The organism is Alloprevotella sp. OH1205_COT-284, assembly GCF_003859795.1.
Lineage (GTDB): Bacteria > Bacteroidota > Bacteroidia > Bacteroidales > Bacteroidaceae > Alloprevotella.
This window is the reverse complement of record NZ_RQYI01000010.1, coordinates 1-57671: the sequence shown is the minus strand read 5'-3', so window position 1 is coordinate 57671 and position 57671 is coordinate 1. Positions and strand designations below refer to the sequence as shown.

Annotated in this window: 33 protein-coding genes, 1 tRNA gene and 1 CRISPR repeat array (1 of these 35 running past the window's edge); of the genes, 27 read left to right on the top strand and 7 right to left on the bottom strand. The window is 52.6% G+C overall.

The features are described from left to right. The 3 genes in view from EII14_RS04240 to EII14_RS04230 are tightly spaced (at most 22 nt apart) and all read right to left on the bottom strand, a layout consistent with a single transcriptional unit that may run on beyond the window. On the bottom strand, positions 1 to 818 hold the 5' portion of the coding sequence (locus EII14_RS04240) for a hypothetical protein (RefSeq protein WP_124931320.1). 775 nt of this gene lie to the left of the window's left edge; only the first 818 of its 1593 coding nucleotides appear in the window; the start codon lies at positions 816 to 818; the stop codon falls past the left edge of the window. 22 nt (positions 819 to 840) lie between these two features. Beyond that, the gene (locus EII14_RS04235) at positions 841 to 1548 is read right to left on the bottom strand and encodes a hypothetical protein (RefSeq protein ID WP_124931319.1); all 708 of its coding nucleotides are present in this window, start codon (positions 1546 to 1548) and stop codon (positions 841 to 843) included. Then, a complete protein-coding gene (locus EII14_RS04230; protein ID WP_124931318.1) occupies positions 1545 to 2039 on the bottom strand; it encodes an RNA polymerase sigma factor in 495 nt (164 codons plus the stop codon). Before EII14_RS04230 ends, EII14_RS04235 begins: the two co-directional genes overlap by 4 nt. Before the next feature lie 550 nt (positions 2040 to 2589). Here EII14_RS04230 and topA point away from each other — a divergent pair. The 3 genes from topA to speA all read left to right on the top strand — a co-directional run bounded on the left by topA (position 2590) and on the right by speA (position 7536). Next, on the top strand, positions 2590 to 4938 hold the full coding sequence (gene topA, locus EII14_RS04225; protein ID WP_124931317.1) for a type I DNA topoisomerase: 2349 nt from the start codon (positions 2590 to 2592) through the stop codon (positions 4936 to 4938). Positions 4939 to 5058: 120 nt separating this feature from the next. Then, a complete protein-coding gene (locus EII14_RS04220; protein ID WP_124931316.1) occupies positions 5059 to 5601 on the top strand; it encodes a shikimate kinase in 543 nt (180 codons plus the stop codon). Between the two features lie 42 nt (positions 5602 to 5643). Then, a complete protein-coding gene (gene speA, locus EII14_RS04215; protein ID WP_124931315.1) occupies positions 5644 to 7536 on the top strand; it encodes a biosynthetic arginine decarboxylase in 1893 nt (630 codons plus the stop codon). Positions 7537 to 8716: 1180 nt separating this feature from the next. Here the strand turns inward: speA and EII14_RS04210 are convergent. Further along, positions 8717 to 10897, bottom strand: a complete 2181-nt coding sequence (locus EII14_RS04210) for a DPP IV N-terminal domain-containing protein (protein ID WP_124931314.1) — start codon at positions 10895 to 10897, stop codon at positions 8717 to 8719. Positions 10898 to 10912: 15 nt separating this feature from the next. Then, positions 10913 to 12553, bottom strand: coding sequence for a class I SAM-dependent RNA methyltransferase (locus EII14_RS04205; RefSeq protein ID WP_124931313.1), 1641 nt, complete (start codon positions 12551 to 12553; stop codon positions 10913 to 10915). 192 nt (positions 12554 to 12745) lie between these two features. On the opposite strand from EII14_RS04205, the gene EII14_RS04200 reads away from it, so the two are divergent. Next, on the top strand, positions 12746 to 13591 hold the full coding sequence (locus EII14_RS04200) for a sulfite exporter TauE/SafE family protein (RefSeq protein WP_124931312.1): 846 nt from the start codon (positions 12746 to 12748) through the stop codon (positions 13589 to 13591). A gap of 27 nt (positions 13592 to 13618) precedes the next feature. After that, the gene (locus EII14_RS04195; RefSeq protein ID WP_124931311.1) at positions 13619 to 13996 is read left to right on the top strand and encodes a DUF1634 domain-containing protein; all 378 of its coding nucleotides are present in this window, start codon (positions 13619 to 13621) and stop codon (positions 13994 to 13996) included. Positions 13997 to 14238: 242 nt separating this feature from the next. Here the strand turns inward: EII14_RS04195 and EII14_RS04190 are convergent, their stop codons facing one another. Next, positions 14239 to 14961 carry a DNA repair protein RecO gene (locus EII14_RS04190; RefSeq protein ID WP_124931310.1) on the bottom strand — a complete coding sequence of 241 codons (723 nt, stop codon included), beginning with the start codon at positions 14959 to 14961 and terminating at the stop codon, positions 14239 to 14241. A gap of 227 nt (positions 14962 to 15188) precedes the next feature. Here EII14_RS04190 and EII14_RS09295 point away from each other — a divergent pair. From EII14_RS09295 to EII14_RS04115, 16 genes are all read left to right on the top strand, one after another. Next, positions 15189 to 15260, top strand: a tRNA-Glu gene (locus tag EII14_RS09295). Between the two features lie 171 nt (positions 15261 to 15431). Beyond that, positions 15432 to 15686, top strand: a complete 255-nt coding sequence (gene rpsT / locus EII14_RS04185) for a 30S ribosomal protein S20 (RefSeq protein WP_124931309.1) — start codon at positions 15432 to 15434, stop codon at positions 15684 to 15686. Between the two features lie 136 nt (positions 15687 to 15822). Further along, positions 15823 to 16869, top strand: coding sequence for a Holliday junction branch migration DNA helicase RuvB (gene ruvB / locus EII14_RS04180; RefSeq protein WP_124931308.1), 1047 nt, complete (start codon positions 15823 to 15825; stop codon positions 16867 to 16869). Positions 16870 to 16960: 91 nt separating this feature from the next. Then, on the top strand, positions 16961 to 17371 hold the full coding sequence (gene ybeY / locus EII14_RS04175) for an rRNA maturation RNase YbeY (RefSeq protein ID WP_124931307.1): 411 nt from the start codon (positions 16961 to 16963) through the stop codon (positions 17369 to 17371). Between the two features lie 425 nt (positions 17372 to 17796). Then, the gene (gene sufC / locus EII14_RS04170; RefSeq protein ID WP_124931306.1) at positions 17797 to 18558 is read left to right on the top strand and encodes a Fe-S cluster assembly ATPase SufC; all 762 of its coding nucleotides are present in this window, start codon (positions 17797 to 17799) and stop codon (positions 18556 to 18558) included. 12 nt (positions 18559 to 18570) lie between these two features. Beyond that, positions 18571 to 19944, top strand: coding sequence for a SufD family Fe-S cluster assembly protein (locus tag EII14_RS04165; protein ID WP_124931305.1), 1374 nt, complete (start codon positions 18571 to 18573; stop codon positions 19942 to 19944). A gap of 86 nt (positions 19945 to 20030) precedes the next feature. After that, positions 20031 to 21236, top strand: a complete 1206-nt coding sequence (locus tag EII14_RS04160; RefSeq protein WP_124931304.1) for a cysteine desulfurase — start codon at positions 20031 to 20033, stop codon at positions 21234 to 21236. A 97-nt stretch (positions 21237 to 21333) separates the two neighbouring features. Then, on the top strand, positions 21334 to 21651 hold the full coding sequence (locus EII14_RS04155) for a heavy metal-binding domain-containing protein (RefSeq protein ID WP_124931303.1): 318 nt from the start codon (positions 21334 to 21336) through the stop codon (positions 21649 to 21651). Between the two features lie 12 nt (positions 21652 to 21663). Further along, on the top strand, positions 21664 to 22284 hold the full coding sequence (locus tag EII14_RS04150) for a ribonuclease HII (protein WP_124931302.1): 621 nt from the start codon (positions 21664 to 21666) through the stop codon (positions 22282 to 22284). A gap of 139 nt (positions 22285 to 22423) precedes the next feature. Continuing rightward, on the top strand, positions 22424 to 24913 hold the full coding sequence (gene priA, locus EII14_RS04145) for a primosomal protein N' (RefSeq protein WP_370241883.1): 2490 nt from the start codon (positions 22424 to 22426) through the stop codon (positions 24911 to 24913). A 153-nt stretch (positions 24914 to 25066) separates the two neighbouring features. Next, the gene (locus EII14_RS04140) at positions 25067 to 26593 is read left to right on the top strand and encodes an arylsulfatase (protein WP_124931300.1); all 1527 of its coding nucleotides are present in this window, start codon (positions 25067 to 25069) and stop codon (positions 26591 to 26593) included. 116 nt (positions 26594 to 26709) lie between these two features. Beyond that, the gene (gene frr, locus EII14_RS04135) at positions 26710 to 27270 is read left to right on the top strand and encodes a ribosome recycling factor (RefSeq protein WP_124931299.1); all 561 of its coding nucleotides are present in this window, start codon (positions 26710 to 26712) and stop codon (positions 27268 to 27270) included. A 95-nt stretch (positions 27271 to 27365) separates the two neighbouring features. Continuing rightward, a complete protein-coding gene (rsgA, locus tag EII14_RS04130; protein WP_124931298.1) occupies positions 27366 to 28319 on the top strand; it encodes a ribosome small subunit-dependent GTPase A in 954 nt (317 codons plus the stop codon). Positions 28320 to 28394: 75 nt separating this feature from the next. Next, complete coding sequence (locus EII14_RS04125) at positions 28395 to 30638, top strand: GH92 family glycosyl hydrolase (RefSeq protein WP_124931297.1); 2244 nt, start codon at positions 28395 to 28397, stop codon at positions 30636 to 30638. A 6-nt stretch (positions 30639 to 30644) separates the two neighbouring features. Next, positions 30645 to 31007 (top strand): arsenate reductase family protein, encoded by a 363-nt coding sequence (locus EII14_RS04120; protein WP_124931296.1) that lies wholly within the window; start codon positions 30645 to 30647, stop codon positions 31005 to 31007. A 513-nt stretch (positions 31008 to 31520) separates the two neighbouring features. Next, positions 31521 to 31898: a hypothetical protein gene (locus EII14_RS04115; RefSeq protein WP_124931295.1), complete on the top strand. Its 378-nt coding sequence runs from the start codon at positions 31521 to 31523 to the stop codon at positions 31896 to 31898. 95 nt (positions 31899 to 31993) lie between these two features. Here the strand turns inward: EII14_RS04115 and EII14_RS04110 are convergent, their stop codons facing one another. After that, the gene (locus EII14_RS04110; RefSeq protein ID WP_124931294.1) at positions 31994 to 34273 is read right to left on the bottom strand and encodes an NADP-dependent malic enzyme; all 2280 of its coding nucleotides are present in this window, start codon (positions 34271 to 34273) and stop codon (positions 31994 to 31996) included. Between the two features lie 449 nt (positions 34274 to 34722). Between EII14_RS04110 and EII14_RS04105 the strand changes: the two genes are divergently transcribed. The 6 genes from EII14_RS04105 to EII14_RS04080 all read left to right on the top strand — a co-directional run bounded on the left by EII14_RS04105 (position 34723) and on the right by EII14_RS04080 (position 55909). Further along, positions 34723 to 38595 carry a TIM-barrel domain-containing protein gene (locus EII14_RS04105; RefSeq protein WP_124931293.1) on the top strand — a complete coding sequence of 1291 codons (3873 nt, stop codon included), beginning with the start codon at positions 34723 to 34725 and terminating at the stop codon, positions 38593 to 38595. A 919-nt stretch (positions 38596 to 39514) separates the two neighbouring features. Next, positions 39515 to 42580, top strand: coding sequence for a glycoside hydrolase N-terminal domain-containing protein (locus EII14_RS04100; RefSeq protein ID WP_124931292.1), 3066 nt, complete (start codon positions 39515 to 39517; stop codon positions 42578 to 42580). Between the two features lie 196 nt (positions 42581 to 42776). Beyond that, positions 42777 to 45476 carry a glycoside hydrolase family 16 protein gene (locus EII14_RS04095; RefSeq protein ID WP_124931291.1) on the top strand — a complete coding sequence of 900 codons (2700 nt, stop codon included), beginning with the start codon at positions 42777 to 42779 and terminating at the stop codon, positions 45474 to 45476. Between the two features lie 337 nt (positions 45477 to 45813). Then, a complete protein-coding gene (gene alaS / locus EII14_RS04090; protein ID WP_124931290.1) occupies positions 45814 to 48441 on the top strand; it encodes an alanine--tRNA ligase in 2628 nt (875 codons plus the stop codon). Positions 48442 to 48925: 484 nt separating this feature from the next. After that, positions 48926 to 51892 carry a PEP/pyruvate-binding domain-containing protein gene (locus EII14_RS04085; RefSeq protein ID WP_124931289.1) on the top strand — a complete coding sequence of 989 codons (2967 nt, stop codon included), beginning with the start codon at positions 48926 to 48928 and terminating at the stop codon, positions 51890 to 51892. A gap of 621 nt (positions 51893 to 52513) precedes the next feature. Then, positions 52514 to 55909: a hypothetical protein gene (locus EII14_RS04080; protein ID WP_124931288.1), complete on the top strand. Its 3396-nt coding sequence runs from the start codon at positions 52514 to 52516 to the stop codon at positions 55907 to 55909. A 42-nt stretch (positions 55910 to 55951) separates the two neighbouring features. Next, positions 55952 to 56647: a CRISPR direct-repeat array (repeat unit 36 nt; unit sequence GTTGTCAGTGCCCCGTTTTTGAGGGGTCGAAACAAC). Positions 56648 to 57671 lie beyond the last annotated feature (1024 nt).

Here is a 57671-nt window from a genome sequence, read left to right as displayed (position 1 = left end):
AAGTTGTCAAACTCCATGCTTCCCGCTTCGATGTTGGGCAGAGAGGAGAAGTGGTTCATTTCCGTTTTCCACTCAATGGTGTCCACGTCGGGGATGAACAGCGTGTCGTTGCGGAAGAACATGTGCGGTTGTTTTGGCGGCGAATAAGGCCACTCCTCGCGATTGCGGAAGCGGTTTCGAAAGTCGCGCAACCGCTCTTCAATCGAAGGCTGCATCTCTTTTGCTTTCACACCGCGCAACCGCTCGACCACATACAGACGTCCGCGCAACCCTTGACCGCTTTCGTCCCACTCGGCGGCACAGATCAAGTCGTGTGTCGGACGTTGCGGAGCGGTGGTGCGCACGAGCACGAGGTTGGGCAGCAGCGTATCGCCGATGATGAGCGGCGTGTGTTCGGGACTGTACGAAACGGAGTAGCGTTCGCGGTTTTCGCTCGTGTAGCGATGCAGACTGTTGGGTTTGGAGCGTCCTGTCATCGCATCGTCATAGTAGCCATTGAGTAATAGCGTCCGCACTTGTGCTTTCCGATGAGGCGGAACGTTGATTTCATAGCGATGCAAACGAAAGAAAGGGTGCGCCTCGTCCACGATCGAGGAGTTTTCCACGGACGAAGAAGAGAGGTAGGCCGGTGTCGAAGCAAGGTTTTCGATGGCTTTCAATAAACGGTTTTGTGCGGTGGCAGCAAGCACGTTGGCAACGGCAAACAGCAGCAAAAGCCATGTTTTCGTCACCATGCCGACCAAGCCGACCAATTCGCCCAAACGGCGGGGCGATGGTTCGGTGCGGCGAAACAAGGAGTTGGGGATAGAGCGTTTCATAATAGTAAATAGAGCTTTGGGGTTAGATTTCTTTGAACGAAGCCGTGTGTTGCAAACTGTCGGCGACAAATTGCTCCAAGGCATATTCCACGGCCAATTCTCTTTCCGCCTTGTCTTGTGCGATGCGCTCTTCGCGCCACTCTCGATCGATGAGGATGAGGCTTTCTTTCAGCGGATCCACCGTTGCAAGGGTGGTTTCGCTTTGAACGATGAGAGTGGCGTCAGTCATGCGAGAAGGAGTGGCCGATCGGGGTGGCATTGGGGGCGGACAAAAGGATTGTGTCGGCTGCACGATTTGTTTGTCCTCCTTCGGACGCGGAAGTTCGCTTTTCGCGATCTGTACCGACGACGACACCGTTTTTGCAGATGGCAATGGCGATTCGGGCGACCATGCCATCTGCACCGCAAAAAGCAAGGCGGCAGCGGCGGCTGTGGCCGTGCCAATGGGGAAAAATAGATGAAAACGTCGCCGATGCTCCCGGCGCTCCGGTGAAGCCGTCGGCACTATGGCGTTTGCCGCAAGCAGGGCGTCATATTCGGATTCGCCCGCTTCCGAGAGCAAAGTCTTGTCGAAAGCCGTCGGTTCCGCTTCGTTTTCGAGGAGAATGAGCAAGGCCGCTTCCTCCCGGTTCAATTCGTCTTGGGCGAGTAGTGCCTCGTGCAGTTGCCGCTCCACCTCGCGACAAGGCGGTTCGTGCAAATATCGGCGGATAAGTTCTTGCGTGTTCATGATTGCGATCGGATGAGGTGCAACAGTTTGCGTTTCACTTTTGAGAGGGTGTTGCTTACGGTGGTGGGCTTGATGCCGAGCACATCGGCAATTTGTCGGACGCCGAGCCGTTCTTCGCTCCACAAGCGGAAGATGCGTTGTTCGGAGCGTGGCAGTCGGCTCACCGCCCATTGGAGCAACCGTTTGTTTTCCGACATCTCGACGGCTTCGTCGGTGCTGCATGGGGCTGGCGTCGTGTCGGGCGGCGGTTCTGTTTCGTTGCGAATTTGTCGCCGTTTCCACTCGTTTACGCAGAGGTTTTTGGCAATGCGTGTGCCGAGTGCGCAAAAATCATTGGCGTCGGCCATGCGTTCCCTTACGAGCCACAGCCGCAACAACGTGTCTTGCACGATGTCTTCGGCCGCTTCCGCATCGGAAAAGAAGCGGAGGGCAATCTTCGCCAACAAAGGGCGATGCTGTTGCGCCAAACGGCTGTATTCGTCGGGGTTCATACTTGATTAACAAACGAAACTCGAAATGTTGGGTGTGAAAGGCGTGTATTTTCGTTCTCCCCCCCCCAAAAAAAAACGGTGGCAACACAAGGAATAGTGATACAAAAATAGAAAAACATTTCCGTACAAGCCTTCTCGAAACGATAGAAAGGGGCTTCATGTCGTTGCCGACCGCGTTTTGAACTTATGTTTTTCCATTGCCGTCTTTCGCTTCCGCATTTCTATCATCATACGAAAACTCCGCAAGTATTTATGGCGAAACTGTATCGCAAAACACTTGCGGAATTTAGGACTGTGAAAGTTTTTCGGCTCCTACCAAGAACATTTTCTTCTTTTTATCTACATTGTATATATTAAAATGCAGATATATTGTTACGAATGTAGATAATACGGAAAATCAATTGCAGAGACCGAATGTTTCCGAAAACAAACTTTTGTATCGGTGGGTTGTCGCTCTGCTATATAGGATGTGTAGGAAACATAAAAATCGGCAAATTATTTTGGCTTTTATGATGTTGTGGTGTAATTTTGCACACAAATCAAAACAGATATGCACAAGAACTTGGTTATCGTGGAAAGCCCCGCCAAGGCCAAAACCATCGAACGTTTTCTCGGAAAAGATTTCAAAGTGATGTCGAGCTTTGGTCACATCCGCGATTTGAAGAAGAAAAACTTTGGTATCGATCTTGATACGTTCGCTCCCGAATATGAAATTCCGGCCGACAAAGAAAAGGTTGTTCAAGAACTTCGCATGCAGGCCAAAAAGGCAGAAACTGTTTGGCTGGCGTCCGATGAAGACCGTGAAGGAGAAGCCATTTCATGGCATTTGGCCGAAGTGCTCAAATTGGATCCTTCTACGGCGCGGCGCATAGTCTTCCATGAAATCACCAAAACGGCCATTCTCGAAGCCATTGCCCACCCCCGCACCATAGACCTCAATCTTGTGGATGCACAACAGGCGCGCCGAGTACTCGATCGTTTGGTGGGCTTCCGCCTCTCGCCGGTGTTGTGGCGGAAAGTGCGCCCCAATCTCTCGGCCGGACGTGTGCAAAGTGTGACGGTGCGTCTTATCGTCGAACGCGAGCGCGAGATAGAAGCTTTCAAAAGCGACAGTAGTTTTCGAGTGACGGGACTGTTCTCCGTAAAAGGACTGAACGGCCAAAACTCTCAGTTGAAAGCCGAACTGAACCACCGTTTTGCGACGGCGGCCGAAGCGGAGGCATTTCTCAACAGCTGCCGTGCATCCGAATTTGTCATTTCCGGCATTGTCACGAAACCCTCGAAGCGCACGCCCGCACCTCCTTTCACCACTTCGACCTTGCAACAAGAAGCTGCCCGAAAGCTGGGTTTCCCGGTTGCCGTGACGATGCGTATTGCCCAAAGCCTTTATGAAGCCGGTTTGATAACATATATGCGTACCGACTCGATGAACCTCTCATCGCTTTGTCTTGACACGGCTGCTCCCGTTATTCGGGAAATGATGGGAAACGAGTATCACAAACGCCGAAATTATCACACCAAATCGAAGGGAGCGCAAGAAGCCCACGAAGCCATTCGGCCGACCGACATGCGCCGTGCCGACATCGAGGGTACACAGCAAGAAAAACGTTTGTATGACCTGATTTGGAAACGCACGATTGCCTGCCAAATGGCGGATGCGCAACTGGAAAGGACGACGGTGACGATAGAGGTGGGAGATTCCGAACATGCCTTTGTCGCAACGGGAGAAGTTGTGAAGTTTGACGGTTTCCTCCGTGTTTATCGCGAAAGTATCGACGACAGCGAAACCGAATCGGAAGAAAGCGGTTTGTTGCCCCCTTTGGCAGAAGGGCAGGTCGTCGTGCGCGAAGAGATCAGTGCACAGCAGCGTTTCTCGCAGCCGCCGCCCCGCTACACGGAAGCCTCTCTCGTGAGCAAGCTCGAAGAACTCGGCATCGGCCGCCCTTCGACCTATGCTCCCACCATTTCCACCATACAGCAGCGTGAATATGTGCGCCGAGGAGAAAGCGAGGGACAACAGCGCGAATACACCTTCATACAACTGTCTGACGACAAGGTGACGACCGAAGTCCGAACCGAGTCTTATGGCAGCAACAAGGGGAAGATGGTGCCTACTGACACGGGTATTGTGGTCAATGATTTTTTGCTGCGGAGTTTCCCCGACATCATGGACTACAATTTCACCGCCAACGTGGAGCAGGATTTCGACCGAGTGGCCGAAGGTGAAAAAAACTGGACGGAACTCATTCGCACGTTTTATGGCAACTTCGATCCGTTGGTCGAACAAGTTTTGACCGAACGTACCGAAACAAAAGTCGGAGAGCGTCTTTTGGGTAATGACCCTGTTTCGGGGCGTCCCGTCAGCGTGAAAATCGGCCGTTTCGGCCCAATGGTGCAGATCGGCACCGGAGAAGGCGACGAAGAGAAACCGCGTTTTGCCAAACTCGGAAAAGAACAAAGCATCGCTACGCTTACGCTCGAAGAAGCCCTCGAATTGTTCAAACTGCCGCGTGTCCTCGGCGAATACGAAAACCAAGAGGTGAAGGTCGGTGCCGGACGGTTCGGCCCTTATGTGCAACATGCCGGAAAGTATGTGTCGCTGCCCAAGGGCGAAGACCCCATGACCATTGAATTGGAGCAGGCCGTCGAACTGATTCTTGCCAAACGGGAGGCCGATGCCAAAAGTCATTTGCGTGCTTTTGCCGAAGAACCCGAAATGGAGGTGCGCAGCGGCCGATTTGGCCCTTACATCGCTTATCAGGGCAAAAACTACAAAATTCCCAAAACGCAGGCCGATCGTGCTGCCGAATTGACGCTCGAAGAATGTAGGGCGATCATAGCAGCCGATGCCAAGAAAACGCCCTCCAAAGGCGTACGAAAAAAGACCGCAAAGAAATAAGCTTCATGCGTTGCCGCGAAAACGGAGCATACCCCTATGCCCGTTTCGTTGTGCGCCTCTTCTTAGTTTCCTTTTCAATGTTTCATTTCGCGTATCTCGCGACAACGCTTCTCTTTCTTCATGAAATGTATCGTTTTGGTCGGGTATATGTGTGTGGGTAAAACCACTGTCGGAAAGGCCTTGGCAAAGTCTCTCGGCCTGACCTTCTATGATCTCGACTGGTATATCGAAGAACGCTTTCATAAGCGCATTCCGCAGATTTTCGCCGAAGAGGGCGAAGAGCGTTTTCGCGATCTCGAACGACGGATGTTGCGCGAAGTCGCCGAATTTGAAAATGTGGTTTTGTCTTGCGGAGGCGGTACGCCTATTCATCATGGCAACATGGACTACATGAACGGAGTGGCCACGACAGTCTATTTGCAAGCCTCACCGACCACCATTTGCGAACATCTGAAAATCAGCAAAGGCGAACGCCCTTTGTTGAAAGGAAAAACGCCCGAAGAATTGGAGAAATTCGTTCGGGAACAGCTTGCACAAAGGACACTCTACTACGAAAAAGCGCAATATACGGTCAATGTAGACATCCTCGATGACTACGACAAAATAGACGACGTTGTCCGTCTTATTCGCACCAAACTCTCTCTTCTTTCCGAATCTATCTAATCCACACAACTCAAACTCCCCCAACGCTCACCCTTTCCCACAATGAGAAAATGGCGAATTGAAGACTCCGAGGAGCTTTACAATATCAAAGGATGGGGCGTGAACTATTTCGGTATCAACGAAAAAGGACATGCCTATGTTCGTCCCCGTAAGGACGAAACCCAAATCGACTTGGTCGAAGTGGTCAACGAACTTTCCGAGCGCGACATTCCCGCTCCCGTTTTGTTGCGTTTCCCCGACATTCTCGACAATCGCATCGAGAAAACGGCGGCTTGCTTCGAACGTGCCGAAAAGGAATACGAATACCAGGGCGAACACTTCATCATTTATCCCATCAAGGTCAATCAGATGCGCCCCGTGGTCGAAGAAATCATTTCGCACGGCAAAAAGTATAACCTCGGATTGGAATGCGGTTCGAAGCCCGAACTGCATGCCGTATTGGCCACCAATATGGACTCCGACTCCGTCATCGTCTGCAACGGACACAAAGACCAAAACTTCATCGAACTTGCCCTTTTGGCGCAGAAAATGGGCAAGCGTGTGTTTCTCGTCATCGAAAAACTGCCCGAATTGGAAATCATTGCACGAACGGCCGAGAAAATGGGCGTTCGCCCCAATCTGGGCATTCGTATCAAACTCGCTTCGAGAGCTACCGGAAAATGGGAAAGCTCCGGCGGCGATGCGTCGAAGTTCGGGCTTAACAGCGCGGAACTTCTCCAAGCCCTCAACCGTTTGGAAGAAAAAGGCCTGCGCGATTGCGTGAAACTCATTCACTTCCATATCGGCAGTCAGATACCTAAAATCCGCCTGATCTCCATCGCCCTCCGAGAGATGGCACAATATTATGTGCAGCTTCGCAAAATGGGGCTGAACATCGAATTTGTGGATTGTGGCGGCGGTTTGGGTGTGGACTATGACGGCACGCGCTCCTCAAACTCCGAAAGCTCCGTCAATTACAGTGTGCAGGAATACGTCAACGACATTGTTTACACCCTTGTCGAAGCTGCCAACAAAAACAACATTCCCCACCCCAATATCATCACCGAAGGCGGTCGCTCTCTCACCGCTCACCACTCCGTGCTCATTCTCGAAGTGCTGGAAACTGCCGACGTGCCCCACATGGACGAAAGTTTTCACCCCTCCGAAGACGACCACAAATTGGTACACGACCTCACCGATATTTGGGATAAGCTCTCCACACGCTCCATGCTCGAAGATTGGCACGACGCCGAAGACATACGCGAAGAAGCCCTCGATCTCTTCCGCCACGGACTGATCGATCTCCGTACGCGTGCCCAAATCGAAAGTCTTTATTGGAGCATTTGTTCGGAAGTGGCCGACCTCGTTCATCACCTCAAACACGCCCCGGACGAGCTTAGAAAGCTCGACAAGATGATGTCCGAAAAATACTTCTGCAACTTCTCTCTCTTTCAGTCGCTTCCCGACAACTGGGCGTTAGACCAGCTTTTCCCCGTCATGCCCATTCAGCGGTTGAACGAACGTCCCACCCAAAACGCCACCATACAAGACATTTCTTGCGACAGTGACGGTAAGATTTCCACTTACGTCAACTACAACCAACAGACCAACTATTTGCCTCTCCACACTTTTCGACAAGGCGAGAAATACTACATCGGCGTCTTTCTCGTAGGGGCTTATCAGGAGATCCTCGGCAATATGCACAATCTCTTTGGCGACACCAATGCCGTACACATCTCCGTTTGCGGCGATGGCTACAATATCGACAAAACCATTGATGGCGAAACGGTGGCCGATGTCTTGGAATATGTGCAATATGACCCCAAGCGTCTTGTGCGTCGTTTGGAAACATGGGTGACCAAGGCCATTTCCGAGAAGAAAATCACGATCGAAGAGGGAAAAGAGTTTATTTCCACTTATCGTGCCGGCCTTTATGGTTACACCTATCTCGAATAGCGCAACCGCCCGTTTTTTGCAATGATCGCTGTCCGGAAAATTTCAACACCGCATAAACATCTGCCCGAAGCCCTCCACAATGGGACTTCGGGCTTTCTTTTTCAAAAAGCAATACCCCTCGTCAAATAAAGCGGCTTTCTCTGCCGGTGAATTGCTTGCTCTGTCGAGATTTCGATAATGCCCGAAAAGTATTTTTAGGGAGATAATGTTCCCATAATGCCGCTCTCCGATAATCATTTCTTGAAATCGCCGAAAAACCTACACTGCGACTTTCATGTCGCTGAATTTCAGTGAAATGAGAATGTATACGGCGGTTCGCCATCATACATTGTGCGGGGACTAATTCATTGATAGACAGGTGAAAAGTGAATGTAGGCAGATTTTCCAAAAACCTACATTGTCTACATGGGCGATTTCGATCGTCTGCACGCCTTCCCGGATGTCTTGTGTAGGTTGTAACAACGAATGTAGTTGATACCCTGCGTTGTCTACATTCGTATGTTTTTAAATATCTGCGTTTTAAGGAGAGTCGTGTAGACAATGTAGATAAAAAGAAGCAAAAGTCTTGGTAGAGGCGGAAAATTGCTTTTTTTACGAAGAATTGTTCCGGTTGCTCTTCGGCTTGTTCGGATATGCCTCAATGCTTTGACACGCATCTTACCCAAGGAGTAGTGTGTACGGAGTAACGAGTAGAAAAATCTGTCACAGACCTAAATTTCACAAGCTCCCACTCGCTCTTCTTTTCGATAATGCAGACTTTCGAACTTTGTCTGAAAGGCCTTTTCTACCCTAATGTATGGGAGCCCTTTGTTAATAAGAATAGAGTGGGGTGTGCCGATGGATAAAATCGATGTTCTTGGTAGTGAGTTTTTCCGTGGTGGCATCGTACACCAAGGTAAGCCCGAGTATAGGCACGATTTGCGAAGAAACTTTACCGGACAGCAAGATTTGGCAATCGTTCCACGATTTCTTTTATCGGAAGTCGTGGAACTTTTTTTCAGTATGAGCGGCTGGCGTCCTTTGGGTACCGTTTGCAAAATGTGCGGTGCGGTTCGTAAAACCTGCGTGCCATACGCACTTCGGGAAGTCGCTCAAAATCAAACTTCCCTCTCCGATGTTTTGTTCAAGCATCGGAGAGGGAGGCGATGAGCGGTAATTGTAAGAAGATGGGGGAGAACGATTACTTCAAGTAGTCCTCGAAATAGCGGGTGATGCGTTCGTGCAGGTGTATCATGTCGCGCCCCACCATGTTGTGTTGCTGTCCGGGATAGACAAAATAGTCGGGCTGCGTGCCGGCATCCGTGCATGCGCGGAGGAAGGCCAGCGAATGCTGCAACACGCAGACGGGGTCGTTGTAGCCGACGATGATTTGCAAACGCCCTTTCAGGCGATCGGCCTTGTTGAGCAGGCTCGTTTGGGCGTAGCCTTCGGGGTTGCTCTGCGGAGTTTCCATGTAGCGCTCGCCATACATGATTTCGTAGTACTTCCAGTCGATGACGGGGCCGCCGGCCACGCCGACTTTGAAGACATCGTTGTGCGTGAGCATCAGGTTCGTGGTCATGAACCCGCCGAAACTCCAACCGTGGACGCCGATGCGATCGGTATCAACATAGGGTAGGGATTTCAGGTAGTCCACCCCTTTCATTTGGTCGGCCATTTCGATTTCGCCGAGGCGGCGGTGTGTGCAGCTCTCGAACTCGAAGCCGCGATCGCCCGAACCCCGGTTGTCGAGCACGAAGAGGACGTAGCCCTTGTTGGCCATGTGATATTCCCACGGCCGTGCCTGATAGTTCCACGACGCTTTGACGTTGGTGGCGTGAGGGCCGCCGTACACGTAGACCACGGTGGGATATTTCTTCGTCGGATCGAAGCCCACGGGTTTGACGAGGCGGTAGTAGAGCGGAGTTTTGCCGTCGGCGGCAGTGAGCGTTCCGTTTTCCACGGTCGGGATCGAATATTCTTTCCACGGACTGTCGAACTTGTCGAGTGGAAGCAACTTTTGTGCAGGTTTGGAGGTGCCGATGATTTCGCTCACGCGATAGGTGTCGGGAGCCGACCATGTGTCGCGCAGGTATCGTCCCGATGCCGACAGCACCGCGTTGTGCACGCCTCGGCCGTTGTCGAGCAGTGTGCGGCGTCCGCTTTTGAAATCGACGGCATAGAGGTTTTCGCGAATATGTCCGCTTTCGTTGGTTTTGACGATGAGGCTTTTTTCGCGCGTGTTGAAACCATAGAGTTTGAGCACTTCAAACGCACCGCTCGTCAGTTGGCGGAGCATTCGGCCTTCGGTGTCGAAGAGATAGAGATGGTTGAAGCCGTCGCGCTCGCTTTGGAGAATGAACTTCTTGCTGTCCCACGGCAGAAAGACGATGGGGTTTTGCGGTTCCACGAAACGCTCGTTGGTTTCGGTGTAGAGTGTGCGCAGGCGTGCTCCCGTTTCGGCGTCGTAGGCCACAAGGTCGGCACGTTTTTGCGAACGTGGCAGTTCAAACAGATAAATCCGCTTGCCGTCGGGGCTCCACGAGAGGTTGGTGAAGTAGCGATCGGTGGGATCGCCGAGGTCGAGCCACACGGTTTTGCCGGTGGCGGGGGAGAAGATGCCCACGGTCACTTTGTGAGAAGTCATGCCCGCCATCGGATACTTCTCCGGCGCGGCTTCCGCAATGCGGTTATCGGCCGACACCATTGTATTGACGAGCGGAAAGTCGGTCACTTCCGATTGATCCATCCGATAGAAAGCGAGCTTCGTGCCGTCGGGACTCCAAAAAGTTCCTTTTCTGATGCCGAACTCGTCGCGGTGTACGGACGTTCCGTAGAGCAGGTTTCGGCTGCCGTCGGTCGAAACCTGATGTTCGCGGCCGTCGGCCGTTTGCACGAAGAGGTTGAAGTCGCGCGTGTAGGCTTGGCTTCGGGAGGCGTCGGAGAAGTCGTCGTTGTCTGTCATGTGCGGCTGTTTGAGCCGCCATTCCACTTTTCGCGTTTCCCAGTTGTAGACGAAGATCTCACGCGACGAATACAGCCGCACCACGGGGCGTGTTTTGTCGGGGAAGATGGCGCCGATGAGATTGCGGATGTGATTGCGGCCGGTGGTGTCGAGGGCGGCTTTCAAGTCGTCGAGTGTGCAGAGGGTGCGTGGTTTTTTGAGCATGCGGCCTTCGGCGTCGCTCAGGAGCACGAGGCGTTCCACTTCGGTTTTGACCAACGCATCGCCCCACCAAGCGGTGTGGGTGTTGCGCGGCACGAGGTTCCAATAGTTCTTGCCGCCCCACATCAAGTCGTCGAGCGTGGGTGTTTTGAGCGTTTGTGCCATCGTCATGAGGGGGAGGAAGAGGGCGAAGATCCCAAGAATAATCTTTTTCATAAGCGTTTGGAGGAGTTAGTCGTCGTTTCGCCGTCCGAAGCCGCCTTTGCCCGGACGAAAGTTTCTGTCGCCTCGGCGATTGTCGGGTTTGCGGTCGTAGCGTTCGTTTTTGAAGCGTCGTTCGCCTCCGAATTTGCGTTCGCCGCGCTCGTCGGAGAATTTTCTGCCTCCGTCGTTTTTGCGTCCGCTCCGTTCAAATCGTCGTTCTTCTCCGTGTTCGCGTCGCGGCCGTTCTTCTTCTCGGCTTTTTCGCTCTTTGGCCATGCGCACACGTTCAAAGGTGTTGTGTCGTGCACGCAGGTTGCGATAGGCAGCTGCCGTTTCGGGGTCATCGTCGAAGTCGTAGCTTTCTCGCCGATAGGTGTCGATGTCGTCCGATCGGCGGTTGTCGCGGTTGTCATCGAAGTCTTCGCGTTTGCGCGAGAAGTCGCGTTTTCGTCCGTCGCGGAAACGTCCTTTTTCGCCCATGCGTTGTTTTTCCTCGTCGGTTTTGATGATGCCGCCGTCGCCTCGGAAGTTTTCGAGTTTCCCGTCGAAGGTGACATACTTGCGCAGTTCGCAGTCGAGCGCGCCGTTTTGGAGCATCACCTTGAAAGAGGGTCGCAGGCGCATGGCGTCGAAGAGTTCTTCTTTCGAACTGATGATCCACGCATCGTTGCCTTGAAATTCCTTTTTCAGCTTTTCGCCGATCGTGCGATAGATTTGGCTGAGATCTTCCGGGCGCAGCCGTTCCCCGTAGGGCGGATTGGTGATCATCACGGCCGGGGTTTCGGGTTTGACGAAACGGTTGATTTCTCGTTGTTCCACGCTGACGATGTCTGCCACGCCGGCGGCTTTCGCATTGGCCTGAGCTGCTTCCACGGCGCGCAGGTTGAGGTCGTAGCCGTAGATTTTGTGGTTGAACTCGCGTTCTTGGCTGTCGTCGTCGAATATGGTTCGGAAGAGTTCGGCATTGAAGTCTTTCCAGTTTTCAAAACCGAACTTTTTGCGGAACACGCCCGGATAAATGTTGCGTGCCATGAGCGCGGCCTCCACGAGCAGTGTGCCCGATCCGCAGAATGGATCGACGAAATCGCAGTCGAACTTCCAACCGCTCATCTTGATCAACGCCGCGGCCAGCACCTCGTTGATGGGGGCTTCGACGGTGGCTGCGCGATAGCCGCGTTGGTGCAGGCTTTCTCCGCTCGAATCGAGCGACAGCGTGCAGTCTTCTTCCGAGATGTGGATGTTGAGGCGCAGGTCGGGGTTGGAGATGCTGATGTTGGGACGCTTTTGGCAGGTTTCCATGAAATAGTCCACGATGGCATCTTTCACCTTGTAGGCCACGAATTTCGAGTTGCGAAATTCCGTGCTGTACACCGTGGTGTCGACCACGAACGATGTGGTGATGTCGAGATACTGCGACCAGTCTACGCTTTTGACCGCTTCGTAAACGCCGTCGGCATCTTTGGCGCGGAAGTGTTTGATGGGTTTGAGTATTCTGACGGCGGTGCGCAGGCAGAAGTTGGCACGATACATCATCTCCTGATCGCCGCGAAACGACACCATGCGTCGTCCGATTTGCACTTCGTCGGCACCCAGCTCAATGAGTTCTTGCGCCAACACCTCTTCGAGGCCTTGAAAGGTTTTGGCGATGAGTTCGAAAGAATGTTCCATTAATGGTTTTTGTAATAGCAGTTTTCTCGGCAAAGATACGACTCGCCTTGCGAAAGGCAAAAGAAATGCGCATTTTTTTGTACCTTTGCGCCCGACAAAACAACAGCTTTTCGCCTTCCGCCGATGTCGGCCGAACGCCCTCGCCCGACGACATTACCGCATTGGCCGGCGGAGTACCTATATTTATATATAATGACTATCCTCACCTTTACGCTCATTCTTTTGCTCGGAGCCTATTGCGCCGGACTGCTCGGTTCGCTCACCGGACTGGGGGGCGGCGTGGTCGTCATTCCTTTGCTCACACTTTGCTTCGGCGTCGATTTTCACTATGCCGTGGGAGCGGCACTCGTGGCTTCGATCGCCACGTCGAGCGGTTCGGGCGCGGCCTATGTGAAAGAAGGCATCACAAACATACGCTTGGGTATGTTGCTCGAAATCGCCACCACGATCGGCGCGGTGTGTGGAGCGATGGTGGCCGTTTGGCTCAACAACTCCTTCATCGCCGTGCTCTATGGCGGCGTCCTCGTCTTGACGGCCGTTTCGCAGCAACGCCGCCGCTCCGAACACAAGGGCGTGGCGGGCAGTGAAATGGCGCGCCGCTTGAAACTCTTCGGCACCTATCCCCTCAAAGACGGCACGCGCGAGGCCTACGAGCTGACCAACGTCGGAGGTGGTTTCGGCGTGATGCTGTTGGCCGGCGTGCTGTCGGGCATTCTCGGCATAGGGTCGGGTGTGCTCAAAGTGTTGGCCATGGACGGATTGATGAAAGTGCCCTTCCGCGTGAGCACCACCACGTCCAATTTCATGATGGGCGTCACGGCCTGCGCCTCGGCCGTGGTCTACATACAGCGCGGCAACATCGTGCCCGGCATCGCTTTCCCCGTGTTGGTCGGCGTGCTGCTCGGTGCGCTCACCGGCGCGCGGTTGCTGAAAGTGCTCGACGTTTCGCTGCTGCGCAAAATCTTTGTGTTTGCCATTCTCGCCGTGGCGGCCAACATGATCTATATGGGGCTGACGGGCGGTTTCGAGCATTCCTGATGTGTCTTTCCCCGAACTCTTTGCAACATGAAACACGACATTCAACAACTCATCGGCAACACGCTGCGCCGCGGTGTGACCATAGCCTTTGTCATCGCTCTTTCCGGCGGCCTCTTTTATCTTGCGCAACACGGCCGCGAACCCCTCCCCGACTATACGCGTTTTGCTTCCGACGAGGCCGACACACATACGCACTACACGACGCTTCGGGGTATCCTTTTGGGACTCCTTGCCCTCAACTCCGCCAGTTGGATGCAGGCCGGTGTGGTGGCACTTATCCTTACGCCCATTTTGCGCGTGTTGCTCACCTTCGTCGATTTCGCCGCCAAGCGCGATTGGCTCTACATGGGCATTACGGCCACTGTGTTGGTCGTCATTCTTGCCAACTCTTTGGGCGGGAAATGACGGAGCGGCGGCCGACGCAACTGCTCGGCATTTGGGAAAAAACTACATAACGAGTAGAAAATCCTACTCGTTACTTAGAAATTTCTACTCGTTACTTAGAATTTTTTACTCGTTATGTAGTTCTCTCCACCCGTTATCCGTGCATATCTCCTCTGCGGCAAAGCTCTTCTGTCGCTGTGAAGTCGGGCAGCCGGTCGCCGATAGGGTGTTTCGGGAAAGAGAGCGGTGGTTTCGCCGGCCACTCACTCAAACACCGCTTTGAGCACGTCGAGGCTCTTCAAGTCGGGCATGGCCGGCAGGTGGAGGCGGTAGTAAAGCAACACGAGTTCGAGAATGCGGCTGCGCTGCTCTCCGGTGAGGGCAAAGAGGCGCATCGTGCCGAAATTCATGCGCATGAGCTGCCCGAACGCCGCGGCTTCTCGCTGCTCTATATAATAAGCGTGTGGTGGCGGTGTGGTCGAAAACTCTCCGGCCATAAGGTCGAAAAAAGGGCATGTGCGGCGTTCGAGATTGGGAGCGATGCCCAAAAACAGCGACAGCCGCATCAGAAACACAATGTGGAAATTGGCAAAACCCTCTTCGGCCGTGTCCAGCCATTCGAGGCTGTTTTCGATGTAGTCGAACAGAGCGGCCGCCCCCGCATCGCTGCGCACCACATGGAGCAGCATTTCCGACAGAAAGAGTGCCACCGTCGTTTTCTTCGGGTCGCGATGAATGGTGGAGTAGGGGAGTGTCGTTCTCACCGCCTTTGGCGTCACCATTCCGCCGCGCGGTTTGACCGTCCATTCGGCTTCGAGCACGGCGAGCGGCTGAAAAAGCGTGTGGCGAACGGTCGCGCGCGTCGAGTGGGAGATGCGCACGACAAAAGTGACACGCCCCGACGTCCGGCTCAAACATTCGGCAATCAGTTTGTCGTCGGCATAGCGCAGCGTGTGGAGAACGATGATTTTGCTCGTGATGTTCATGAAGCGAAAATACGAGAAAAACTTGGAAAAACACCGCCGAATGCCTCCGAAACCGATCTTTTTGCCCCGGAAATGGCGAGAAGTGCACTTTTTTCGAAAAAAAAGACAGAAAGATTTGGTGGTAAAGAAAAAATGCCCTACCTTTGCACTCGCAAACAGGGAACAGCGACAACGAAACGGTAGCGCAGAAACTCCGCCTCGGATGCCGTCGTCCTCGGTGCAAACATGGTCCCTTCGTCTATCGGTTAGGACGAGAGATTTTCATTCTCTAAAGAGGAGTTCGACTCTCCTAGGGACTACTAATCGAAAATACAATCAAAGGGGGAGTTCAGCAAGAATTCCCCAATTTATTTGAAACAAGGTTACGTCTGAAGCAGTACCGTCGGGATGACGATATATTTTCCTCCTGCTGAAGGGTGCCGGCAGTCAAATTCCATTTTTTTTACGACAACAACAAAAGAAAGAATAAAATGGCAAATCACAAATCATCTATCAAGAGAATTCGTCAGACCGCCACTCGTCGCTTGCGCAACCGCTACTATGCCAAAACCATGCGCAACGCAGTTCGTAAGCTCCGTGCCACTACTGAAAAAGACGCGGCTGTAGAACTCCTTCCCAAAGTACAGAAAATGCTCGACAAACTCGCCAAGAAAAACGTGATCCACAAGAACAAGGCCGGCAACATCAAGTCCAGCCTCATGCTTCACGTGAACAAACTTGCGTAAGTCTTGCGTCGAAACAAAACGCATCGGAGTCAAATCGTCGGGATTTGACTCCGATTTCTTTTTTGTCCGCCTCGTTTCTCGCAAGCCTTGTCGCCTGCCGAAAAATCATTAACTTTGCAGAAATAAACGGCCAAGCATGACAACCGACACCTTTGACATACGTTCGGAGCAAACAGCTCCTGCTCCCCCCGAGCGCGACTTTGAAAACGCCCTCCGACCTCTTGCCTTCGACGACTTTTCGGGGCAAAACAAGGTCGTCGATAATTTGCGCGTCTTCGTCGAGGCGGCACGCCGACGCGGCGAACCGCTCGACCACACCCTGCTCCACGGCCCTCCCGGATTGGGGAAAACCACCCTTTCCAACATCATTGCCAACGAGCTTGGCGTGGGTTTCAAACTCACATCGGGTCCCGTGCTCGACAAACCCGGGGATTTGGCCGGCCTGCTCACTTCGCTCGAAGCCAACGACGTGTTGTTCATCGACGAGATACACCGCCTTTCGCCCGTGGTGGAGGAATATCTCTATTCGGCCATGGAGGATTATCGCATCGACATCATGATCGACAAAGGTCCCGCCGCGCGTTCCATTCAGATCGACCTCAATCCCTTTACCCTTGTCGGCGCCACCACGCGCAGCGGATTGCTCACCGCTCCTCTGCGTGCCCGTTTCGGCATCAATCTCCATTTGGAATACTACGACGCCTCCACGCTGAAAGACATCGTTTGCCGGTCGGCACACATCTTGGGCGTGGTGATCGAACCGAAGGCTGCCGCCGAAATCGCCGGACGTTCGCGCGGCACACCCCGTATTGCCAACGCCTTGCTGCGTCGCGTTCGCGATTTTGCCCAAGTCAAGGGCAACGGACAGATAGACATCGGCATCGCCCGCTATGCCCTCGAAGCCCTCAATATAGACCGCTACGGCTTGGATGAGATCGACAACAAAATCCTCACCACCATCATCGATAAGTTTAAGGGCGGCCCCGTCGGCGTCACCACCATTGCCACCGCCATTGGTGAAGATGCTGGCACGGTCGAAGAGGTTTATGAGCCGTTTTTGATCAAAGAAGGCTTCATCCGTCGCACGCCGCGCGGACGTGAAGCTACCCCGACGGCCTACGAACATCTCGGCCGCACCCCCGGCGACGCTCTTTCCGACTTCCGAGAACCGACACTTTTCTAAACGCCGCCCTCTCGCCGTGTCTTTTCGGCGTGCCGGTCGCTCCTGCGCGCGTTCGTCTTCTCCGCGTTCGGACAAACATACGTTTTACTCCATGATTACTTTCAACACACTGACCATTGCTCCGCCTCCGCTGCATCGTCAAACGATAGCAGGCTGGGTGGATCGCGTGGTCGAATCTCACGGCTGCAAAGTGGGTGAAATCAACTACGTCTTTTGCAACGACGAGGAAATCCTCGACGTCAATCGCCGCTACTTGCAGCACGACTACTACACCGACATCATTACTTTCGACTACTCTCGCGACGACATCCTCAGTGGCGATCTCTACATCTCGCTCGACACCGTTCGCACCAACGCCGACCTTTTCGGCCGCCCTTACGAGGAGGAATTGCACCGTGTTCTCATTCACGGTGTGTTGCATCTTGTCGGCATCAACGACAAGGCTCCCGGCGAGCGCGAAATCATGGAGGCGGCCGAAAATGCAGCCTTGGCAATGCGATAGCCGCAGCACGCGGTGAATTTTGGAGCGTTGTGGCTTCTTTCTTCTTTTCTGTTTACTCTATGCGGCTCCCGATCGGTCGTAAGGATGAGTTTTGGGCGAGAAAGCAGCTTTCTCGTTCGATTTTCTCGCCGTTCGGAGGCAATGCACCCTTTGAATCCGGGGCTTGCTGCGGGTAGAAACGGCGGTGCATATTCAAAGGTGGAAACAATGGTGCGGGAGGTGAGGAGAACGATTTCCGAGGTGTAATTTTTCCTTTCCGATCCGGCTTCTTTCGCACCTGTCGGAGAGCGCGCGAAACGCGTGTTGAAATGTCGGCTTTCGAGAGACGGAGCGTTTTGTTTTGTTTGGATAAAACCGTTGGTCACTCCGAAAAGAATGACTAAATTTGCCGGGCTAACAACCTCTGATAAAACGAAACATACGATATGCTCGAAATACGCAACCTCCACGCCTCTGTCGAGGGAAAAGAAATCCTTCGCGGCGTGAACCTTACCATTGGCGACGGCGAAGTACACGTGCTGATGGGTCCCAATGGTTCCGGCAAGTCCACCTTGTCGCATGTGCTGGTGGGCAATCCCAAGTTTGAAGTCACCAAGGGTGAAATCGTCTTCAACGGAAAGGATTTGCTCGAACTCTCTCCCGAAGACCGCTCTCACGAAGGTGTGTTCATGTCTTTCCAAGCTCCGATCGAAATTCCCGGAGTCTCGATGACCAACTTCATGCGCGCCGCCCTCAACGCCAAACGCAAATATTTCGGACAAGACCCCATGCCCGCCGCCGAGTTTCTCAAAATGTTGCGCGAGAAGCGCAAACTCGTCGGCCTCGATGCCCATTTCATGAGCCGTGGCGTGAACGAAGGCTTCTCGGGCGGTGAGCGCAAACGCAACGAGATCTTCCAAATGGCGGTGCTCGAACCCACGTTCTCCATCCTCGACGAAACCGACTCCGGATTGGACGTGGATGCCCTGCGCATCGTGGCCGAAGGTTTCAACCAACTGCGCACGCCCAAAACCTCTGCGTTGGTCATCACTCACTATCAACGCATGCTCGACTACCTCACGCCCGACTTCGTACACGTATTGGTCAATGGGCGCATCGTCAAAGAAGGCAACGCCTCGTTGGGCTACGAAATCGAACAACGCGGTTTCGACTGGATCAAGGAAGAGGCCGACCGGCAATCGCTCTAAACCTCGCAGCCCATGTCTAACGTACAGCAATATCTCGATCTCTATCGCGAGCACCGCGAACTGTTGGAGCAAAAAAGCAGTGCGCCGCTCAATGCGCCGCGTGCCGCTGCCGCCGAATATCTGGCCGATCACCCGCTCCCCGGAAAGCGCAACGAGCGATATAAATATACCGACGCCGACGCGGCCTTTGCGCCCAATTTCGGTTTGAACCTGCACCGCGCCCTTGCTCTGCGCAATCCTTATGCCTCCTGCCATTGCAGCGTGCCCGACATGAGCACCCTCGTGCTCTACGTTGTGAACGATGTGGTCTTCCCCTTTCGCGATGCCGACCGCTTGCCCGAGGGCGTGACCGTGACGACACTCAATCGCGCCGCGGAAGAATGCCCCGAATTGGTGGAACGATACTATCATCGCGCGGCAGCCGCCGAGCCGGCAAATGCACACAAACACATTGACCGCGTGGAGCGCGACGCCGTCACTCAACTCAACACGTTGCTCGTGCAAGACGGAGTTTTTGTACACATCGAGGCTGGCGTGCAACTCGAACACACTCTCCAAATCGTGTTTCTTTCCTCCTCGCGCCACGTACTGATGTCTAACCGACGCCTCCTCATCGTGGCCGAAGAAGATGCCAAGGCCGATTTCCTGCTTTGCGAACACGCCGATGCCGGCCATGGATTTCTCACCACGCAAGTTACCGAAGTCTATGCCGCCGACCGTGCCTGTCTCAATTTCTACTCTTTGGAGGAAACGCAGCCCGACAACGCCCGTTTCTCCAATATCTATGTGGAACAACAGGCTGAGAGCCGCGTTTCGCTCAATGGCATCGCCCTTGTCACGGGGTTGTCGCGCACGATGATCAATGCGCGTTTGCTCGGTGTCGGAGCCGACTGCCAAACGACGGGCGCCGTGATTGCCGACGGCCGGCAGCAGGTGGACAACAGCATCCTTGTCGATCACGTGGCCGAAGCGTGTACCTCCGACATGCTCTTCAAATACGTGCTCGACGGCGAGAGCGAGGCGGCTTTTTCGGGAAAGGTGTTGGTGCGTCCCGGTGCGCAACGCACGCTCTCGCATCAGAACAGTGCCAATCTCTGTGTGTCGCCCGACGCCCGCGTGCATTCGCAGCCGATGCTCGAAATCTATGCCGACGACGTGAGGTGCAACCACGGTTCGACCATTGGTAAGCTCGACGAAACGGCCTTGCTCTATTTGCGTCAGAGAGGCATTCCCGAAAAAGAGGCACGCCTCCTTTTGCAACATGCCTTCATCAACGACGTGCTGCAACGTGTGCAGATCGATGCCCTTCGCGAGCGGTTGTCGTATCTTGTGGAGATGCGTTTCCGCGGCGAACTTCGCCATTGCAAAAATTGCCGTCACCATTAACGGCCGCTTTATCCCATGCCTCCTCTCCGCCTTTCTCCCTCTCATCGGGCAGAGGCCGGGCGGAGGCTTTCTTTTTTTGTTTTTCCATGCTCCGATACCGTCAAGATTTTCCCATACTTTCTCGCACCGTCCACGACCGTCCGCTCGTTTATCTCGACAACGCCGCCACCACCCAAAAGCCCCGTGCCGTGGTCGAGGCCATGACGCGGCAGTACTATGAAACCAATGCCAATGTGCACAGAGGTGTTCATTTTCTCTCGCAATGCTCCACCGACCTTCACGAAGGTGCGCGCGAAACGGTGCGTCGTTTCATCAATGCCTCCTCAACGAGCGAAATCGTCTTTACACGCGGCACCACCGAGAGCATCAATCTCGCCGCTTACTCCTTGGGCGAGGCCTTTTTGAAAGAGGGCGACGAAGTGGTGATCTCCGTTATGGAACACCACTCCAACATCGTGCCGTGGCAGCTCCTGCGCGAACGGCGCGGCATCGTCATCAAGGTCATTCCCATGACCGACGAGGGAGCCCTCGACCTTGAAGCCTATCGCGCCCTGCTCTCGGAGCGAACGCGCTTGGTGAGTTGTTGCCATGTGAGCAACGTACTCGGCACCGTCAATCCCGTTCGGCAAATGGCGCAATGGGCGCACGAAGCCGGAGCATACTTCCTTGTCGATGCGGCTCAGAGCGTGCCCCACATGAAAGTCGATGTGCAGGAACTCGATTGTGACTTTTTGGCATTCAGCGGCCACAAGTTGTATGCCCCTACCGGCATCGGCGTGCTCTACGGCAAGGCCGAACTTCTCGATCGAATGCCCCCTTATCAGGGCGGCGGCGAGATGATTTCGCGCGTCACTTTCGAACGCACCACCTTTGAACGTCTGCCCTTTAAGTTTGAAGCCGGCACTCCCGACTATGTCGGAACGACGGGGCTTGCGGCCGCCGTCGATTACGTTTCGGCAATCGGCATCGACCGCATCGCGCAACACGAACACGAACTTACCCGCTACGCCATGCGGCGTATGAGCGAGATCGAAGGCATACGCTTTTTCGGACAAACGGAAGGCAAGACCTCGGTCGTGGCCTTCAACGTGGGCGACATACATCCGCTCGACATCGGCACGCTTCTTGATCGCCTCGGCATCGCCATACGCACCGGCCACCATTGTGCCCAGCCGCTGATGGCGCGTTGCGGCGTGGAGGGCATGGCGCGTGTGAGCTTGGCTCTCTACAACACGCCGGAAGAGATCGACGCTTTTGTCGCCGCTCTGCAACGTGTGGTGAAAATGTTTTGAACGGCTTTCCGCCACTCGCCTCCGTCCTCGCTTTCGCGCTCTTGAAGAGGCAACAGTTTTTCTCAAATTATAGTTTCAATCTTAAACCATTACCGCTATGCTTCTATCCACCACTCCCACGATCGAAGGCACTCCCATACGTCAGTACATGGGCGTCGTGACCTCCGAAACCATCATCGGTGCCAATTTTGTACGCGATATTTTTGCCGGACTGCGCGATTTCTTCGGCGGGCGTTCGGGGTCTTACGAGCAAGTGCTTCGCGAAGCCAAAACGACGGCTCTTCGCGAACTCGAAGACGAAGCTCGCCGTCTCGGTGCCAATGCCGTTGTCGGCATAGACTTGGACTATGAAACGGTCGGCGGCGGTGGGTCGATGCTGATGGTCACCGCGTCGGGCACGGCCGTGTTGATTTAATCTCTATTGCCAATGCTGCTGTCTTTCTGCAACGAGCAAGGGTTGGTGGAAGCCGGGTGCGACGAAGCCGGCCGCGGATGTTTGGCCGGGGCGGTATATGCCGCCGCTGTTATCTTTCCGCCCGACTATCGCAATTCGAGGCTCAACGATTCCAAGCAACTCACCGCCCGCCGGCGCAACGAGCTGCGCGAGGAAATCGAGCGCGACGCCGTGGCTTGGGCGTTAGGTGTGGTCACTCCTGCCGAAATCGACGAGATCAACATTCTCAACGCTTCGTTTTTGGCCATGCACCGCGCTCTCGACGCACTGGCCGTTCGCCCCGAGTTTGTCATCGTCGACGGCAATCGTTTTCGCCCCTACACGCCTCCCGCTGCCGAAAAGCCTCTGCCCCATGCCACTATCGTGAAGGGCGATGGAAAATATCTCTCCATTGCCGCCGCTTCGATTTTGGCCAAAACCTATCGCGACGACTACATGACCGAGCTTCATGGCGACTATCCCCGATATGGCTGGGACGGCAATGCCGGCTACCCCACGGCTGCTCATCGTGCCGCCATTGCCGCCCACGGCATCACGCCCTATCATCGGAAAAGTTTCAAGTTGCTCCGCGACGTCGATTTGCCGAAAGAGTGACCGCCCACACGGCGTTGCGCTTTACCGAACGAGCTTTCCCCGTTTTTCTACCTCTGAGCTGAAAAAATCTACCTCTGAGGTAGAAGTTTTTAGCTCAGAGGTAGATTTTTCTGCTTCCCACCTTTTTTCATTTCTCCTTCTGCCCATGTTTGCCGACGTTGTTCTACCTTTGGCCGTGCCCGGTGCGTACACTTACAGATTGCCTTCCGAATTGGAGGGCAGGGTGGTGGTCGGTTCTCGCGTGGTCGTTCCGCTCGGTGTGTCCAAACGCTACACCGGCATCGTCATTCGGCTGCACGAAAAGAGTATCCTCGACGAGCACACCCGCCTGAAAGACATCGAAGAGTTGGTGGACGAACGTCCCCTGATTTTGGAAAAACAGATTGAACTCTGGCGTTGGATGGCGCAATACTATATGTGTCATCCCGGCGAGGTAATGAAGGCCGCTCTGCCTTCGGGTTTGAAGTTGGAGAGCGAAACTCTTTTTTCTCTGACAGAGAGTGCACCGATCGAGGAAGAACGCCCGAATGCCGCCGAGAGGCAGGTAATTCGCGCCTTGGCCGGCAGAGCTAAAAAACTGGCCGACCTGCGCAAGGAAATTCCCGAGAAAGGAGTGGTGTCGGCCGTCAAACGACTCATCGACGAGGGGCGGATCGAAGTGGAAGAGCGAGTGAGCAGAGCTTTCAAATCGAAAACCGAACAGCATGTTCGACTAACCTCCGGGCATTGCAGCGAGGAGGCACTCTCGCGCTTGTTCGACGACCTGAAACGCTCGCCTCGACAACTCGACGTGCTCACGGCCTATCTCGACCTCTCTTCGACGGGTACGGCACTCGCTCTCGACAACCTCAATTTGATGCGCGACGTGAAGCGTTCCGAGCTTCAAGACCGCGTCGGCGCGGGGGCTTCCGGCGGATTGACGGCCTTGCTCAAAAAGGGCATCTTGGAAATTTTCAACGTCGAAGTGGCGCGTTTGAAAACCCATGCCGCTCTGCCCGGATGGCTCGACCGGCCGCTCAGCACGGCACAGCAAGAAGCCTTCGACGCCATCGAAGCGCAATTTCGCGAAAAGGAGGTGGTGCTGCTCAAAGGCGTCACGTCGAGCGGAAAGACCGAAATCTACACCCAACTCATCCGTCACACCCTCCAAGCCGGTCGGCAGGTGTTGTTTCTGCTGCCCGAAATTGCTCTTACGACCCAAATCACCACACGGCTCGGCAAGTGTTTCGGAGAACAACTCGGCATCTACCACTCCAAGTTTCCCGATGCCGAGCGTGTCGAACTGTGGCAGCGGCAACTCACCGAAGAGGCTTTTCCGCTCATTCTCGGTGTGCGCTCCTCGCTCTTCCTGCCTTTCCGAAACCTCGGTCTTGTCATTGTGGACGAAGAACACGAAGCTTCCTACAAACAGCAAGATCCCGCCCCACGCTATCATGCCCGCGATGCTGCCATTGTCATGGCGCGGCAACACGGCGCGAAAGTCCTGCTCGGCACCGCCACTCCCTCGCTCGAAAGCTATACGCACGCCCTCGGCGGAAAATACGGCTTCGTCCGACTCGACACGAGATACGGCGACGTTTGTTTGCCCCGCATCGTGGTGGAAGACATGGCCGAACTGCGTCGAAAAAAACTGCTCACCTCCCCCTTCTCCCCCCGGCTGCGCGAGGAGATGCACGCCGCTTTGGCGCGCGGCGAGCAAGCCATTTTCTTTCTCAATCGTCGCGGATACAGTCCGTCGCTTCAATGCAATTCGTGCGGCTGGACACCGCGCTGCCAATGCTGCGACGTTGCGCTGACCTTTCATCAAAAAATGGCGAAAATCGTGTGTCACTATTGCGGCACGGCCTACGACGTGCCCACACACTGTCCTCAATGCGAGCAAGCCGATCTTCGCGACGTCGGTGTCGGCACGGAGAAAATAGAAGCCGCCGTGGAAGCCTGCTTTCCCGAAGCGCGCGTGGGGCGAATGGACTTGGATACCACTCGCTCTCGTTCGGCTTACGAACGTATCATTCGCGACTTTCAAGAACGCCGCACCGATCTGCTCGTCGGCACGCAAATGGTGACCAAAGGCCTTGACTTCGGCGGCGTGACGCTCGTGGGCATTCTCAACGCCGACCAAATGCTCAATCAATGTGACTTCCGAGCCCATGAGCGCGCTTTTCAAATGATGACACAGGTGGCGGGAAGAGCCGGTCGGCGCGGCCGTCAAGGTTTGGTCGTGCTCCAAACCCGGCAACCCAACCTCCCCGTGGTGCGTCAGGTGGTCGAGGGTGATTACGACGGGATGTATCATCGCGAAATGGATGACCGTCGCACGTTTCGCTATCCCCCGGAAGTGCGCATCATTCACCTCTATCTCAAACACCGCGACGAGCGAAAAGTCACCGGCGCGGCACGCCTGATGGGAGAGATCCTGCGTCAGCATTTCGGTGATGATCTCTTGGGGCCCGACAAGCCTGCCGTCTCTTTCGTGCAGATGCAACATATCCGCAAGCTCCTTTTGAAAGTGTCGCCTCGCTTTACCTCCTCGTCTGTGAGAGCCACCCTGCTTGCCGCACGAAACACCCTCTTCTCCTTTCCGGCTTCGAAAGGGCTCACCGTATATTTCGACGTTGATCCGCTTTGAAAAGAGTTTTTTCTCCGATGGCTCGAAAAAGTTGAGAACCGCCTCCTTTCTGCTCTTTACTTTTTCGAGCTTTCGTCCTCCATTCGGAGGATTTTCGTTACCTTTGCACCATTCGCAAGCATGCCGCTTTGCGGAAAAACAATGCAACACATCATGAGAACCCGACAATTTCTGCTCGGTGGCGGTTTGCTGTCCGCTCTTGCCGCCGGCGCACAGACGCGCCCGAACATCATCTATATCATGTGCGACGACATGGGCTATGGCGATTTGGGCTGCTATGGTCAAAAACTCATACAGACGCCGCAACTCGACCGTATGGCAAGGGAAGGCATGCGTTTTACGCAGGCCTACGCCGGCAGTCCCGTGTCTGCCCCCTCTCGTGCCACTTTCATGACCGGCCAACACACCGGGCACACCCACGTGCGCGGCAATCGCGAGTATTGGCGCGGGCATCTCGTCAAGTCGCTCTATGGCAACAACGACGACTACGCCGAGGGTTGGGTGGGACAAGAGCCTTACGACTCGACACACGTCATATTGCCCGAAATACTCAAAGCCAACGGCTACACCACCGGACTTTTCGGCAAGTGGGCTGGCGGCTATGAGAGTTCGCATTCGACGCCCGATAAGCGCGGCATTGACGAATTTTATGGGTTTGTCTGTCAGTTTCAGGCACATGCTTATTACCCCAACTTTCTCAACGAATACAGCCGCTCGGCCGGCGACAAAGGCACGCGTCGCGTGGTGCTCGAAGACAACATCCGACACGGCATGCCGGGCAGCGAAGATTATCGACTCCGTCCGCAATACAGCGCCGATCTCATACACCGCCGCGCCCTCGAATGGATCGATAAACAAAGTGCCGAGCGGCCGTTTTTCGGCATCTTCACTTACACCCTGCCTCATGCCGAACTGTGTCAGCCCGACGACAGTTTGTTGCACCAATACAAGGGGAGACTCGAACCCGAGAAGAGTTTTCGCGGCGATGCGTTCAGCCGCTACCACGCCACCGATCGTGCCCATGCCGAATTTGCCGCCATGGTGACGCGATTGGACGTGATGGTGGGCGAAATCATCGAAAAACTCAAAGCGAAAGGCTTTGACGATAACACGATCGTGATTTTCACCTCGGACAACGGCCCCCATGAAGAAGCCGGGGCTGATCCCGATTTCTTCAACCGCGACGGTTTGCTTCGCGGCAAAAAACGCTCCACCCACGAGGGAGGAATCCGTGTGCCGTTCATCGTGCGTTGGCCGGGCAAGGTGCCTGCCGGCATCGTCAATTCGCATCCGCTCGCTTTCTATGATCTCATGCCCACGTTTTGCGAAGCGGCCGGCATCGACAACTTCCCCGAAGCCTACAAAACCAAGTCAGAAACCGTGTTTGACGGCATCTCCTTTTACAATACTTTGTTGGGACGCGATGAAGTCCAACGACGCCACGAGTTTCTCTATTGGGAATTTCACGAAACGGACATGATGGCACTCCGCATGGGAGATTGGAAACTCGTGGTCGAGCGCGGTCGCTGCCGCCTCTATGATCTGGCCGTCGATCTCCATGAAGATCGCGACCTCTCGGCAGAACATCCCGACGTGGTGCACCGCATGGCAGACATCATTCGCCGCGAACACACGCCCCATCCTCTGTTTCGCATCACACTCCCCGAAAACCTCCCCTAAATCCGACGCTCTGACGGCAACGATGGAAAAAAGAGCGAAAATTTGGCTATTCAAGCAACTTATGCTAATTTTGCCCTTGAATACATAACCCGAAAACAACGATACACCTTACCCCTATGTTAGACGTAAAGCAACTTCTCGCCGAGAGCGAAGAGCGCATGGAAATGAGTGTGCTTCACCTCGAAGAAACTCTCTCCCATATTCGCGCAGGCAAGGCCAATGTGCACATCCTCGACCAAGTGATGGTCAATTCTTACGGTTCGATGGTGCCGGTCAATAATGTGGCTGCGATCACCACACCCGATGCGCGCACCATCGCCATAAAGCCTTGGGATAAGTCAATGTTTCGCCCCATCGAAAAAGCCATCATCGACTCCAACGTGGGCATCATGCCCGAAAACAACGGCGAGGTGATCCGCCTCTCCATACCGCCTCTCACCGAGGAGCGTCGGCGCGATCTCACCAAACAATGCAACGCCGAGGGAGAAGACAGCAAGATCTCGATCAGAAACGTGCGTCGCGACGGTATCGACAAACTCAAAAAGAGCACCAAAGACGGCGTGCCCGAAGATGTGGCCAAAGATGCCGAAGGGGACTTGCAGAAACTTCATGACAAGATGATCAAACGCGTCGAAGAACTGCTTGCCGCCAAAAGTAAAGAAATCATGACCGTCTGAGCCATAGGCAAAGGCAGTCGAGTCTTTAAGGTCTTTAAGGTCTTCAACGACTTTAAAGGCCTTTATCGTTTCAACACTCGTTATCTCCACAAAACATGCACGGCACAGTCATTCGCAACACCGGCAGCAGCTACATCGTGCGTACCGATGACGGAAAACTCTTTGAAAGCCGCGTGAAAGGCAATTTCCGTCTGAAAGGCATTCGCACCACCAACCCCGTGGCCGTAGGCGACGGAGTGACGATACGCCTCGGTGGCGAGGGCGAATTGGCCTTTATCACCGCCATCGACGATCGGCGCAACTACATCATCCGAAAGGCTTCCAACCTCTCCAAACAGAGCCATATTCTTGCCGCAAACATCGATCAGGTGTTACTCTTCTTCACGATCGCACGCCCCGAAACCACCCCCACTTTCGTCGATCGTTTTCTTGCATCGGCCGAAGCCTATCGTGTGCCCGTAGTGTTGGTGTTCAACAAAATAGACGAACTCTCGCCCGATGAGCGGGAAATGCTTCGCTATTGGGAGGCGGTGTATCGGGAAGTGGGATATGAAACGTTTCGCATCTCCGCCCTCGACGGCGAAGGGGTGGAGAGCTTGCGCACGCGTTTGTACGGGAAAATCACATTGCTCGCCGGACACTCCGGTGTAGGCAAAAGTACACTGATCAATCAACTTATTCCGGAAGCCAAAGTGCGGACGGCCGAAATTTCGGACGCCCACGGAACGGGAATGCACACCACCACGTTTAGCGAACTCTTCGATCTGCCCGTTGCCCAAGGCATACCAACTGCCGGAAGTTTGATCGACATTCCCGGCATCAAAGGCTTCGGAACATTCGACATCAAACCCGAAGAGGTATCCCACTATTTTCGCGACATCTTCGCCATTGGAGCCGATTGTCGCTTTTCCAACTGCACCCACACCTGCGAGCCGGGTTGTGCCGTGATCGATGCGCTTGAAACACATCGGTTGGCTCCTTCGCGCTACACCTCTTATTTGTCAATGCTTGAAGACAAAGACGAGAGTAAATATCGGGAAGCCTATTGAGCAAACATTCCCTTTCCTGCTCTCCTTCTCTTTTCTTGAAACGTATTTATTTTTCTAATCTCAAACTCCGATACGATGAAAAACCTGTTTCTCTCTCTGCTTCTCGTCCTTCTTCCGCTCGCCGGAACGGCTCACGAGAAAAAACGTAACATTGATTACGTCAATCCCTTCATCGGCACCAGCAATTTCGGCATCTGCCACCCCGGAGCCGTTTTGCCGGCCGGTCTGATGAGCGTCAGCCCCTTCAATGTCATGGGAGGAGGTGGCAACATCTACGACAAAGATGCTCAATGGTGGTCTGCACCTTATGACAACACCAACTCCTACTTCACCGGCTACTCTCATGTCAATCTCAGCGGAGTGGGTTGCCCCGATATGGGAGCACTGTTGCTCATGCCCACCGTGGGAGATCTCTCCGTGGATTACAAAGATTATGGTTCGGGATATACTAACGAACTTGCCTCGCCCGGTTACTATACCAATCGCCTCACACGCTACGGCGTTCAGACCGAAGTCACTGCCACACGCCGTACTTCTCGTGCCCGATTTACCTATCCGGAAGGACGTGCCAACGTACTGCTCAATCTCGGCGAAGGACTTACTAACGAAACCGGTGCTACCGTTCGTTACGTTTCCGACACCGAAATTGAAGGATCGAAACTTCTCGGCACTTTCTGCTACAATGCTCCGCAGGCAGTCTATCCCATTTATTTCGTAATGAGAATAAATAAAAAACCATCGGCACGAGGTTTTTGGAAAATGCAACGCCCCATGACGGCCGAAGTGGAATGGGAAGCCAATTCGGGAAAACGTAAGCTCTATCCTAATTTTCAGCGTGAAATGTCGGGGGATGAAGTCGGAGCTTATTTCTCTTTCGATGTCGTGAAAGGAGAACGAATCGAGGTACAGATAGGCGTTTCGTTTGTCAGCATTGCTAATGCACGCCAAAATTTGGATGTCGAACAGCCGGCCGGACTGAGTTTCACCGATGTCTTGGAAAAAGCCCGCAATACATGGGAGGAAGCTCTCAATGTCATCGACGTTGAAGGCGGAACGGAAGATCAGCGCGTTGTGTTTTACACAGCCCTTTATCACCTTCAACTTCATCCCAACATTCTTCAAGATGTCAATGGAGAATATCCGGCCATGACCTCTTTGCGCACCCTCCGCACCGACGGCGACCGCTACACCGTCTTCTCCCTTTGGGATACCTATCGTTGCACGCATCAGATGTTTACGCTCCTCTATCCCGATCGGCAGATGCAGATGGTGCGTTCCATGCTTGACCAATATCGTGAGCACGGCTGGCTGCCCAAGTGGGAGTTGTTCAGTCAGGAAACCTACACCATGGAGGGCGACCCTGCCACGCCCGTCATCGTCGATTCGTGGATGAAAGGACTGCGCGACTTCGATGTCAATCTCGCCTATGAGGCCATGATGAAAGGTGCGCGCACACCCGGTGAGAAAAATCTGCTCCGTCCCGACAACGATGACTATATGCGCTATAGCTACTGCCCTCTGCGCGACTCCTTTGACAACTCCGTATCGCATGCCCTCGAATACTATGTGGCCGATGCCGCTCTCGGTCGTTTTGCTAAAGCTCTCGGACGGAAAGAAGATGCACGCGATATGGAACGCCGCTCTCTCGGCTATCGCCACTACTATTGCAAAGACTTCGGCACGCTCCGTCCGCGCACGCCCGACGGTCGCTTCTTCTCGCCCTTCGATCCCAAACAAGGGGTGAACTTTGAGCCGTCGCCCGGATTTCACGAGGGCAACGCTTGGAACTACACCTTCTTCGTGCCCCATGACATTAAAGGTCTGGCCAAGCTGATGGGCGGACAACGCCGATTTGTCGAACGTCTGCAAAACGTTTTCGACCACGGAGATTACGATCCCACCAATGAGCCCAACATCGCCTATCCTTATCTCTTCTCCTATTTCAAAGGCGACGAATGGCGTACGCAGCGGCTCACGCGCGAATTGCTCAAAAAATATTTTCACAACAACACAGCCGGCATTCCCGGCAATGACGATGCCGGCACCATGAGTGCGTGGGCAATGTTTGCCATGATGGGCTTCTATCCCGACAACCCGGCCGATCCCTCCTACACTCTCACTGCGCCTGTGTTTGATAAAATCACCATTCGTCTCGACCGTAAATGGCACGGCTGCGATTCGCTCATCATCACTGCCCCCGGAGCTGCCAACAGCGATCGTGTGCGCAGTGTTCGTTTGGGAGGAAAGAAATATGACTCATTCCGTGTGTCTCATGCCGATCTCCTTCGTGCCGGCACACTCGAATTTCAAATGCAATAGTCCCTTATGCTCATACTCCACTATCCCCAATGCGGCAGTTGCCGCAAAGCCCTCAAATGGCTCGATGAGTATCGTCCGATGCTGACCGTTGAACGTCGCCACATCGTCGAACACTCTCCTTCCGTCGAAGAACTCACCGAGTGGATCGATCGCAGCGGACTTCCCGTTTCAAAGTTTTTCAACACTTCCGGACTGGTCTATAAGGAACGGGGCTTGAAAGACGTGGTCAAAACCGCCTCTCGCGAAACGCTCATTGCCTTGCTCGCCGAAGACGGCAAGCTCGTCAAACGTCCGCTTCTTGTCACTGCAGATCGCGTGTTGGTCGGTTTCAAAGAGTCGGAGTGGGAACAACTTCCCCAAACCGATTGAGCAGCTGCCGCCGCGCGTTCAAAAGTAAGCTCCATTGTTCTTGGATTGATTTGTTAGTTCACCACAAATCAGAGACCTCTGCAAAAGCCCCTTATAAAATTGTCCAATCCGTTCTTTTTCTCGGATTGGACAATTTTGTTTGGAATATTCCGTGATTTTGACGTTTTTAGTCCTAAAAGGGCGTTTTGAAGGGTAGTGTCCGAAAAAGTGTGTAAGTTTCTCCGCCACCCCGGTTGCCCTTCTGCCTCCGTCGCGTTTTCGATGAAACCGCCCTTTTCGGTCGCTTTCTCCCCTATAATTTTGTTTTTTGTCGTTTTGCCTTCGCAAAAACGCCTTTCTTTCTGACAGTCAGCATGTTTCTTGCGAAGGCAAGTGAAGGCAAAGGTACGGAGGAATATTGTAATCCACTGAAAAACAAACCTCTGCGGTGAAAGCAAAATAGGGGTTTTGCCTTCACCTCCTTTCGCCATCGCAGCGTGCGAAATCATCCATCCCCAAGGCTGCGGAAGCAAAATGAAACAACAACAGACTGATATACAACCGCTTGAAACTTTTGCTTTCACTTTGCTTTCACTTGCCTTCGCAAACAACAGCCTTATATTCAAATGCTTAACTCGATTTGCGAAGGCAGTGAAGGCAAAAAGCAATCACAGGAATACGCGCGTGCGCGCGAGAGGAGCTGTTTTTTCGCTCCGTCGGGCAGCAGACGTTCTTACCTTTGAGGCAGAAAATCCTACCTCAAAGGTAGAATTTCCCAACTCTGAGGCAGTCGTGTTTTTCCCTCTTTCCCGATTGAAGACCGGACACCGATCGGTGCAAAAAACTCGCCCCGCCTTTTCTTTCCGAGCGAAACAAGCGAGGCGAGGTTCGGTTTTTCCCGACATCCTTTGACAAAAAGCAGCTCCGAAGTTTCCGTTTTCAAGATCATAGCCTTGAAACACGTTCACTTCGGAGCTGTCTTCCGTTTGGCGTTCGGGAGCGAAAACTTATTTTCGTTCTCCCACCAATGCGTCGATCACGGAAATGGCGGTGATATTGACAATATCTCTCACCGAGGCGTCGCAGTCGGTGAAATGGATCGGTTTGTTGAGGCCCATTTGAATGGGGCCGATGACCTCTCCGTCTTCCACCATCGACTTGATCATCTTATAAGACGCATTTGCCGACGAGAGGTTCGGGAACACCAGCGTATTGACCTCCATTCCTTTGAGTTTTGTGAAAGGATATTTTTCGTCGCGTGCCGCGCGGTCAAGCGCAAACGACACCTGCATTTCGCCGTCTATCGCCAGTTCGGGATAATCCAGTTGCAGCTCTTCCACCACCTGCCGTACAACGGCGGCACTTCCGTCGTGGTCTGTTCCGAAATTGGAATAGCTGATCATCGCAATCGCCGGTGTTCTGTTGAAGATGCGTGCCGTGGAGGCCGAGAGCAGGGCGATGTCTTTAAGTGCTTCTTTTCCCGGATGACGATTGACCAGCGTGTCGGCCACAAAAAGAATGCCTTTGGGCGTGTTGAGCACGTGCATTGTCGCAAAATGCTTGTAGGGGGCGCGAATGCCGATCACTTCTTTGGCTGCCTCGATCGTATTGGAATATTTCGACGAAATGCCGGTGATCATGGTGTCGGCATCGCCGTTTTCCACCATCATCATGCCGAAATAGTTACGTTCATACATTTTGTCGGCAGCCTCCTGCATCGTAAATCCGTCGCGTCTTCTCTTTTCCGCCAATCGGCGGGCATAAGCCAATCGTGTTTCGGCGTGTTGCCGTTCGCGCATGTCAATCACCTCCACGCCGTCGAGGTTCAGGTTGAGTTCTTCGGCGAGGTGTTTGATTTTTTCCACGTTTCCGAGCAATATCGGGTGACAAATGCCTTCTTCTTTTGAGCGTACGGCCGCTTGGAGCACATTCGGCTGTGTGCCTTCGGCATATACCACTCGTCGCGGATTTGTCCGTGCGGTGTCGATGAGGTTTTGTGCAAATTTTGTTTCCTGCCCCATCATCTGCCTCAACTGTTGTCGATAGGCTTTCCAGTCGGTGATGGGTTTGCGTGCCACGCCGCTTTCCATCGCCGCTTTCGCCACGGCCATCGACACCTCGGTGACAAGTCTCGGATCAACGGGCTTCGGAATGAAATATTCTGCGCCGAAAGTGAAGTTTCTCACGTTGTAGGCTCTGTTCACGATGTCGGGCACGGGTCGGCGCGCCAAATCGGCAATCGCCCTCACCGCCGCCATTTTCATCTCCTCGTTGATCGCGCTTGCCGCCGTGTCGAGCGCACCTCGGAAGATGTAAGGAAATCCGATCACGTTGTTGATTTGATTCGGATAGTCCGTTCTTCCCGTCGACATGATGACATCTTCTCTTGCCTCTTTCGCCGCTTCATAGGTGATTTCGGGCACGGGGTTGGCCAATGCGAAAATAATGGGTTTCTCGGTCATTGAGCGCACCATGTCTTGCGAGAGTACGTTGCCCTTTGAAAGCCCCACAAACACGTCTGCCCCCGACACCGCTTCGGCCAAAGTCGAGATGTCCGTGCGTGTGGTGGCAAACTCGCGTTTTTGTGCGTTCAGGTCATTGCGTCCCACATGAATCACACCTTTGGAATCGAGCATGATGATGTTTTCCTTTTTCGCTCCGAAAGCGCAATACAGTCGCGTGCAGGATATGGCGGCCGCTCCGGCTCCGTTGATGACGATGCGCACATCTTCGATGCGTTTTCCGGCCACGATCAGGGCGTTGATCAATCCCGCACACGAGATGATAGCCGTGCCGTGTTGATCATCGTGCATGACCGGAATGTCGAGTTCGGCTTTGAGGCGGGTCTCGATTTCAAAACATTCGGGAGCTTTGATGTCTTCCAAATTGATACCTCCGAAAGTAGGCGCAATGGCCTTTACGGCTTGAATGAAACGTTCCGGATCTTTCTCGTCCACTTCGATGTCGAAAGCATCCACTCCGGCATAGATTTTGAAAAGCAGGCTTTTCCCCTCCATCACCGGTTTTCCGCTCACCGCGCCGATGTCTCCCAATCCCAACACGGCCGTGCCGTTGGAAATGACGGCCACGAGGTTGCCTTTGTTGGTATATTTATAGGCATCGTCGGGATTTTTTTGGATTTCAAGGCAAGGCTCCGCCACTCCCGGCGAGTAAGCGAGCGAGAGGTCGGACTGTGTGCTGTAAGGCTTGGTGGGAACGACTTCGATTTTTCCCGGTTTGCCCTGCGCATGATAGGCAAGGGCTGCTTCTTTCGTGATCTTGACCATGATAGTCGGTGCTGTTTAGATTCGTGTGTTAAGATATTGAGGGCAAAAGTACGAACTTCCCTCCAATTACACGACAAAAAAGACTTTCTTTATGCTTATGGATGCTTGAGAGAGTCGAAAAATAGACGAAAGTTTCTTTTTCCTTGTATTTTTGTTGCATCTGTCTTTTCCTTCTTGCAACACGACGCTACATGCCATCCGCTGACATATAAAACTCAAAAAACGTCTTATACGCCCATTGAGCGATTCGGTTGCCGATTTGCCCTCCCACAAATTACTAATTCGGGTTTTGCTAAGCTGAATCGGAATTTATTCGTATTTTCGCAACGTTTTCACGATGATTTCATTCGCAAGTCTTTCCAATGGAGTTGTTTTTCGGCCGCTGTGCCACGATGCATCATAGATGCAAAGCTCTCCTCATTCAAACTTCCTTTTAAGCATTTCCCTACATGAAAAAACGAAATCAAGGCCTTCCTATTGCCGCTATGATGGTCGGAGGATTGCTCACTCCCTTTTTGCCCACTTCTTCGACATGGGCTGCATTCGACTCCGCCGCCGTCGGCATTCGTCCTTCTGCGACCGATGCTCTTTTAGTGATCGATATTCGTCAGCTCAATCCCACCACCGTGGAATTGCTCTTCTCCGATGGCCGAAGACTTACCGTTGATTTTTATGGCGAAAACATTTTTCGTCTTTTTCAAGACAACGACGGAGGCATCGTGCGCAACCCAACGGCCACACCGCCTGCCGACATCTTGGTGGCCAATCCTCGCAAAGCGGTTTCCCAACTGACCATTGCCAAAAGTCCCACCGCCTTCACGCTCGACACACGCAGCGTCAGCCTCTCCGTTGATCGAAAAACGGCACTCATCACCGTCACCCAAAAGCCCACCGGCAAGGTGGTGTTTCGCACCACGGCCGACGTGGCCTACGACCGTGAAGGGGTGCAACTCACACTGGCCTGCAGCGACAACGAATACTTCTACGGCGGAGGCGTGCAAAACGGTCGCTTCTCCCACCGCGGGCGGCGCATCGCCATCGAAAACACCAACAACTGGGTGGACGGCGGCGTGGCATCGCCCACACCTTTCTATTGGTCTACGGCCGGCTACGGCGTGATGTGGCACACCTTCAAACCCGGCTACTACGACTTCGGCGCACTCACCCCCGGCGAAGTCGTGTTGAAGCACAAAGAGCAATATCTCGATGTCTTCTTCATGGTCAATCTCACCCCCGAAAAGCTGCTCGGCGACTTCTATCAACTCACGGGAAACCCTGTGCTGTTGCCCAAATTTGGATTCTACCAAGGCCACCTCAACGCCTACAACCGCGACTATTGGACGGAAGCCAAAAACGGCAAGGGCTTCATGAAGTATGAAGACGGCAAATGGTATAACGAGAGCCAAAAGGACAACGGCGGCATCAAAGAGAGCCTCAACGGCGAAAACAACAACTACCAATTCTCGGCGCGTGCCGCCATCGACCGCTATCTCGACAACGACATGCCGCTCGGTTGGTTCTTGCCCAATGACGGCTACGGTGCGGGCTACGGCCAAACCTCGACCCTCGACGGCAACATCGACAACCTCCGCCGCTTCGGCGACTATGCCCGCTCCAAAGGCGTGGAAATCGGGCTATGGACACAGAGCGACCTCCACCCCAAACCCGGCATCGAACCCCTCTTGCAGCGCGACATCGTCAAGGAGGTGCGCGACGCCGGCGTCCGCGTTTTGAAAACCGACGTGGCTTGGGTTGGCTGGGGCTACTCTTTCGGGCTCAACGGCGTGGCCGACGTGGCGCAAATCATGCCCTACTACGGCAACAATGCACGTCCTTTCATCCTCTCACTCGACGGGTGGGCAGGCACACAACGCTACGCCGGCATCTGGTCGGGCGACCAAACGGGCGGCGAGTGGGAATACATCCGTTTCCACATCCCCACCTTCATCGGCTCCGGCCTTTCGGGACAGCCCAACATCTCCTCCGACACCGACGGCATCTTCGGCGGCAAAAATCCCGTGGTCAATGTGCGCGAGTTTCAGTGGAAAACCTTCACGCCCATGGAGTTGAACATGGACGGATGGGGCGCAAATCCCAAATATCCCGAAGCCTTGGGCGGTAAGACCACAGCCCTCAACCGCTGGTATTTGAAACTCAAAAGCGAGCTGATGCCCTACGCTTACACCGCGGCACACGAGGCCGTGTACGGCCGCCCCATGATTCGCCCCATGTTCATGGAAGAAGAAACTCCCTTCACCCTCGGCCGCCGCACGCAATACCAGTTCATGTATGGCGATGCCTTTCTCGTCGCCCCCGTCTATCAAAACACCGACGCCGATGCCGAAGGCAACGACCGTCGCGACAACATCTACTTGCCCAAGGGCACATGGGTGGACTACTTCACGGGCGACACCTATGAGGGCGGCTGCGTGATCAACCATTTCGACGCGCCGCTGTGGAAACTCCCCGTGCTGGTCAAGGCCAATGCCGTCATTCCGATGACCAACCCCAACAACAACCCCTCGGAGATGCGCAAGGATCGTCGCACCTACGAGATCTACTGCCAAACCGAAGCCTCCGGCAAGGAGTATGACGACGACGGCAACACGCAGGCCTACCTCGCCGGCGCACACACCGAAACCGCCATTTCCGCCCACGTTCGCAAAGACGTGCTCACTGTAGCCATTGCCCCGACCACCGGCACTTTCGACGGTTTCCTGCCCGACAAGCAGACCGAACTGCGCATCAACGTTACCGCCGCGCCGAAAAGCCTCTCGGCCAAAGTGGGCAAGAAAAGCGTGACACTGCGCCGCGCTGCCTCCAAAGCGGAATTTGAACAAGGCCAAGACGTTTGGTTCTACGACGAACGTCCCAATCTCAACCGCTGGGTGAAACCCGGCGAAGAAAGTGTCGGCGAAGTCATTAAAAATCCGCAGGTACTCGTCCGTTTGGCCGCAACCGACGTCACTCGCGACGCCGTCGAGGTCAGCGTCAAAGGCTACGCATTCTCTCCTCGCAACCGCTTCCTCAACCACCGCGGTTCACTCTCTGCCCCGCGTTTCGACGCAGGAGCTTCCGCCGCCGAGGCCTACAAGCTCTCGCTCTCGTGGAGCGCGGCGGACAATGCCGACTACTACGAAATCGAGTTCGACGGCATGCGCTACTCCCATCTGCGCCAGCCTCGCTTCTTCATCGACGAACTCTCGCCCGAAACTGCCTACGACTTCCGCCTTCGCGCCGTCAATGCCGACGGAGCGAGCGAATGGACGGACTTCCGTTTCTCCACCGTCAACGATCCGCTCGAATGGGCGATCAAAGGAGTTCGAGCCACCACCTCCGTTGCCAATCAAAGCGGACAGGACACCGACAAACTCTTCGACCGCGACACCAAGAGCACGTGGCACACGGCGTGGAGCAACAAAAACGCCGTGCCCTTTGAAATGGTTGTAGACTTGCGTGCCGTTCATCAGCTCGACCGCCTCGACTACGTGCCGCGCGAAGATGCCGGCAACGGCACCCTCCTCAAAGGCTCTTATTCGCTCTCGACCGACCGCCAAAACTGGACGTCACCCACGCCTTTCGTATGGCAGCGCAACGGCGAAGTGAAAACCATCGGCTTCGATGCCTCGGCCACCGCTCGCTACATCAGGTTCGACATCTCCGAAGCCGTCGGCAACTACGGTTCGGGACAGGAAATGTACGTCTTCCGTCAAGCCGGCACCGAAGGGTTTGTGCAAGGCGACATCAACCGTGACAAGCGCGTGGACGACAACGACCTCACGTCCTACATGAACTACACCGGCCTGCGCAAGGGCGACGGCGACTACGACTATGTATCCGTCGGCGACATCAACCGCAACGGCCTCATCGACGCCTACGACATTTCCTGCGTCGGTGTCGAGCTTGACGGTGGTGTCAAACCCTCCGAAGCCAAAGTCGGCGGCAACCTCGTGCTCACGCCCGACCGCCGCACCTACAAAGCCGGCGACATCCTCACCGTTGCCGTGACCGGAAAAGACCTCAAAGCCGTCAATGCTCTCGGTTTCGCCCTGCCCTATGATGCCGACGAACTCGAATACATCGGCATCGAAACGGAGGGCATGAAAGAGATGACCAACCTCACCTACGATCGTCTGCACTCCAATGGCACCAAGTCGCTCTATCCAACCTTTGTCAATCGCGGTCAACAACCGCTGCTCGACGAAGGTTCACCGCGCTTGTTTATCATCAAATTCCGCGCCAAGAAAGCCGGAAAATATGCCCTTCGTGCCATCGACGGACTTTTGGTCGATCGCAACCTCGGCGTGACCGAATGGAAGTAATCCCTCGCTCTCACCTCCGAAAACCGGAAAGACCGTTCCCCCATGCCTCATGTGGGGGAACGGTCTTTTTCGTTTTCGTGCGCACCGCTCTCTGCTCCGGAGAGTTCTTTTCGGGCAAAGGATTGATGAAGGAAAAATCACCGGGAAGAGAAGCAACGAGGAACTTGCGAAATTTAGGTCACTGATAGATTTTTCTACTCGTTACTCCGTTTACGCTACTCCTTGGGTAAGATGCGTTTCGACGCATCAAGGTATCTTCGGACAAGTCGAAGAAAAACCGAAACACTTCTTCGCGAAAAGCGCAACTTCCACTCCCTACCGGGATTTTTCTTCTTTTTATCTACATTACCTACACAACCTCTCCTAAATCACAGATATATAGCATATTGCGAATGTAGACAATATGGGAGATCAACTACATTCGCTGTTACAACCTACACTCTCTATCGGGAAGGCGTTCAGATGTCCGAAATCGCAACTATGTAGGCAGTGTAGGTTTCGGGCAAATCTGTCTACATTCATTCTCGTTTGTCTATCAAACACTTAACCACGTTCCGTGTATATTGATAAACCGCCTGTATACACTCGCATATCGCTGAAATTCAGTGACATGATAGGAATAGTGTATGTTTTTCGACCATTTCACGAAATGTGTGGTTTTTCGGCTGTTTCCCCGATGAAATCACCCTTTTTGGCCGTTGTCACACGCTTAGGCCGTTGCAAAAGCAAGACGACGAGAGTAGCAGAACAAAATCGAGTTACCCTCTCAAACTTCTACTTTTCAGACATTTCAAAAAGAAAAGAGCAGGCCGAAAAACGCTTTTTTGCGACGCAATTTGGTCAATCAACAAGAAACATGTATTTTCGCATACGTAATCTTAAAATCCCGAAACATTCTATTCTTACTTTTAACTAAATCATGAAAAGATTTTTTACTTTCCTTTCTCTAATGATGGGAATTTTCGCTTTGGGCATGGCTCAAAGTGATTTGCCGAAGTTCAGCACGGCGGAAAATCCCATTTACTTCCTTGTGAAGTTCAAAAACGGAAACGGTTATCTCCAAGACAATGGAGCCAACCAACAGCTCGTCACCGAAACCGAACGTAACACGGAAACACAACTTTTTGCTTTTATCGGCGAAAAAGACAATTTCGTGATGCTCTCCAAACGCGGAAACTATGTGGGCATGAAAGACGGCAAGGCCACCAACGGCGTAAACGGCAAATTCTTCTGTGCCGTGACCGACAGGACGAAAGCAACAGAGCTTGCCATTATCGAAGGCCAATCCAACGGGTATTTTGAGATTACAAAAGCCGACGACAAGGCCAATGGCATGAACCAATGGGGCGGAGGAGGCGACAACAGAAGCCTCGGACTTTGGAAAAAGGGCGACCCCAACAATCCGCTTTCCTTCATCGACCCCAACGAAATCAGCACCTATGCCGCCGTGGGAGTTAAAAACTTTGCCCCCGAACGCCAACACACCCTTTGGTACGACAAACCGGCCACACTGACCAAAGTCGCCAACATTTGGATGGAATACTCATTGCCCATCGGAAACGGACAGTTGGGAGCGAGCTTGTTTGGAGGTATCAAAATCGACGAAATACAATTCAACGAAAAAACGCTTTGGAGGGGAACGCCCAATGACATGGGCGGATACGGAAAGTATATGAATTTCGGAAGCGTATTGGTGAAGAACCTTGCCGACGATATTTTCTCGACCGACAACAGCAAACCGGCCAAAAACTATGTGAGATTTCTCGACATCGAGCGCGGTGTGGGCGGTGTGAACTTTGAAGACACCGAGGGCACACAATACACCCGACGCTACATTGCCTCCGAACCGGCCGGCGTCATCGTGGCCTACTACAAGGCCGAGGGCACAAACAAGCTCAACCTGCTCTTCTCCGTGGCTCCCGGCGAACAACTGGGCAACACCGATCCGGTCTATGCGGAAGATGGCAGCGGAACATTCCACGGCAAACTCGAAACGGTATTCTACAACAGCCGTTTCAAAGTGGTGAACATCGGCGGAACACTGAAACACAGCGCAAAAGGCATCGAAGTGAACAATGCCGACGCAGTGATGTTGGTGCTCGGCGGAGCCACCTCGTTTGACAACAAAGTGGCAACACGCACAAGCGGTAACGCACAAACCGTGGCGGAAAAGGTGAAAACTCTCGTGGAAACGGCCGCCGAGAAAAAGTGGGACGTGCTGTTCAAAGAACATGTGGACAACTTTGAAAGCTACATGGGACGCGTCAGCCTCAACATCAACAACGCCGCCTCCGGAAAAACAACGGAAGCATTGATCAAATACTACAACCAAAACCTTGCCAACAAGAACACGGCCGAAGGCTTGTTTCTCGAACAGCTCTATTTCAACTACGGTCGCTATTTGGGCATTTCTTCGAGCCGCGGCGCGAGTGTGCCCAACAACCTGCAAGGCATTTGGAACGACAAAGCCAACGCACCTTGGAACTCGGACATACACACCAACATCAACGTGCAAATGAACTATTGGCCAATGGAACCCACAAACCTTTCGGAACTCCATTTGCCGCTGTTGGACTACATCATCGACAACGCTCAATCGGCCAACTGGAAACGTGCCGCCAGCCAATATGGCAAACAAAACAAGGGCTGGACGGTGTTTACGGAGAGCAATATCTTCGGCGGTATGTCTACTTGGGGAAACAACTACTTCGTGGCCAATGCCTGGTATTGCTCGCACCTCTGGCAACACTATCGCTACACGCTCGACAAGGAGTTTTTGAAACGTGCCTTCCCCGCCATGTGGGGCTCCGCCCAATTCTGGATGGGACGCATGATCAAAGACAAGGGAAGCTCCCGATTTGGCTTCGCCCCCGACGGAACATGGGTTTGCCCCGATGAGTACTCGGCCGAACAAAACGACCACCCCAAAGAAGACGGAACGGCTCACGCCCAACAACTTGTGACCGAAAACCTCATGAACTGCCTGCAAGCCATCAACGTGCTCGGCATGGGCGAGGCCGGAGTTACGGCCGACGAGTTGGCCTCTTTGGAAAGCTACCTCAAAACAATCGACAAAGGCTTGCACATTGAAACCTACAAGGGCGATTGGGGAGGCTGGGCTTCCGGTGTCGGCATCAAAACCGGCGACAAACTGCTCAAAGAATGGAAATATGCTCCTTACAGCATTTCCAAAGACAAGGGACACCGCCACATGAGCCACCTCATGTGCCTCTATCCGCTCAGTCAGGTGGAGCCGGGCGACGGTTTCTTTGAAGCGGCCGTAAACTCTCTCAAATTGCGCGGCGACGAAGCCACCGGCTGGTCAATGGGCTGGAAAGTGAACCTTTGGGCACGCGCCAAAGACGGCAATCACGCCCACAAAATCATTCGCAACGCCCTAAAACACTCCACGGCCTACGAAACCAACCAATATGCCGGCGGTGTTTACTACAACCTCTACGACTCGCACGCGCCTTTCCAAATCGACGGAAACTTCGGAGTTTGTGCCGGCATCTCGGAAATGTTGCTGCAAAGCCATAGAGACATCATCGAAATCCTGCCGGCTCTCCCCACCGCATGGAAGTCGGGAAGCGTGAACGGATTGAAAGCCATCGGAGATTTCACCGTAAGCATCGAATGGAAAAACGGAAAAGCCTCAAAGGTAAAGATCGTCAGCAACAAAGGACAGCTGCTGAGAATTTCGACGAAAGAAAACCTCGCAAAAGTAGAGGTACTTATTGACGGAAAGGCGGCCGAAGTGGTGACAGAAGAACTGAAAGGCAATGCCGGAGAGCTTCCCGTTTTCCAAATCAAGAATGTCGGCATGGGACAAACCGTGACGATTGATTTCGATAAAATCACGGGAATAGCAACCACACCGTTTGAAACCCAAAAAGAAACGGAAATCTATGACCTGTCGGGACGTCGCACCGATGCCCGTGCCAAAGGCATCGTGATCTCCCAAGGCAAGAAAATCATGCAATAAACTTTCTCATCGCTTAAAAAGGACTGTGCCGAAATCGTTTTGACACAGTCCTTTTGAGCTTTTCGCGACATACGCGCAACGAAAATGTACACACAGACAAAAGCGTTTGAAAACCGTTTGCCGACAGTTGTCCATAGATTTGCGCAAAGCGAAATGCCATTCTCTCCTTTATTTCCAAGAACCTTAACTCTTTCTTATGAACTTGCACAATCGACTGCTGACGGCTTTGTGCTGTTGTCCGTTGGTGTTGGCGGCTCAAACGGATTACCCCATCCATTTCGAGAAGACACAAAGCATCACGCACGCCTCACGAAAACTCAACGGCGTCACCGTCACCTCTCAAAACGGCGAGAAACAAAGCATTTCCACAGAGGCTGCACAAACGGCTTATGTGGATCGGACGGAACAAAAAATAACGGCCGCGGCCGGAGAAGAACTCCAAGTGGATTTCAATTTCAGCACGGCTTGGATGCACGGATATGTCTATATCGACCGCGGACGCGACGGACAGTTTTCGGCCGAGGCTGCAAACGGCATCATTGCCGACGGATCGGACCTGATGTCGTTTTCTCACTACAAAAAACACAACTCCGCAGGCGTGCAGGTGGAAGACAACACGATGAACATGCCGCGTTTCGTCGTACCGGCCGATTTGAAGCCCGGTGCTTATCGGATACGCTTCAAGGTGGACTGGAACAGTATTGATCCGGCCGGGGCACTCTCGCCGAAAGACAACACCGTGACAGGCTCAAACGGCATCATCGCCAACGGAGGTGTCATTCTCGACGCTTCGCTCTGCGTACACGACGCCAAGAGTCGCATTCGCTTGGGAAAAGGCGGAGATCTGCTCACAACCGAAAACGACGAGCCGATAACCGAAACCGCGAATTTCGGCAAATCCCTGACGGTGAAAATACATCCTCCGGTCGGGAAAAAACTCGACGTGCTCCGCATCAAACACGGCTATGGTTTGGAAGAAGCGCAATTTGTGCATTCCACACGGCAGTGGGCGGAAGACACCGTTCCGGGCTATCTCATTCGCAAAAATCAGTTCACCGTTCCGGCCGAAATGATAGAGGGAGAGGTGGAACTTTCGGCCGAATTTGTGAACGCCGCCCCCACAGGATCGGACGAAACGATCTATCCGCTGGCTTTTCCGAAAGACCTCACCCACAGCTCCACGGCCACCACACAGCTGAACAGCCTTTCTTTTGCTGCCGAACAAGGCGGAAACACCACCATATCGATTGCCGCCCCAAACCGAAAAAACATTTATCAGGACTTCTCCGCTCATTATGACAAGGAGGTTTCGGTCGTGCCCGGCGATCGGTTGCACATCACAACCGACCTCGCGGGCGCCGCTCCGCTTCATGCTTATCTCTATATCGATTTTGACCAAGACGGCAAATTCTCACCGCAACTCACGCCCGAAGGTCTGCCGACATTGTCGGGAGAACTGGTGGCGTTCAGCCAATACAATGGCAAAAACTCCATAGGAGAAGCCGTCGCGACCCTATCGCAGTCATTGCGTTTGCCGGTAGTGAAAATTCCGTCTTTGTTGCCCGAAGGGGTCTACCGCGCACGTCTGGTGTTTGACCACAACAGCATTGCGCCCGAAGGCCGTTGGATATTGGGCGAAGAGGGAATGCGCATCGATTTGACGGGAGGCTATGTGACGGACTTCCTGCTCAATGTCCACCGCCCGACCGTCGAACTGAAAATCACGACCGAACACGGAAATGTCTATGCACCCGTCGGAGCACTGCCTCGAAGCGTTGCGGCTTTCAAGCCGTTGAGCATTCGCAGTGTTCCCGCAGACAAGGGCTACGACCTGCTGGAATACACCGTGAAACACGGACACAACTTCGACGGGCCTCAATTTGTGAATGGCAATCGACAATGGGACATCATCACCCGCAACACGGCCGGCACTTGGGTATTGCCGAGACAGGCCGTGTGTGGCCGTCTCCACATCACGGCTCGCTTCGCCCCCGGAGCAGATGCCCGTTATCTTCCCCTCTTTGCGGAAGAGTTTAACGGAGCCGACGGCTCGCAGCCCAACGCCAAATACTGGAAACGTTCACAACGATTTCCCGTGACTTGGGCACGTTGGATTTCCGACTCGAAAGAGGTGGTGTTTATCGAAAACAACGAATTGGTATGCCGTGCCGTTGCCACCCCAAAATCCGAGAAAACCAAAGGCGAGAAAGAGCCGATGATCACCGGAGCGGTGGAAAGCCGGGGTTTGTTTGACTTCCAATACGGAAAAGTGGAAGGCCGTATCCTTACGAAACCTCACAAAGGCAATTTCCCGGCCTTTTGGATGATGCCGTCCGTCAGCGTCAAAGGTTGGCCTTGGGAGGGAGAAATAGATATTTGGGAACACATCGACACGCAAAGTGCCACCGTACACACCATTCACACCAATTGGACGTATAACCTCGGTAAGAAAAACGATCCGCCTTACTCGCACACGCACCAACACGTCGATATGAGTCGCTACCACACTTACGGCATAGAGTGGACACCGACCACCATAAAATGGACGCTCGACGGAAAAGTAGTACACACCTATACCAAACACGGAAGTTCGGAGGCTTTGAACAAAGGACAATGGCCTTTCGACCGAAAGTTTTACCTGATCCTCAACCAAAGCGTGGGCAACGGCAGTTGGGCGGCACAAGCCGATCTTTCTCACATCTATGAAACGCGCTTCGACTGGGTGAGGGTTTATCAAACGAAAGAGCAAAACCCTTTGGTCGGCATTGAGGAAATCGACTTGTACTCGAAAGAACAGCAGCCCGACGAAACGACCTACGACCTGTCCGGCCGAAGAGTGAGTGTCCCCTCCAAAGGCATTTACATCCGTGGCGGAAAAGTAGTGGCTCTGCCCTGAATGCGCAACCTGTGCCGTCCGTTCCACACAGGCAACAAGCAATATACCCGACCTCATCGCCCCGTTCTTTTCATCGAAGAGCGGGGCAGTTTTCATTCCCTCCGAAAAAAAAACGACAATGAGCGAACGAGGCGGTTTGCCATACCCTTTTCATAAACCCGACGAGCCGCGTGTCGCTTTCGGAGGTATAAGGATTTCCAAAAGTTCCCGATTTCTTGGCATTTTCAGATAGCATCCGTGCTTTTTTAAGCATTGAAATAGAGGGGACTGGAATACAAAATGCGTTTTATCGGAAAATCTTCGTATTTTTGTGCGCGAATAGTAAAACAAAAAGATTATGATGACTGCAAACGAAATACGCGAAGCCTATAAACGCTTCTTTGAAGAGCAAGGACACCTCATTGTGCCCTCCGCTCCGATGGTAATCAAAGACGACCCCACGTTGATGTTTACCAATGCCGGAATGAACCAATTCAAAGACATCATTCTCGGTCATGCCGAACCCAAATCGCGCCGGCAGGCCGACTCTCAAAAATGCCTCCGCGTGAGTGGAAAACACAACGACCTCGAAGAGGTGGGGCACGACACGTATCACCACACCATGTTTGAGATGTTGGGCAACTGGTCGTTTGGCGACTACTTCAAGGAAGACGCCATTGTGTTTGCCTATAAGTTTTTGGTCGATGTACTCGGCCTCGACTCGAAAGACCTCTACGTGTCGGTGTTTGAGGGTTCGAAAGAAGAAGGCCTCGAACGCGACGACGAAGCTGCGGCCATTTGGGAACGCTACTTCCCCAAAGACCACATCATTGACGGCAACAAACACGACAACTTCTGGGAAATGGGCGACACCGGCCCCTGCGGCCCCTGTTCCGAAATACACTACGACGGACGCACCGCCGAGGAAAAAGCCCAAGTGCCCGGAGCATCGCTCGTCAATAAAGACAATCCGCAGGTCATCGAAATCTGGAACCTCGTCTTCATGCAGTTCAACCGCAAGGCCGACGGTTCGCTCGAAGGATTGCCTGCCAAAGTCATCGACACCGGCATGGGCTTCGAACGCCTCGTGCGCGTGCTGCAAGGCAAAAACTCCAACTACGACACCGATGTGTTCCAACCTATCATCAAGAAGATAGCCGAACTTTCGGGCTTCGACTACGGCAAGAACGAACCCATTGATGTGGCCATGCGCGTCATTGCCGATCACCTGCGCGCCATCGCTTTCTCCATTGCCGACGGTCAGTTGCCCTCCAATGCCAAAGCCGGCTACGTCATTCGCCGCATTCTGCGCCGCGCCGTGCGCTATGCCTACACCTTCCTCAACCGTCGCGAAGCCTTCATCTGCCAACTTGTGCCCACCCTCGTGGCCGAAATGGGAGAGGCTTATCCCGAACTCAAAGCACAACAGGAACTCATCACCAAGGTCATTCGCGAAGAAGAAGAGTCATTCCTCCGCACCCTTTCCACCGGCATTCATCTGCTCGAAGGCGTCATCGCCGAAACCAAAGCCGCCGGCAAGACCGTGATCGACGGCACCAAGGCGTTCACCCTCTTCGACACCTACGGCTTCCCCTTCGACCTCACACAACTCATTTGCGGAGAGTCCGGCATGACGGTGGACGAAGAAGGTTTCAAGCAACAGATGCAACAGCAAAAAGAGCGTGCGCGCAACGCCGCCGCCGTCGAAACCGGCGATTGGGTGGTGATTGCCGAAGGCGAAACAGCTTTCAAAGGTTGGGATTTCACCGAATACGGTTGCCGCATCCTCAAATATCGCCAAGTGCAACAAAAGAAGCAAACCTACTTCGAACTCGTGCTCGACAACACCCCCTTCTATGCCGAAATGGGCGGACAGGTGGGCGATCAGGGCGTGTTGGTCAATGAAGCCGAAACGATCGAAATCTTCGACACAAAGCGCGAAAACAATCTTCCCATTCACCTGACAAAAAAACTCCCCGCCGACCCCACGGCCGAGTTCATGGCCTGCGTCGATCTCGACAAGCGGCGTGCCTGCGAAGCCAATCACACCGCCACACACCTCATCGACCAAGCCCTGCGTGAGGTCCTCGGCACACACGTCGAGCAAAAAGGTTCGCTCGTCACTCCGCAAAGTCTTCGTTTCGACTTCTCACACTTCCAAAAGGTGACTCCCGAAGAAATAAGAGCCGTGGAACGCTTGGTTAATGCCCGCATACGCGAAAATCTCCCCTTGCAGGAACACCGCGACATCGACATCGCCGAAGCCAAAGCCATGGGGGCTATCGCTCTCTTCGGCGAAAAATACGGCGACAAGGTTCGCGTGGTGCAATTTGGCGACAGCATCGAGTTTTGCGGCGGTTGTCATGCCGCCGGCACCGGCAATCTCGGTTTGTTCCGCATCGTGAGCGAAAGCAGTGTGGCCGCCGGTGTGCGCCGCATCGAAGCCATTACCGGAGAGGCTGCCGAAGAGTTGATGTATTTGGAACAAGACATGCTCACCGGCGTGCGCAATTTCTTCAACAACGCCAAAGACGTGACGGCGGCCGTGAAAAAAGCCATCGACGAAAATTCCGAATTGCGCAAACAAGTCGAAATCGCCATCAAAGAGCGCGTAGGACAACTCAAAGGAAAACTCATCGACGAAGCGCGAGAAGCCGACGGCGTGAAAATCGTTTCGGGAGTAATCCCCATGGATATTTCGCCCGATTTCGTCAAAGATCTCGCTTTCCAAATTTCCGGACAGTTGCCCGCTTCCACGCTCGTGGTGCTCGGATCGAAACACAGCGAAAAGCCCTTGCTCACCGTGATGCTGAGCAAAGACTTGATGACCGACCGCGGTCTTCACGCCGGCAATCTCGTCAAAGAAGCCGCCCGTCTTATTCAAGGCGGTGGCGGCGGTGCGCCCCACTTTGCCACGGCCGGCGGAAAAAATGTGGCCGGCCTTGATGCCGCCGTGGCCAAGGTGTTGGAGCTCTCCGGTTTCTGATGCCGCGCCACTCCCCAACGCGTACACAAAACGCACTTGCCCACACTTGCTGAAAACGACAACGAAACAAGTTTTCCCCCTTCCAAGTCGCCGCTTCGGATCTCGAAAGAGACCGAAGCGGCGACTTTCTGTTTTCGATGCCTGACAGACGGCCGAGCTTCCTCCGTGCTCGAAGATGCAACTACCTCAGAGCCGGAAAATTCTACCTAAGGCGTAGAACTTTCTACTCGTTACCTAAATTTCACCTCCTCTCCGAACAGCCAATCCGCCTCTTCCTCCCGATGCAAAACGGACGGAGGGAAAAGATCGAGAATAAACTTTAATTTCTCTTCTCTTTTACAAAGTTTTTATGTATTTTCGCCCATATTTCAGATAGGCCTCATGCAGGCTTTTCTGCTTTTGTTTCTCCCTTTCGGTCATCCCGACAAACGATGAATTCTGCCGGTTTGTCTGCGACGGCCTCCGTCGATAATTTTTCTCGCTTATGCCCACTCGTCAAAATCTCAGTCGTTTATTTCTCAAAGACACCTCTTTTGTGGACTTGATGACGCGCCGCGTGTTCAACATCCTCATCGTGGCCAACCCCTACGACTCGTTTATGCTCGAAGACGACGGGCGCATCGACGAAAAGCTCTTCGACGAATACGCCGCCCTATCCCTGCGCTATCCTCCGCGCTTCATGCTCGCCGGGACGGCCGAGGAGGCTTGGACGGAACTCGAAAAAACACCATTCGACCTCGTCATCGTGATGCCCGGCACGGACAACTGCGACACTTTCGACATTGCCCGCGAAATCAAACAACGCCACGAGAGCATTCCCCTCGTGGTGCTCACCCCGTTCAGCCACGGCATCACCGCACGCATGGAGTACGAAGATCTCAGTATCTTCGAATACGTGTTTTGCTGGCTCGGCAACACCGACTTGCTCCTTTCCATCATCAAGCTCATCGAAGACAAGATGAATCTCGACCACGACATCGACGAGGTGGGCGTGCAGATGATTTTGCTGGTCGAAGACAACATCCGCTTCTATTCCTCCGTGTTGCCCGAACTCTACAAGTTCGTGTTGCAACAGAGCAAGGATTTCGCCACCGAAGCCCTCAACGGCCACCAACGCACCCTCCGCATGCGCGGCCGCCCCAAGATCGTTTTGGCACGCACCTATGAGGAAGCCGTCGACCTCTACGAACGCCACCCCAAACACGTGTTGGGCGTCATCACCGACGCGCGCTATCCCAAAGACGGCGTGGTCGATCCCAAGGCCGGCGTGAAACTGCTGGCCGCCCTGCGCAGCAAAGATCCCCACCTGCCGCTCATTCTCCAATCGGCCGAAACGGAAAACATGCACGCCGCCGCGGCCTACAATGCCGATTTCATCGACAAAAATTCCAAAAAGATGAACATCGACCTCCGCACCGTGGTGAAACAGCATTTCGGTTTCGGAGATTTCGTGTTTCGCAATCCCAAAACCTTCGACGAAGTGGCGCGGGTGCGCAATCTCAAAGAACTGCAAGCGGCGATCAACACCGTGCCCTCCGACTCACTCCTCTACCACATCACGCGCAACCACGTTTCGCGTTGGCTTCGCAGCCGCGCCATGTTTCCGCTCGCCGAGTTCATCAAGCAACTCTCTTGGGAAAGCCTGAAAGATCTCGACGCTCACCGACGCATCATCTTCGACGCCATCGTGAGCTACCGCAAGATGAAAAATCAGGGCGTGGTGGCCGTGTTCGACCGCGACCGCTTTGACAGCTATTCCAACTTTGCCCGCATCGGCGAAGGCTCGCTCGGCGGCAAGGGGCGCGGACTGGCCTTCATCGACAACATGATCAAGCGGCATCCCGACCTCAACCGCTTCGACAACGCCGTCGTCATGATACCGAAAACGGTGGTGCTCTGCACCGATGTCTTCGAAGAGTTCATGGACACCAACAATCTCTACCCCGTTGCCCTCTCCGAAGCCGACGACGCCGACATTCTCAACGCCTTCCGTCGTGCCCGGCTTCCCCGCCGCCTGCTCGGCGACTTCCTCACCTACATCGAGGCCACTCGCTGCCCGATTGCCGTGCGTTCGAGTTCGCTGCTCGAAGACAGCCACTACCAGCCCTTTGCCGGCATCTACAACACCTACATGGTGCCCTATTTCGAAGATCGCCGCCGCATGCTCAACATGCTTTCCGATGCCATCAAGGGCGTTTATGCCTCGGTCTATTTCAAAGACTCCAAAGCCTATATGCAGGCCACGCGCAACGTCATCGACCAAGAGAAAATGGCCGTCATTCTGCAAGAGGTCGTCGGGCGTCCCTACGAAAACCGATTCTACCCCGCCATGTCGGGCGTCGGGCGTTCGCTCAACTACTATCCTCTCGGCGACGAGCGCGCCGAAGAGGGCATCGTCAGCCTCGCCCTCGGTTTGGGAAAATACATCGTAGACGGCGGCCGAACGCTCCGTGTCTGTCCTCACCATCCCGGTAAAGTGCTCCAAACCTCGGAAATGGACATCGCCCTCCGCGACACCCAAACCCGTTTTTTTGCGCTCGATCTCGACAACAAAGGCGAAAACTTCTCCGTGGACGACGCCTTCAACCTCCTACGCCTCCCCGTCAAAGAAGCCGAAAAAGACGGCGCGTTGCAGTTCATCGCCTCCACCTTCGACCCCACCGACCAAATCATCCGCCCCGGCCTCTATCCCGGCGGACGGAAGATCGTCAGTTTCGTCGGCGTGCTCGAACACGACGTCCTCCCCCTGCCCGTGCTCATGCAAGAGGTGTTGCAGCTGAGCGAGAGCGAAATGCGCCGCCCCGTCGAGATAGAGTTTGCCGTCGACATCGACGCCGCTCGCCGCTCCTGCGTGTTCTACCTGCTCCAAGTCCGCCCCATGGTCGACGTCAAGAGCGACGTGCTCATCGACCTCTCCTCCATTCGCGAAGAAGACGTTTTGCTGCGCAGCGACAACTCCCTCGGCCACGGCATCATGGGCGACATCGCCGATGTGGTCTACGTCAAGACCGAAGGCTATTCGCCCTCCAACAATCCCCTCATCGCCTACGACATCGAGCGCATCAACTCCATCCTTCTCGCCGAAGACCGCCACTGCGTGCTGATCGGCCCCGGCCGTTGGGGATCGAACGATTCGTGGTTGGGCATTCCCGTGAAATGGCCGAACATCTCGTCCGCCCGCATCATCGTCGAGGCCGGTCTTTCCCACTATCGGGTCGATCCCTCGCAGGGCACGCACTTCTTCCAAAACCTCACATCTTTCGGCGTGGGCTATTTCACCGTCAATGCCTTTTCGGGCGACGGCGTTTGCAACGAGGCGATCCTCAACGCCCTTCCCGCCGTCACCGAAACGCGCTTCGTGCGCCACGTCCGCTTTTCCCGTCCGCTTTCCGTCAAAATAGACGGCAAGAAAAAGCTCGGCTTCGTGCTCCTGCCCCCGACCGAAGTATGAAGACAAGTCCTCCGCCAAGCGCGCCATTTTCCTTTTCTTCTCACTCATTCTCTCTTAATCATCAATAAATCTTTCAATTATGTCTACTCCTAACTCCTCTTCACCAAAGCTTCTCGATGTGGGCAAGCGCATCGACGATTTGAGAAGTTACGTTCAGTCTTCCCTCAATTTAGTTGAGGCCAAACACGCATCTTTCATTGCACTGGCCATTGTCTTTTGGGGCATTATCATTGACAAATTCTCTTTCGAGGATTCCTGTTGGGAAAAGGTTTTTCTTGTACTCACAATCATCTCTTTGTTCGTTACAATCGCCGTGAGTCTTTGGTCATTTTATCCGAAAAGATCTCGCCAGAAGCCTGACCGAAAACGTATCACAAGCCATTATCTCTTTCGATGCGAAAATCTCGAATACTATTCGGCGGATTTTTTGAAAGAAGCTCTATCCGAAGGTTTTCCAAACTATAAATTCGACTCATTCGAAAGCCAAAAGATCGAAAACATCATTGATATATCAAAAGCCGCCGCTCGAAAATATCGTTTATTCCGAGATGCTCTCCTGTTGGCTTCTCTCTCCATTTTATTCTTTACCCTTTTGCTTTTCTCACATATAAAGTTTTGATTATGAACGACAAAATCGCTCAAAGCTATGCACGATGGAACTTCTGCCAATACTTTGAAAATAAAGCCTTTGTAGCCCCGATTGCCGAGAAAAGTGCCCATAATATTAAGCGACAAAACAGCATTGGCAAAACTACCGGACAACGTCTTTATTATTTTGCGATCGGCCACAAATGGAAAAATCTACCGAACGTAATATTTCAACGTTTCTATGACGAGCAACAGAAACAATATGCCACAGGGGATTATATGGCTTTGCAAAAGGAAGCGTTTCCTAAAAAAGATATTGAAGAACTACTTAGAAATTTGCGAAATCTCAACAACCATTATGTTCACGATTTCCAAAAGCTAATCATAGACAAGGAGAATAACAATGCTTTGCGTAAATTCTTGAAAGAAAGCTTCCGCATGGCTGCTACCATGGTTTATTTCGAACATGAAAATATATGGGAACGGCTTTGTGAGAAAACGAACCAAAAGCTGAGCAATACCTCATTTACATCTGAGCAATATGATAAGAAACTGCAAGAGCTATATCAAAAACACATCACAAACAAAGACTTCAAAAATAAACTTTGTGAGTTTCTTTCCAAAAAGTTTCTTTTCAATAAAACAAACAATGATCATACTCTTAATGATCTTGATTCATTGATCGAATATTTGCTCTTTGTCCGTGTATCATCGGATTTTGAATGGAAAATCAATAACGAACACGCGGTATTCACCATTCAAAAGGGAGAGTATCTTTCATTTGTCGGCGCACTTTTCGCTCTTTGCATGTTTCTTTACAAAGACGAAGCCAACACTATGATATCCAAAGTAAAAGGATACAAAAAAACGAAAGAGAAAGAAATGATGGCCAAGCGAGACATCATGACGTTCTTTTCGAAAAACATTTCTGCGCAAGACATTGATTGCGAAGAGAAAAACCTCATTTATTTTCGAGACATCATTCTCTATCTCAACAAGTATCCCTTGGAATGGAACAAAGCCTTGGAAAAGGAAGTAAACGCAGACAAAGTGTTTGAAGTTCTCAAAAAGGAAATAGCCGAAATGGAAGAAAATAGAATCCTTGATGTTTGCCTCACTCCATACCCCCAAAGAACTATCCAATCATTTATTTTGAGCGACAATTTCGACAAAATTCCCGATGTCAATAAAAAAATGATTGATGAGCAGGTGGAAGCCATTCAAAAAGATGTAGAAAAGTTGGCACAACGCCTCAAAGAGAACACCTTCTTCACCTCCTACGGACGCAATCAAGATCGCTTCATGGAGTTTGCTCTCCGATATTTGGCCGAACGAAACTATTTCGGAAGCGATGCGCAATTCAAATGCTATCGTTTCTACACCACCGAAGAACAAAATGTTTTTTTGGAAAGTGAAAAAGAGCGATTGCCGAAAAAAGAATTCGACAAAATAAAGTTTCATCGTGGCAGGGTCGTTTATTTCTCCACTTTGGCCGATCATCGTGACCGCTATCCCGACTGGGATACTCCCTTTGTTTTCGAAAACAACGCCATTCAAATCCGGATCACGCTGAATGACAAAACGGTGTTGCTTTCCATTCAACGCCCACTCTTGGTTTGCCTTGTGCAACATTGCCTAATGCAAAAAACTCCCGAAGGCAAAGGCAAAAACCTCTTGGAAGATTATTATGCCCACTATCGGGAAAATTTGGCGACTGCCCTAACCGCTTTTGGAAAATCCAAAACCGAAGTGTCGTCCGAAGACAAAAACATCATCGAGCAACTCTTCCCTCGGCGAGCAGTCAAACGTTGGGCTACGGGAGAGGAAGTTCAACTTACGAACGAAGGTTTAGATCGTATATTAAAAGAAGCCAAACACTGCGAACTTCGCTATCAGAAGAAGCTGGAAGAAGTCGAGAAAACAGTAGAAAGAACCGGGAATCCCGACCCACTCACCCATTTCCTCAAAAAGAACAAAGGAAAACAGTTCAAACTTCGTTTTGTAAAAAAGGCATGGAATCTCATGTATTTCAAACCTGTCTATAAGGAAAGATACGAAGAAAAAAAAGAGCACCACAAATCTTATCATCTCACACGCGAAGAATACAACGACTTCTGCTGCTATATGTTTGATTACGGTGTCAACTCCGACTATCAACGTTTATTGCGTGAACTTTTGGACTCCAAAGGTTTTCTTGCAAATCCTGAACTTGCGGGTCTTTTCGAAAAATGTAAATCGCTCGACGATTTCTACCAAGATACAAAAAAGATCTTCGAAACATGGATCAGCACCTCCGTCAGAGAGAAAAGAGAAGATAGATTTCAACTCTCCATGTATAAGAATTTCTCGTTCAATCAAGAAGTACCCCAACCGATATTATACATCAATCTTCAACACTTTCTCAACCATGTAAAAAAAGACAAAGGAGAGCAAGAGTATGCTTATCCACTCCCCCCAAATCAAAGTTATCTGATTTCTTCTTATTATTTCAAGGATCATCAGAAAAGCAATAATTCGACACTAAATAAGCTGCATTTCAAACTCCGCAACACTTGTGTTGAAGATTGCTTGCTCTACGAAATAGCTATGTATTATTTCAACAAAGAAAACCCTATCACCGATCCTGCTCGAAATAAAGTAAACAAAATCCTACAAAGTAAAGACTTATTCATCGAAATTCAAGACAAGAGAGAGCTCTCCAAAACTTTTCGATTGTATTTTCCTTTCAAACAAATCGAAAAAGTTGGAAGCATGCTTCACAACGATCAAGAAAAAGAACGTTTGACCGATGTTCCACGCTACATAGATCTATTGGCAGACAGAGAAGAAAGGAAAAAGAACAAGCAATGGAACAAGGAAATCCGAAAGATTTACGATAATTATAAATCAGGCAAAATCCTACTGGAAGATTATACCTATCTACAAAAGGAAGTTGTAAGAGAGTCGGGAACTTTCTTATCCGTTTACATGGAAATGGAAAAGTTTTTCATCCTCCAAGAGAAATTGCGCCCGAAGCCGGGACGAAACAATATTGTTTACAAAAAAATAACACCACTGAAAACTCTATTAGAGGAAATAGAGCAAGAGCAAAAAATCGAAAAGTTTGATAACAATGGAAATCGTCAAAGCAACATTATACGCAATGATGCTTGCCACTTCTCTTTCCCACAAAAACTTTATGATACGATACTTATAGAGTTGGAGAAGAAATTCATCAAAAAGTATGTTTCATCTCCTACTCCTCTGTCTTTCCAAGATTTTCCGGCTCCCATACGAAAAGTGTTAGACTATTTCTTAGAAAGTGTTCATAATTCTTTATTTCAATATAAAATAAAAAACAAAGAAGAAAGAATTGCTACTGCACAAAGAGAATATATCAATCAAGTCATCAAAAAATATATTCAGCCTCTGCAAAGAAGAATACACTAATAGCATGCAATATTATGATTGCAAGAACAAAAGAATAAGCATGTTGTCAGTGCCCCGTTTTTGAGGGGTCGAAACAACAGAATAAGAGTTAAAGTAAATCAACCCCCCGTTGTCAGTGCCCCGTTTTTGAGGGGTCGAAACAACGTACTGATTCCAAGATATAAGCGTTACTTAGTTGTCAGTGCCCCGTTTTTGAGGGGTCGAAACAACTAGTTTAGTGTTGGTTAATGTTTAATTATTGTTGTCAGTGCCCCGTTTTTGAGGGGTCGAAACAACGGTCTACAAGTAAATACCCTCTTGGAGAATGTTGTCAGTGCCCCGTTTTTGAGGGGGCGAAACAACTATTGCTTGAAAAATCTCGTAAGCGACTTGGTTGTCAATGCCCCGTTTTTGAGGGGTCGAAACAACGCATCAAAGGTGATGAATATGCGAGTTATCGTTGTCAGTGCCCCGTTTTTGAGGGGTCGAAACAACAATAAGTTTCTTTTTTTCTTTCATATTGTTGTTGTCAGTGCCCCGTTTTTGAGGGGTCGAAACAACACTCATCTGTAACCCCAAATAGAGCCGCCAGTTGTCAGTGCCCCGTTTTTGAGGGGTCGAAACAACTAGTTCTTCTATCGTTTTCATAATTTTATAGTTGTCAGTGCCCCGTTTTTGAGGGGTCGAAACAACTACAGCAGATGGAGCAAAAATCAAAGGATAGTTGTCAGTGCCCCGTTTTTGAGAGGTCTAAACAACAAGCGATAAGACGCTATTAAAAAAGAAGTAGCGTGCCACTTTGGTCAGTTCCAAGAGTGACACGCTGTTTCATTATGCGCGTTCCAACGCATAAAAATATAGTCGCTATTTTTCAAGAGACGAAAGGAAGGAAAGAGAGAAATATAGAAGAAGTTCCTTTTACAGATCTTCTTTCGGTTGGAATGAGAAGTGTCCGCTAAAAGTTATGGTCTGAAACTTTTAGCGGACACTCATCGTTGGCAACGCAGTTGTGGGAATAAGTCGTGCAAGGTTCAAAATGCGATAGATCTTTGAAGCTGCAATGTTCCATTGATAGCTCCGCAACCCGGCTTTCACCTCCGTTCTCACTCCCGACGACGGCGACGGCGCGCTGCCGATGAAACCGCCCTTTTTGAACGTTGATCTGCCCTATTTTTTTATTTTTGCCCTTTTGCCTTCGCAAAAACATCTTTTCGTCTGATTTTCAGCACGTTTGTTGCGAAGGCAAGTGAAGGCAAGCCCTCAGAAGAAATTGCAACCTACTGAAAATCAAACTTTCACGGTGAAGGCAAAATAGGGGTTTGCTTTCACCTCCTTCCACTGACGAGGTGCGTAAGATCGGTAGTTTCAAGGCTGTGAAAGCAAAAAAAGACTGCAACAAAATGATTTTCAGGGATTTGAAAAAGAGAAAATCATTTTGCCTCCGCTTTGCCTTCACCGGAACAAATTGGTATTCAGAGGATTGGAGCGTTTAGCGGAGGCAGTGAAGGCAAAATGTCATCACAAGGAGCGCGCGCGTACGCGCGCGAGGGGAGAAAATCGTTACGCTTCGAGGGGAGGTGGGTGTCTTTACCTTGGAGATAGAAATGTCTACCTCAGAGGCCGTGTTTTCCAAGTTGGAGGAAATTGTGTTTCCGTTCAGGTCGATGTCATGTCGGGCAGCAGTGAAAAAAGCGGCTTAATGGTCAAATGTACTCCTGAAAGGGGGCAAAAATGCTCTCTTTTTCATTTAATGGTCAAATGTACTCCTATAATAGTTGAACTC

What these genes read in the sequence shown, in the direction of transcription:
- EII14_RS04235 (WP_124931319.1), bottom strand. Translation starts at nt 1,548, where the DNA reads ATGAACACGCAAGAACTTATCCGCCGATATTTGCACGAACCGCCTTGT.
- EII14_RS04230 (WP_124931318.1), bottom strand. Translation starts at nt 2,039, where the DNA reads ATGAACCCCGACGAATACAGCCGTTTGGCGCAACAGCATCGCCCTTTG.
- topA (WP_124931317.1), top strand. Translation starts at nt 2,590, where the DNA reads ATGCACAAGAACTTGGTTATCGTGGAAAGCCCCGCCAAGGCCAAAACC.
- EII14_RS04220 (WP_124931316.1), top strand. Translation starts at nt 5,059, where the DNA reads ATGAAATGTATCGTTTTGGTCGGGTATATGTGTGTGGGTAAAACCACT.
- speA (WP_124931315.1), top strand. Translation starts at nt 5,644, where the DNA reads ATGAGAAAATGGCGAATTGAAGACTCCGAGGAGCTTTACAATATCAAA.
- EII14_RS04210 (WP_124931314.1), bottom strand. Translation starts at nt 10,897, where the DNA reads ATGAAAAAGATTATTCTTGGGATCTTCGCCCTCTTCCTCCCCCTCATG.
- EII14_RS04205 (WP_124931313.1), bottom strand. Translation starts at nt 12,553, where the DNA reads ATGGAACATTCTTTCGAACTCATCGCCAAAACCTTTCAAGGCCTCGAA.
- EII14_RS04200 (WP_124931312.1), top strand. Translation starts at nt 12,746, where the DNA reads ATGACTATCCTCACCTTTACGCTCATTCTTTTGCTCGGAGCCTATTGC.
- EII14_RS04195 (WP_124931311.1), top strand. Translation starts at nt 13,619, where the DNA reads ATGAAACACGACATTCAACAACTCATCGGCAACACGCTGCGCCGCGGT.
- EII14_RS04190 (WP_124931310.1), bottom strand. Translation starts at nt 14,961, where the DNA reads ATGAACATCACGAGCAAAATCATCGTTCTCCACACGCTGCGCTATGCC.
- rpsT (WP_124931309.1), top strand. Translation starts at nt 15,432, where the DNA reads ATGGCAAATCACAAATCATCTATCAAGAGAATTCGTCAGACCGCCACT.
- ruvB (WP_124931308.1), top strand. Translation starts at nt 15,823, where the DNA reads ATGACAACCGACACCTTTGACATACGTTCGGAGCAAACAGCTCCTGCT.
- ybeY (WP_124931307.1), top strand. Translation starts at nt 16,961, where the DNA reads ATGATTACTTTCAACACACTGACCATTGCTCCGCCTCCGCTGCATCGT.
- sufC (WP_124931306.1), top strand. Translation starts at nt 17,797, where the DNA reads ATGCTCGAAATACGCAACCTCCACGCCTCTGTCGAGGGAAAAGAAATC.
- EII14_RS04165 (WP_124931305.1), top strand. Translation starts at nt 18,571, where the DNA reads ATGTCTAACGTACAGCAATATCTCGATCTCTATCGCGAGCACCGCGAA.
- EII14_RS04160 (WP_124931304.1), top strand. Translation starts at nt 20,031, where the DNA reads ATGCTCCGATACCGTCAAGATTTTCCCATACTTTCTCGCACCGTCCAC.
- EII14_RS04155 (WP_124931303.1), top strand. Translation starts at nt 21,334, where the DNA reads ATGCTTCTATCCACCACTCCCACGATCGAAGGCACTCCCATACGTCAG.
- EII14_RS04150 (WP_124931302.1), top strand. Translation starts at nt 21,664, where the DNA reads ATGCTGCTGTCTTTCTGCAACGAGCAAGGGTTGGTGGAAGCCGGGTGC.
- EII14_RS04140 (WP_124931300.1), top strand. Translation starts at nt 25,067, where the DNA reads ATGAGAACCCGACAATTTCTGCTCGGTGGCGGTTTGCTGTCCGCTCTT.
- frr (WP_124931299.1), top strand. Translation starts at nt 26,710, where the DNA reads ATGTTAGACGTAAAGCAACTTCTCGCCGAGAGCGAAGAGCGCATGGAA.
- rsgA (WP_124931298.1), top strand. Translation starts at nt 27,366, where the DNA reads ATGCACGGCACAGTCATTCGCAACACCGGCAGCAGCTACATCGTGCGT.
- EII14_RS04125 (WP_124931297.1), top strand. Translation starts at nt 28,395, where the DNA reads ATGAAAAACCTGTTTCTCTCTCTGCTTCTCGTCCTTCTTCCGCTCGCC.
- EII14_RS04120 (WP_124931296.1), top strand. Translation starts at nt 30,645, where the DNA reads ATGCTCATACTCCACTATCCCCAATGCGGCAGTTGCCGCAAAGCCCTC.
- EII14_RS04115 (WP_124931295.1), top strand. Translation starts at nt 31,521, where the DNA reads ATGAAACAACAACAGACTGATATACAACCGCTTGAAACTTTTGCTTTC.
- EII14_RS04110 (WP_124931294.1), bottom strand. Translation starts at nt 34,273, where the DNA reads ATGGTCAAGATCACGAAAGAAGCAGCCCTTGCCTATCATGCGCAGGGC.
- EII14_RS04105 (WP_124931293.1), top strand. Translation starts at nt 34,723, where the DNA reads ATGAAAAAACGAAATCAAGGCCTTCCTATTGCCGCTATGATGGTCGGA.
- EII14_RS04100 (WP_124931292.1), top strand. Translation starts at nt 39,515, where the DNA reads ATGAAAAGATTTTTTACTTTCCTTTCTCTAATGATGGGAATTTTCGCT.
- EII14_RS04095 (WP_124931291.1), top strand. Translation starts at nt 42,777, where the DNA reads ATGAACTTGCACAATCGACTGCTGACGGCTTTGTGCTGTTGTCCGTTG.
- alaS (WP_124931290.1), top strand. Translation starts at nt 45,814, where the DNA reads ATGATGACTGCAAACGAAATACGCGAAGCCTATAAACGCTTCTTTGAA.
- EII14_RS04085 (WP_124931289.1), top strand. Translation starts at nt 48,926, where the DNA reads ATGCCCACTCGTCAAAATCTCAGTCGTTTATTTCTCAAAGACACCTCT.
- EII14_RS04080 (WP_124931288.1), top strand. Translation starts at nt 52,514, where the DNA reads ATGAACGACAAAATCGCTCAAAGCTATGCACGATGGAACTTCTGCCAA.